Raw genomic sequence first — 57,671 nt, 5'->3', positions numbered from 1 at the left:
CAATCGGCTTAATTCTTCATATCGTTCATGTATAGACACTAATCGGTCTAGCACACTGATTCACTCCCATTTTCCCAACTTATACTACCCGTAGAATTGCTTCTTGACAGTCTTCGGTCAATTGTATCACAACTTCTTCAACTTGTGAAAGTTGCCCCATTCTGCTTACGCTAATGGTATGATGATAACATATTGTGAATTCCATACACATTAGCTGAATATCTTATACAAAACATAAACAAAGGAGCATATGTTATGACTGAAGTGCTAGGAAACATCATCATGTTTGGCATGATTGTTTTACTCTTTTATTTCATGAATCTATCCGAAAAAAACCGTCTGACAAGCACAAGTTCTAGTTCTATGGTTTGGGCGATTTTACCTTACTCAATCGTGATATTAGGCTATTTATTAATAATAATATTGGGTAATTTCTTTACTTTCATACTCCCTCAAGTTAACAATGATCATGCTTTTCCTATTAGTATCCCAGCAGAAAACTGGCCAGCTATCGGATTAAGCTTAATCATCCCCTCACTGGCTGCATTAATCTTGCTCATACCGATCGTTCGTAAGGGACTTGCAAAGCTAATTCCGATCGATGCAAACAACCGTGTGCATGCACTTGCACTTGCCATAAGCATGCTCGTGTTCATTCAATTGTTCGTTACGACAGCAATTGGATTAGATTTTATGGCTGAAACGACGGAGCAATCCTCACTCGGAACATTACTGGCTAGTCTGTGGTCACAAGACATTATGCTCGCTTTTCTCTCTTTGATCGGTGTCGGCTTTTTAACACGCCGAAATTTAAAAGAAACGTTATCCAGATTAGGATTTGTAAAACCACGGCTTTCCCAGTTATTAATCGGTATCCTAATCGGTTTCCTTTTAATCATTTTAGCCCTCACACTTGAGTCTATTTCGAGTTTATTCCAATTGGGGCAGGACCCCGCTGTAGACGAGCTTACTGAAGATATGTTAGGACCACTATTTACCAGCTTCATAGGCATCTTAACGCTCGGGCTTGCCGCTGCGCTAGGTGAAGAAACCTTGTTTCGTGGTGCACTCCAACCCCGCTTTGGTTTAATCTTCACTACAATTTTATTTACTTTTACACATGCCAATTATGGATTTAGTATTGCTACTCTTGTCGTTTTCGTTGTAGGACTCTGCTTAGGATTCGTACGTATGCGCTTAAATACCAATACAGCAATGGTTATTCATGCTACATATAATATCGGTCTCGGTTTACTCACTTATCTATCCTTTGGTTAATTCTCTACCCCAGTGACCCCCTCTGGGGGTTTTTATCATTGCATAAGCACCACTTCGTGACACTGCCGACATCTCGCTTCATATTGCTCAGCAGCACCGACTTGTATCACAGGATCCCGATCATGTGCTGGTTTTCCATTGATCAAACGCTGTGTTCGGCTTGCTTCGCCTCCGCAAACCACACATATAGCCTGTAGCTTTGTTACATACTCAGCAATAGCTAACAAAGTTGGCGTAGCGCCAAAGGCATATCCACGAAAATCCTGGTCTAATCCAGCACAAATGACACGTTTTCCTTGATCAGCTAGTTTTTGACATACTGTGACGATATCCCCTTGAAAAAACTGCACTTCATCGATCGCCACCACATCGGTATCGCAATCAACTTGGTTTAAAATATCTGCAGCATCCTTTATCGCAATCGCATCGGCAATACGACCATTGTGAGAAGCAATAGCTTGTTCATGATAGCGATCATCAATCGCCGGTTTAAAAGCTTTTACTTTCAACTTGGCAATTTCAGCTCTTCGAATTCGGCGAATTAACTCCTCACTCTTTCCAGAGAACATTCCGCCACATATGATTTCAATCCACCCCGAACCTTTCATCATATGGGGATAATCCACAGTTTTTTTCATACTTAACCCCTCCGTTACAAACGAAAAGACAAGCGTCTCCGCTTGCCTTCTGTATCTCTATAGTAGATACCATTTTTAACCCATATTGTATTTCTTTTTGAAACGATCAACACGCCCACCAGCATTAACCATTTTTTGTTTTCCTGTATAGAAAGGATGGCATTCAGAGCAAACATCGACCTTCAGGTTCTCTTTTGTTGAACCTGTTTCAAATGTATTGCCGCACACACAGGTGACCTTAGTTAATTTATACTCAGGATGAATTGTTGCTTTCATGTTTACACCTCTTTTCCTTGCCCTTCCGCTATTCGTTCATAGTCATTCCTGAGGTATTATACCATGAACATGATGGACCTGCAAGAAAAGGAGTAGACTCTATTTAATGGTTTCATGGCTGTAAATCCCCATCGATCTAAGAATAGTACTTCCTTATTTTGGATTATCCACGCACTTCAATCATTTCAGTACAGATAATGGGTTTATGGCATTCCCATTTTTACGAACTTCAAAGTGGAGATGATAACCTGTAGCATTTCCAGTTTGACCCATATTGCCCAGTGACTGTCCAACGGAAACAGATTGACCTTTACTTACATTTAATCGACTTAAATGCGCGTAGTATGTTTGCCAACCGTTTCCATGATCAATGACAACTAAGTTTCCGTATGCACCTGAGTAACCAGCCTTCGTCACAACACCGCCATCAGCAGCATAAATGACCGCCTTTGCCTTAGCAGAACTCCACACATCAATTCCTTTATGTTGCCTTCCGTTTCGCCAGCCAAAGTTACTTGTAATTTGCCCGCTTACTGGCCATTTAAAGGTTCCAGTACTCGAAACCTTCTTGGGGGACTCCGCCTTTTTCGTTCCTGTTTCTTTTGGAGCATCTTTGCTTGCATTCGTAGAGGTGACCAGCTGAACTGGCGGCTTTACCACCTTAGGCTCAGATACAGGTAATTTTTGCGGAACAGCGATCATCTGTCCCGAATAGGTAATATCCGTTTTTTCCAAAATCGGATTTAGATGGAGCAATAGCTCCTTTGTCGTATGATATTCTTTGGTCAAGCTCTCCAATGTATCGGTAACTTTTAGTCGCACCCATTTTTTAGTAATCGGAATATTTAACTTATCGCCGATAATAAGCATTTCCGGTGAAGAAATCTGATTGTATATTGCAAGTGTAGTATGCGGAACCCCATAGAAAAGACCAATTTTGTATAAGGTATCTCCCTTCTCAATTTGATAGCTGAGTGGCTTTGTCTCAACTTTGGCGGCTAAGTTTCCTTCGGCAACTTGCTTGATCGGATTTAAATAATGGTAGAGTACCTCTTGGGCAATCACATCCTGCTTCGGGGGGATAGTTTGATCCAACCCATTCACACCTTCAGCATAAACAGGATGTTGATCTGTACCTACCACCATAGATGCAGATGCTGAACAAATGCTGAGGGAAGAAGCTAACAACGTTTTCTTGCGAGACATGATAGCACCTCACTATATAAAGGATAGGGTGACACATACTTTCACTTTATGTGAGGGCATATCGGATTATGTCATTTTTCTATCAGCGGGTAGATTTGGAGGCTTCAAGAGTTGCTAAAAAGTCTTCATTTGTTTGGGTCTTCTTTAGCTTGCGGAGGAATGCCTCTGTATAATCTGGGGTTTCAGTCATCGTCTTACGAAGTAACCAAAGCTTCTCAAGCTCTTCTTTACTTAAGAGTAATTCTTCTTTCCGGGTTCCAGAACGTCTAATATCGATCGCCGGATAGATGCGTCTTTCTGCTAACTTCCGGTCTAGATGTAATTCCAAATTTCCTGTACCTTTAAATTCTTCGTAAATCACATCATCCATGCGAGAACCTGTATCTACGAGGGCCGTCGCTAAAATGGTCAAGCTCCCTCCCTCTTCAATATTGCGTGCTGCTCCAAAAAATCGCTTAGGGCGATGTAAGGCAGCAGGGTCGATTCCACCTGATAAGGTACGTCCACTTGGAGGAATGACCAAATTATAAGCTCGTGCAAGTCGTGTGACACTATCTAATAAAATCACGACATCCTTTTTATGCTCAACAAGGCGTTGCGCCCGTTCTAATACTAATTCAGCTACTTTTATATGGTTTTCTGGCAATTCATCAAATGTAGAGCTAACAACTTCACCTTTAACTGAGCGTTGCATATCCGTCACTTCTTCAGGACGTTCATCAATCAAAAGGACAAACAATTCAATTTCAGGATGATTGGAGGTTATACTATTTGCAATTTCTTTCAATAGCATGGTTTTTCCCGCTTTAGGCTGAGCCACGATAAGCCCTCTTTGCCCTAACCCTACTGGTGCAATTAAATCCATGACACGTGTTGACAATTTATCATGTCTATTTTCTAAGATTAAGCGTTTTTCCGGATATAACGGTGTTAATGCCGCAAAATGTAGACGTTCAGCTGCTTCATTTGGATCTGCTCCATTAACGGCTTCCACATGCAAAAGACCAAAATAACGCTCATTTTCCTTAGGTGGACGCGCTTTCCCAGAAACAAGATCACCTGATCTCAGGTCAAATCGCCTAATTTGTGAAGCTGAAATATAGATATCTTCGGAGGAAGGGAGAAAGTTGATTGGCCGTAAAAATCCATATCCCTCTGGCAAAATATCTAGCACACCTTCCATAAACATCAAACCGTCTTTTTCAGCCTTCGCTTTTAAAATCGCAAACACAAGCTCTTTTTTCTTCATTTGGCTATAATAAGAGATTTGATATTCTTTTGCCAGGCGATATAAATCGGTTAATTTACGATTTTCTAGTTCACTTAAAGTTAATTCTTCCATTTCTTTTCACCCACTCTATTCTTTCCCTCTCCCATTCCGAAGAATCAAAGAGGGCTTATAATACCAAATTTGGTTTTTTTTCTAGGCGATGCGTTCCATCAATGAAACGAATCGTGCCTGTTTTCGCACGCATCACCACGGATTGTGTTTTTGCCGTTAGTCCTTGGTAGCGTACACCCTTTAATAGTTCACCATCTGTTACACCAGTAGCCGCAAAGATCGCGTCGTCCCCTTTTACGAGATCCTCCATGCGTAATACTTGCTTTGGATCTTTTAAACCCATTCGGATACAGCGCTGGAATTGTTCTTCATTTTCAGGTAATAAACGACCCTGGATCTCTCCACCTAAGCATTTTAATGCCACTGCTGCTAAAACACCTTCTGGCGCTCCACCTGAACCTAGTAAGATATCGACATCTGTATCTGAAAACCCAGTATGCACAGCAGCTGCCACATCTCCATCGGGAATCAATTTAATTCTAGCGCCCGCTTTTCGAACGGCCTCGATCATTTGATTATGTCGCGGACGATCTAACGTAGCGATCACTAAATCCGCAATATCTTTACCTGAGGCAGATGCCACTGCTTTTAAGTTGTCTTCAATCGGTGCATCAATATCCACCTTGCCAACAGCACGAGGCCCAACCGCAATTTTATCCATATACATATCTGGTGCATGTAATAAGCCACCACGCTCAGAAATCGCGACTACAGATAGTGCGTTCCAAAGCCCCTTTGCAACAATGTTCGTCCCTTCTAATGGATCGACGGCAACATCTACTTCAGGTAAGTAGCCTAACCCTAGACGTTCACCAATATAAAGCATAGGTGCTTCATCCATCTCACCTTCACCAATCACTACTGTACCACGCATGGGTATCGTATCAAATACTTTCCGCATAGCTGATGTAGCTGCTTCATCAGCCTCATCTTTTTTACCAAAACCCATCCAACGTGCTGAAGCAACTGCTGCAGCTTCAGTTACACGGACTAACTCCATCGTTAAGCTTCTTTCCATTTTCCTTCATCTCCCTTATTTCTCACAATTACATCGTGCTTACATCTTTAAGTATGACACATATAGAAATAGAGTAACATATTTGACGAAGGAGTACCAAACAGAAGCAAATCGCCAGTAATATAACTAAGGAGAGCTTACATACTTCATTCTAGCACCTAAACCCACTAATTTTTCTAGCCAATTTTCATAACCACTATTAAAAATATCAATACGGTTCATATACATCGGATCACGAGAAACAAGGGCAGCAATTAAGAGTGCCTTACAAGTAGATAAATGGTCTACTGTGATCCTCTCCCCCTGAAGTAATGTGGGGCCATCAACAACAATTGTTCTTGCTTCTAATTTTATATCTGCTCCTAGATGTCTCAGTTCTTTTACATGCTGAAAGCTTCCATTTTGATGGTGTTCAGTGATGAGGCTCGTTCCATTCGTTTGTGTAAATAGTGAGGTAATCGGGTGTTGAAGATCTGTAGGGAAACCAGGATAAGGATGTGTACGTACATGAATAGGGGAATATTGTTTTATACCTTGTAATCGAATCCATTCATCACCCACTTCGATGATGACACCCATTTCAATTAACTTGGCGGTCACAGCTTCTAGATGCTCTGGAATTATCTGTTCAATCACAACTTCACCTTTCGTTGCCGCCACTGCAATCATATAAAATCCAGCTTCAATCCGATCCGGGATCAAGGTATGGTGACTACCTTTCAGTTTTTCTTTACCCCAAACTCGAATCACGTCAGTACCTGCACCTTTTATATTAGCCCCCATATTTGTAAGTAGGGTAACAACATCTACAACTTCCGGATCTTTGGCTGCGTTTTCAATGATCGTTTGTCCGCTAGCCATTACCGCAGTGTAAAGCAGACTAATCGTAGCACTCCGATCAGCATCATCCAAGTAGATTCGAGCACCAGTTAATTGATCAGCTGTCAGCCGCAAGTACGCATCCTGCTCTATCACGCTTGCGCCTAATGCTTTAAAGCCTTTTAAATGATGGTCAAGAGCAGATCTTATCCGCGTAGATGTCGGGTATTCAATCGCTACTTCGCCAAATTTAGCGAGTAGCGCTGCCAGCAAATACAGCCATGAACTTAAATGACTTACTTCCTGCATGGAAAGCATTCGATTCTTAAATTCGTTTGAATAAATCGTTAAGGAGTTATCTTGATGGATGCAGGATGCACCTAGATATTGAAGAATTTTTTGGTATTGCGCTACTTCTTCAATACGAGGAATGTTTTTGAGAACGGTTGGAGAATTAGTCAAAATTGAAGCTGGTATTGCGGCAAGTGCACTGTCTTTTGAACCACTAATTTTTACATGCCCACGTAAGGGTACGCCACCTTCTATTAAAATTTTCTCCATATTTCCCCTCACTCGTCCCATCGATTTTGTTGAAATAAACTGATGAAAAGTTTATTTCAGCTTTTCATCAGTTTATTCGAAATTGCGCTTAGTTAATAGGAAAGGGTATCTCAATTTATACTTGCTTTATTTTTTTCCAATCCGCTTCAAACTTTTCTATTCCTTGGTCTGTCAGTGGATGTTTGACCATTTGCTCCATCACTTTATAAGGAAGCGTAGCAATATGAGCGCCGCTTAAAGCAGCCTGAGTGATATGCATTGGATGACGGATACTCGCTGCAATAATTTCGGTAGGAATTTGATGCATACGGAAGAGATCAGCAATTTCTTTAATTAATTGTGTCCCATCGAAGCTAATATCATCAAGACGCCCTATGAAAGGACTCACATAAGTAGCCCCAGCACGTGCTGCCATTAAAGCTTGATTGGTGGAAAAAACGAGTGTCACATTCGTGGAAATGCCTTTTTGGGAGAAATGGTGAACCGCTTTTAATCCTTCCAATGTCATCGGAACTTTAATGGTAACATTTTTACCAAAAGCAGCGTATCGTTCCCCTTCCTTGATCATCCCTTCGGCATCGCGACTGATTACTTCTGCACTAACCGATCCATCTACAAAAGTTAAAATTTCCTGTAATACTTCATCAAACACTTCACCAGATTTAGCTACTAAACTTGGGTTTGTTGTCACACCAGATAGTAAACCTAACTGATGAACCTGTCTAATTTCATCTACTATTGCCGTATCTAAAAAGAATTTCATTTCTATTTCCTCCAGCTTTTACGTGTTACGCTTTACCTGAACTTCCAAATAATCGCATCTTCATTTTCACAACTTCTTTTATCGCTTCACGAGCAGGGCCCAAGTATTTACGAGGGTCAATCATTTCTGAATTTTGCTCAAGTAGTTGGCGGACAACTTTCGTGCTCTCTACTTGATTTTCTGTATTTACATTAATCTTTCCCACACCGAGTGAGATCGATTTTTGGATCGCTTCGTCCGGAACACCAGATCCCCCGTGTAATACAATCGGTACTTCAACCTGCTTGCTTACTTCATCAATAATGTCATAACGAATTTTGGGTTCACCTTTGTACATCCCATGTGCAGTTCCAACGGCAATTGCTAACGCATCTACTCGTGTTTCTTTCCAGAAGTGAATCGCTTCTTGGGCATTTGCCATTTGAGCGTCTTCGTCAGCTACTACCAAATCATCCTCGACTCCACCAATCGTTCCCAGCTCACCCTCTACTGAAATTCCTACAGCATGAGCCGCTTCTACGACTTTTTTTGTTAGACGAATATTTTCTTCTAGTGGGTAATGTGAGCCATCAAACATCACTGAAGAGAAACCAGCGTGAATACATTTCATTACTACATCAAAACTACTACCATGATCTAAATGAAGGGCCACTGGTAACCCTGACTCATCAGCAGCAATTCGTGCTAACGCAACAACATTGTTTAAACCTATGTAACGAATGGCACCTTCACTGGCACCAAAGATAAGGGGAGATTTCTCTTCCTTACCGGCTTCAATAATTCCTTGTACATACTCCAAATTGTTCATATTGAACTGCCCAACTGCAAATTTTTCTTGTTTTGCTTGAGGCAAGAAATGATTCATCGAAACAAGTGGCATAAGTGGAAGCCTCCTTTATATATGATACAGTATCATTTTGTCATTATAACACTCCCATTTTAGATTGGGTAGTTTGTTCACTAGGATGCACGATATCTAGTAGTACTTAGAACGCGTTAATGACAACATAATTCGCGCCTCATCTGGCTCTGCTAGCAATCGATCCATTTCCCTTGCAATTCTGGCCACACGTTCGATTAGTTGTGTGTTAGAAGCAAGCTCACCTTTGCGGTAGTACAGATTATCTTCTAATCCTACCCTTACATGTCCTCCTAAGGCGATGCCGAGTACAGACATGGTCAGCTGTGCTTTTCCTATTCCTGCTACACTCCACGTAGCGCCAGCAGGTAGCTGGTTAATCAAAAATAGCAAATGATCTGCAGTAGCTGGAATCGCACCAGGTACGCCCATTACAAAATCAAAGTGCAAATGACCTGGAAACAAACCTTTTTTCACGAGTGCTAGTGCGTTAGCTATCATACCCACATCAAAGATTTCAAATTCAGGGTTAACCCCATATTTTTCAAACTGCTCAGCAAATGTTTCCAGTTGTGGAAGACTATTGAGAAAAACATCGTTACCAAAGTTCACTGTACCCGTTGTAAAAGAAGCCATCTCCGGCCTTAGACTAAGCGGCTGAATACGCTCTGCGCCAGACATCCCTACTGCCCCACCTGTAGAAACTTGAATAATGATATCTGTTCTTTTTTGAATTTCTTCAATCGCTTGCCGATATAATTCTTTATCTTGCGAAGGTTTACCCTCTCGATCTCTTACATGAATATGCGCAATGGATGCCCCTGCCTCCCGAGCTTCTTGGGCGGCAATCCCAATCTCTTCTGGGGAAATCGGCAAGTACGGATTGTCTGCCTTACTTACTTCTGCCCCTACCAAGGCTGCTGTAATGATTAACTTTTGCATTATTTTCTCCTACCTGTTCTTTGGAACAACACAAGTTCCAATCGCTTTAGCCACCAAAATAGGCTCAGGGATCATACGCGCCTTATATGGCTTATCCGGATCAATATTTGCTTCAATGATTTTATGCGCTTCAAACGCCATTTTGCGCGAGGTATTTCCAATGTGAACCAATTCACCTTTTACTTCTACATAATCTCCGGCATACACCGGGGCTGTAAATTCTACCTGCTCGTAGCTTACAAATAAACCCTCATCTTCATCATGTTTAATTAAAAGCTCAGTAGCTGCATCACCAAACAAACCTAATATTCTCGCTCCATCTACTAAGTTACCCCCATAATGTGCATCATGTAAACTGAGGCGTAATCGAATGATAGACGCAATCACTAAATTCACCACCCATGGTCGTCATATTTGCAAAATCCCATTCACTTTTTCATGATATCCTTATTAAGAAACGAGTTGTTTCATGACTTCAAGTCTTAATTCCTCAATATCAAATGGTTTTGTAAAATGCATGAGTGCCCCTAATCGAATCGCTTCAGAAACCATATCCAGCTCTCCATAAGCTGTCATCATAATCACTTTCCCATCAAACGCAGTGTGACGTAATCGTCTTAATAACTCTAATCCATCCATACCGGGCATTTTCATATCTAATAACATCAGATCAGGTTTGCTTACATCAATAATGTCGAGGGCTTGTCTTCCATCCGCAGCTTGAAAAATGTCAACATCTTCCTTCGAAAACACTTCTTTTAGTAATAATCTAATCCCATATTGATCATCAACAACTAATACTTTTTTAGATGACACGATGTCGCCTCCTATCTAGTCAGCTTATATAGAAGTTTCCGTATTTACCCTAGCTCTGTTGTTTATTTGCTATAATTCTAGTCTCATAAGTGTTTTCCTGCTTGACAAGGAAGTAAAAAGCATGATCATCTAAATTCAGATTACCCAGTTATTTAAAATAATATTTAAATTTTTCTGTTTTTTATCCCAATTAAGCCCCCTTCGATTCTACCGAGAAAGAGCTTAATTGAAATTATAGGTGTTTTTCAAATGCCATAAATGGATTTTCTAAACCCGGAAAGAAGAATTGCCCTCTTGCTTCATACCCGTCTTTTTGGTATAAATTCATCGCAATCTCATTCGCCATCATCGTATCTAGACGAATAGAAGCGTAACCCGTTTGCTTCGCATAACGATCAATATGCTTAAGTAATGTCTTAGAAATACCTTGCCCTTGGAATTTGGTATTTACACAAAAGCGATGCACCACTAAAAATTTACCACTTTCATCTTTCCACTCAATCTCATTATACTCCAAGTCGTATAATTCATTTAATGCTACTGCTCCAGCGATATCCCCATCTATTGTAAGCAAAAACATTTCACCACATTTAATATCCTGCATTAATTCTTCTCGATCTGGATAATCTTCATTCCATTGGTAAATGCCCCGCTCATTCATTAAGCGTACATTTTGTTTGTATATTTGAATGAGCTCATCTATTTGTGTTTCCTTAGCTTGCACAAACTCCATTCTATTTGTTGTAGCTTGCATCAAATTCTCCTTCCACATGTTTAATCAAACGCCGCATCTTCATATCCTGATCTATTTTTACGATTCCCATATCTGCTTCAGAAGAAACAAATAATTTATGGTAACTTGACAGATGCCTTGTTGATTATACACAAATTATGCTGCAATAAAAGATTTTCAAGTCTAAAGTTAACAAGATTGACAGTTTTCCTGATGCTATTTGTTAAATTTAGCTATGAAATCGCGTATTGGTTTACCTGATTTTTTATAAAAATTAACTCCTTTTATTAAACATTATGTATCCCTTAAGCTATAACTAACAAAACAAAATAACACCATACAACATAAAAGGGGTTTTACAAATGAAAAAAATCTTACTCGCAGCTATCTTACTAACCAGTTTACTTCAATTAGACGTATCAACTGTACATGCCCATGATTCTCTACCACCGCTTGGAGAAAAACCTACTGCAAAATGATTCAAAAATGAATCAATCCAAATGAGAAAGTGATTTTTCGGGTATCATGCTTTGAACCGTCACTTAGCACAAACAAAACCTACTGTATAAAATGTATGAAAGATTGGTCCGTTAGATCATTTCAGGCAAATTGTAAATTTTATTTGGATTGCTTTCATTTCAAGAATTAATCAAAATACGATTTTAAATGATAAAAATGATGCAAACCAACACGCCTAATTATATTTATTGGATGTGAACACTTTGGATGATTTAAAAAGACTAAAAGAACTAGCTCATCTAAATAAACAAGTCATATTTGATGCATCAGAGCTAAGTTATCATGATAAGAAAAGTGTTTCTATAAACATTCGCAAACGAACACCGATTAGAAACACGTTTTCCAACAAGTACATTCTGGATAAAAATACGCTAGCACAAATTATTTACGAAATCTTTTATAATGAAAAGAAAATCCCTCATCACGTAAAACCAATTATTATTGTAATTGATCCTTCAGAAATCAATGGATTTCATATCTCTGGTTTCTATTCCTTTGTTATACAGGAAGACAAATTCCAACATATACTTGATATTGATAAATTAACACGTAATAAAATAAACATACATCAAGAAAATCTTCATATTAACGCTAAAGTAGGGATTGGGTACGCGATTCAAAAACCCTCATCTGCAAAAGGCACGCTATTACTGGAACAGATAGCATCTTTTGAAAAGGAATTGCAACACCTAATTAAGTTGCATGGCAATTTAAACAACAGTATAAGTATTCCTATTACCGATCAAGATAACAGTAGGTCTGCTCATTTATTTCTCTATCCAATAATTGCAATAAGTTGGATCTATCATCAGATATCACTAAATAACGATTAATGAAAGGTGCCCATACCCCTTGTTAAACAAATTTCATTCTCAATTACATAATCATATGCGTTTTTTTTCAGCTTTTCTAAAATATCCACGAATTATTGGAAGTGTTGCACCAAGTTCATCATTTCTTACTAATGAGATGTTTAAATTCGTTAACTGGCATAAAACGAATACAATCGTAGAGCTTGGTGCAGGAACGGGCGTTTTTACTGAAAGAATAAATACTTGTAAGTCATCTCAATGTACTGCCATGATATTTGAGTTTGACAACCATTTAAGGGGAAATTTACAAGATAGATTTAAAGAGCTATTTTTTTATTCTAATGCCAAATTACTAATGACTACACTTAAACAAAATAATATTTCAAGTGTTGACGTTATCATATCGGGATTGCCTTTTACTAACTTCTCAAACCAAGAAACGTCAGAAATCTTATATAATGTTCATCAAACCTTACGCTCTGGCGGATTGTTTGTCGCTTTTCAATATTATCCGACAATCTATACGCAGTTAAACCAGGTTTTTAATCAAGTTACAATGTCCCATATCAAATTAAATTTTCCACCTGCATTTGTGTATACATGCTACAAATAACCCATTACACAAATGCTTTTCTCATTCCTAATCCGCGTTGATACAGCCTCCCTTACTCACTATCATTCTGAAATTACTTTTCAAGATGTCCCCTACCAACTTCACGCGATATCTCTCAGCCCTTAATGACAAACATTATTTTTTCACAATGGTGTTTATTTACCAAAAAAAGTAAGTCTTTTTAACAAAACAGCTTTCTCACCTTCACTAAGCGTAACAAAAACCTAGAAGAAAAAGCGAACAATCCGTTTGACCGATAGCAAGTATTGAAAGCTCCGGGAGATTTTGTTCAAGCAGTTTGGTGAAAATCCACGGAACACAAAACATGCGCCTCAACAATAGAAGAATCCTATAATTTGACATACCTAAAGCGATTACCTTGTAGTTACGCTATTTAAATTTTAAATCACTAGATTTTATAACATAAATAAATTATACTAATAAAGAATTTTGTTTATTATCGAGGTGAAAATGTCAAACATGAATATTGGTGAGAAGATACGACAATTACGACTTCACAAGCGACTTACACAAGCTGAACTAGTAAAGGAGATATCCTCTCTTACCTATTTAAGTCGGATCGAAAATGGAAACATTAATCCTTCCAAGGCTTTTGTAGACGCAATCGCTCCTCGTTTAGATGTTACTCCAAATGATTTATGGGGAGAAGATCCAGATATATACGAAAGAATAAATACGATTACATCAGACTACAAAGAGCATCGTGTATTAACAGATGAAGATGCCTCGTTATTGCATTTAAATGCAACAGTTACCCATCCACCTGAATATTACTTAAAAATATATAGTACATTAATTCGCTTTTATTGTGAAAATAGTGAACAAAACTATAATAAAGCTTATGATATTTATTTATTATCTAAAAATTTCGTCTCAGATACTACGACAGCTTCACCTTCCTATCTAATGGATTATTATATCGCTTGTGGCAACCTATTCTACTATAAACAAGACTATGTAAAAACAAATGCCTACTACGAATTAGCAGAGCAATTTATCGATATACGTGATGAAAGTTTAGCCCTAGCATCTTTGTATTATAATATTGGGATTGTAAAGCGTCGAATTTCAAAAGATAATGCAACATGTCTATTTTATTTAAAAACAGCATATAATATTTTTAAAAAATATGGTGATTCGACAAAAATAATTGGTGTTTTGATAGGTATGGGCAATAATTTAATAGAAACGAATAAACTTGATCAAGCTTTTAATTATTATAAAGAAGCTGAATGTATTCTTAAAACACCGGTATCTTTTGCACAATCCGTAATTGAATATAATTTTGGTGAAATTAGTAGGTTAAAGGAAGAGTACGATAAATCCATTTCTCATTTTCAAAGAAGTATTGATATCTGTAATCACATTCAAAATGTAGGAACAAAGTTAGGGTGCTATCACCGATTAATCGAGATTTATAGTAAACTTAAGGATTGGACTCAATCCGACTACTACTTGCAAAAATCTTTTGATGAAGTAGATCCAGAAAATCACAAATTTTTATATCTTGAACTTGTTACCATTCAAGCTCAAATCTATCTTTTACGGGGAGATGAGCAAAAATATGAGAAAGAGATGAAAAAAGTAATCGAATTGGCAAAACGGATGGATCAATATATGTTCATTCATAAGCTAGCAAATGAATTAGCCAATTATTATTACAAACAACGTGCCTATAAAAAGTCAGCTGACTCTTTTATGCTCGCATCTCAATATGAAGGTAAAAACCCATTGAAAAGCTTAGATATTAACTAATAGCTTGTTCAATCATACATACTAACAATTCCAATCCACAAAGAATGCCTAAGAGATAGATCATTTTTAATCTCTTAGGCATTCTCTAATCCTATCCTATCTTTTTCTGATTTGTAACTTCTAAAAAGTGCTGCTCTAGTGATAGCTCCTGTTTTCGAATTCCATAAAGTTGAATCTCTTCTTGAATAAACACTTTACTAATTTCTGCTATTTGCTCTTTTGAAGCTGATACAATAAGTTCATGTTTCTCAATCACACAATCCAAGTCAGCAAATTGATTCTCTAATACTTTTTGCGCTTTTTCCAAAGGACTCACTTCAAAGTGAACCTTATCCGCCACTAGTTCAGTTATTAACTCTATTTTTATGAGCTCTCCTTTTTGAATAATAGCGATTCGATCACACATCATTTCCATCTCACTTAGGAGATGACTCGAAACCAGTACAGCTACATTTTCTTCATGCGCTAGTTTTCGTAAATAATCACGTAACTCTTGAATTCCTGCTGGATCAAGTCCATTTGTAGGTTCATCCAAAATTAAGACTGAAGGGTTATGCAATAGCGCTTGGGCAAGTCCCAGTCGCTGTTTCATACCGAGTGAATATGTTTTCACCTTTTTGTGAATCGCATTTTCCAAGCCAATCAGCTTTACGATATGGTGTAATCGTTCCTGATCAACCCCCGTAACCATACGAGCATATTGCATCAAGTTTTGCCATCCAGTCAGATATTTATATAAATCAGGATTTTCAACGATTCCTCCAATATTTGCAATGGCTTTTTGGAAGTTCTTTTTAATGCTATGTCCGCCAATAAGAATATCGCCCTCTGTAATCGAGATTAGACCTACCATCATTCGAATCGTTGTTGTTTTACCTGCACCATTAGGTCCCAAAAAGCCTAACACTTCACCTGGATAAACATCAAAATTGAGTCCTTTAATAACCTCATGTCCGCCAATGCTCTTTTTCAAATTTTTAATTTGCACGATGGGCTCAACCATAATTTTTCCTCCTAAGATGCAATATCGCGTTTGCTAAAAGTGATAAAAGCCGAAAGTAAAAAAGTAGTCAAGTATATACTTACAACTACAAGCGAGAAGGAGAATGTCATCCCTTCAACTAATGGTTTCATATTTGAAAAGTATATTGTTAAATCTGTATTGGCAAATAACAGATATTTCGTCCAATCATGACCTCTACTAGCTAATTGTGAAACTAGGATCCCTCCAACAAAATAACTAAATATCCCAAGTCCAATCGCTAGTGAACTACTACGAAAGATTGTGGAAATCATAAAGGCAAGTGTCATCATCGCCAACGGACTGACCAAAACAAGTACAATTTGTTGTATCCACTGCAATAAAAAAGTTTGTGTTACCATTTGATTTTGTTCCCAATAAATCGACGGTTCCACCAATCCTTCAAAGCCATATTTAAAACCACCCAAGATAAGTAAAGTAAAAGCGACGATCATAACCATAATACCTACAAACATAAGTAGAGACATATACTTAGCTAAAAGAATTTTAATTCTACTATGCGGCCTAATAAGCAAAAATTTGATGGTTCCATCGTTAAATTCACCAGCAACAGATGTCCCCGCATGAATGATAGCAAATAGCGTAATTAGATATACTAACATCACAAGCGCACTTAACAAGTACTCGTGCATGAGGAGAGGTTGAATATCATTGGATAGCCGATATTGATTCATTTGCACCGTTTCTTCGATTTGACTTTTTTCTTGTGGAGACAACTTGTTACCTGCTAATGCTTTTTGCGCAGATAAATTTTCCTGCTGCAATGCCTTTTGCCAATTAGGATCATCATTAGATTCCGACGCAAAAGTATGTATCCCCACAAATAAGATCAACACCCCTATCATCACAAGTGTTCCCAAGCGTTTAAAAATTTTTATGTTTTCGTTATGGATCAATTTAATAAATGAGACCATTTTCCTCGACCCTTTCATTATTCAATTTGTATTCGCCTACTAAGTCCCTTTTCGAATAAAGAATTTGGCTCCCCCATAACCAAATAACACGGTATATACGATTGCTATTAAGATAAAGTAGGGCACATTTGCGTTCCCATTCATCGCTAGAACAGGCATTGCCCAAGGGTATACAAAGCCATACGAAGACTCAGCCAAAATAAATACCGGGATAGAAAGAATGACACCAATCACGATAGGCGTGATAGCATTTTTAAAATAGTAAGAGATCCAAAATTGAATAATATTTAATACACTTAGACCGATCCATCCTAAGAAGACTTGAAAAAGTATATCTTGCCACAAAATAGGATCATCAAGTCCCATAAATTTGCCAATCGTGATTAACCCGATTAAAAAAATCACTTGCGTCATTAATGCCAGTAGTACTAACCAGATGATCTTAGCAGAATACACCTGACTCCAAGTGTAAGGAAGGGTTAGCATGATTTTCCATGAATTTTGTTGGTCTTCTATTCGATTGATATGACTTGTAAGCATAGCTGAAATAAAAGGATAGAATAGTGATCCTCCTAAGACTACAAACATCATCATGGCCACTAGCCACTGATTTTCGTCTGTAAATTGATATTGATCGACCATAACTTTTTTCAACATAAAAATATTATAAGCAAGCGGCAAAAGGATTAATAATGGAACCATCCAAATTTTTGTTGCTCTCAATTTTAACCATTCTGCTACGAACAAGTTATTGAGTCCCCTCTGCATCATACAACCCTCCCTAGTTAAAATCTTTACGGTTTAGCGCAACGATTCCCAAAACGATTACCAGCATTAACGAAAGTATCCCCCAGCCAGTTGGAGCAAAATAGGAAAGCTTACTGTTGTGTAACATTTCAATTGTAGGTTGTGGAGGTAAGTAGCCCTGCCAATATCCCCATGGAATCACTTTTCCCCACTCTACAAAGATGGCACTCAAATAAATACCCGATATCCCAATTAACAACGCTATGGATTGGTTTGAGAAGAGCATGGATAAAATAACTTGTAGGGCAATCACGGGTATCGCCAACAAGAAAGGATACCAAATGTAGTGAAAGATGAATGTTGCAGATATATCAGCATGTACATCATAATAAGTGCCAATTAAATAAATTGTAGTGAAACTAAGTAACCCCAGAACTTGCGCCAGTATGACAACCCAGATTATTCGAGTCACATAATATTTCCATCTATTAATTGGCGTTGTAAAAATTAATTTCCACATATTTGAATGATGATCCATATTAATAAACATAGAAGCAATAAATGTAATGGAAAATAATACAAATAATTTTAATAGATAGCTATAATAAGAATCAAAAGCAATTCCCCAAGACTGGGTTAAATCATAGCCATTATTAAGTGAATAATCGATATGCAGATAAAAAAATAGCCCCAAACCCACTACCAATGAAAAGAGAAAATAGTATATGCCATAACTACGTCTTAACTTCATAAAATCTGACCACATTAAGTTGGCTATCATGATGCATCACTTCCTACCATATCTAAGAATATTTGCTCTAATGATCCGCCTCTTTCCTCAATTCGGTGAATGGTAATCTCTTTTTCTACCAATGCTTTCGTAATAAGACCAACTGCATGGCTTTCTGGATTCAGAATAAATATTTCGTTTTCGTCTGCAAAATATTCAAACGGTGTATCCGCTAAAACATTTTTCGCTCGTTCAGTTTGGTCCACACTTAATACAATTTGCGGTTTCGCTTGCTTTTGTAATTCTTTTAGAGAATCTTGATAGATTAGGTTTCCTTCCCGAATAATACCAACATCTGTCGCCACCTGCTCAATCTCACTTAATAGATGGCTCGATAACATAACTGTAATCCCGAATTGCTTGGGCATCTCTTTCACCAATTCACGAATTTCATGTATGCCGGACGGATCTAACCCGTTAGTAGGTTCATCTAAAATGAGAAACTGGGGTTGATGTAAAAGCGCAAGTGCAATTCCTAGCCGTTGTTTCATTCCTAATGAATAGTTCTTTGCTTTTTTATTTTTTGCTTGTGTAAGCTTTACAATCTCTAATACTTCATCCACACGCTTTTTGTCTGCTATACCCCAAATTCGACGAAAAACCTCTAAATTCTCACCACCTGTTAAGTGAGGATAATAGCTAGGCGACTCAATTAAGGAGCCGATTTTACTCAGTATTTCACTTCGATGTTTATGAAAATCTTTTTCAAAAATATATACTTCACCTTGATCAGAACGTGTCAAACCGAGAATGAGCCGAATGGCAGTTGTCTTGCCCGCACCATTTGGTCCAAGAAAGCCATAAATACTGCCTTCCTTTACTTTTAAGTTCACTGCATTTACGACAGCTTCTTCTTTATATTTCTTGGTCAGATTTTTGGTTTCCAGTATCAATTTTTCCAAAATTACCATCTCTCTTTCTATTAATTTTAGCAATTACAGCATAATATTAATATTGTACTGTAATTGCTATTTGTTATGAAGCTTTTTGATATCTATTTTTTTTATATTCGTTTTTATTTTGATGCTTCTTCAACACCTGAGTCAGGTTAATAAGCCCATATCCAAAATAGTTATCTTTACCTTCAATTCCTATATCTGTAGTTGACTGTATTAATTGGTTTGTAACTTTATTAGGATTCATTTTTTTATGTTTCTTTTGCTGCGCGAGATATACACCGATTGATCCCGTTACATTAGGTGCAGCTAAGCTAGTCCCCGCTGTAAACATGTATCCTTCTGGAATACCCATTTGTTTGAATATTTGGGGTTGTGGAAAGTGAGTTGGATATGTGACCAAACACCATGCATTAAAAGTTTCCATATCCATTTCCCCACCCGGAGCAGCAAACGTAATGACACGTCCATAATTAGAAATGCTAGAAATTTGATCTTGATTGTTTGTAGCCGATACTGCAATTACATGATCTATACCTCCACCAGGCAAGTGAACCATTCGCTCTCCTTCACGCTCTTTACTGATCCCCACTTGTATGGGATCAGTCAAGTCAAGCGCTTCATTTCCAGCACTTGCTACTACAATCACGCCTTTTTTCTTGGCAAATTTTGCAGCACGTCGATATGCTTCGATTATCGCAACATCTTCTTCTTGATCCAGTGACTTATAACTTCCTAAACTGAGGTTTATGACATCCACGTTATCTTTCGCTGCAGCAATAATTGCTTGTATGACCCATGAAGATTCTCCATCACGTGCACCCATAACTTTATAAGGAATAATACCTAGATCAGGACCGATTCCTTTTAACTTTCCATTCGCAGCAATGACACCAGCTACCATTGTGCCATGCCCCATATCATCTTGTGCTGTTTCCGAACCTGGTACAAATGATTTACCCATGTCAATAATATTATTTTTTAAATCCGGATGTTGATAATCAATACCGCTATCAATTACCGCAATTTTCGTCTGATGATTTCCAGTTTCAATCTTATAACTTTCTCCAAAATTGGTTGTTTTCTCGATGTGCCATGCCCACTGCTCATGTAGGGACTCCTCCATATTTTCAGAAACAATACTTTGAAGCTGTTTTTTGGATTGGGACGCACGATCCACTTGTTCTATTGTATTGATATCCGGTAAAGGAAACGAGATTGGCACCTCTAAGTCTGGATCTAATCCACTTACTTCTATCTGCTCACCAAATCTCGCTTTAATTTGTGCGACAATCTCATGCAGATCATCTGCGTTTTTAGCTTCAATACGTGTTAAACCAATTTCAGGTGTGTGTGTAACGACTACATCCGCAACTTGCTTTATCCATATATCAAATTCATCGGGTATTTCTTCATTTTCCCATATAAAAACATGGTCATTTACATCCTTCTTACTCGTCTCCGCATGAACTTGAAAGGGGAGAATAAGAACAGTCATCATCATTATTAATAACATACTCGTCCATTTCTGAATTGCATTATTCATTTCTTCACCTCATTCACTTTGCTTAAATAACATGTTGAATTTTTTGTTTTTCAAGCATTTGTTTTGAAAAAAACTTTTCATAAAAGCCTTCTTTTTGAAGGAGTGATTCATGTGTCCCTTTCTCCACAATACGACCTTCATCCATTACAATAATTAAGTCCGCATTCATTACTGTAGACAAACGGTGTGCAATCACCACTCTAGTACAATTCATATTAGTTAAATACCGATCCATTTTCTCTTCATTCTGATAGTCTAATGAACTAGTCGCTTCATCTAAAACAAGAATAGATGGCTTATGCACAAGTGCTCTTGCTACAGCAATTCTTTGTCGCTGTCCGCCTGAAATATTCATGCCCATTTCTGAGATAATCGTGTTATATTTCATTGGCATTTTCATGATTTCATCATGTATTTGCGCAATTTGGGCCGCTTCAATCACCTGTTCTAGGGAAGCCTCAGGGTTATGAATTTTGATGTTTTCTAAAATACTACGATTAAATAAGGTAACATCTTGTGGAACAACACCAATTTGTCGTCTTAACGATGATTTTTCAAGTTGATTCAAGTCAAACCCATCATATAGAATCCTTCCTTGTGTGGGTTGATATAGCCCTAATATTAAGCGCGCTAAGGTGCTTTTACCCGAACCCGATTTCCCAATAATAGCCACTTTCTTACCAGGCTTAACCCGCATTGATATATTTCTGACTGAAGGGGTAGTATACTTTGTATACGAAAAATCGACACGCTGAAGCTCGATCTCTCCTTTTAACTTCTCTAATTTCACTGGATTTTCAGGTTGGTATTCGATCGGGGCATCCAAAACATCCTGAACTCTCCGCAAATAAGACGACGCTAAAAAAAATGAATTTCCAGTATGCACGATTGAACTACTTAACGAAAATAATTGATTGGCTAATGTATGTAGTGCGATTAAGGCCCCAAGTGAGATAGCCCCTTCAAACACAAGCTGTGCTCCCACCCATAGAACAAGCATGGGTGACATCAACCCAAGTGCACTTGTGACTGTATTTAATCGATTCATAACAGTTTCTTTACGGCGGTACGCTTTTAGAAGATCATTAAATTTGTCATCCCATCGTCCGTACAGGTTTTTTTCTACGCCTGCTGACTTTACACCGAAAATTCCATACAAAACTTCCACTTGTAAGCCCTGAACAGCTGTACTTTTCACAATTTCCTCTTGATTTGCTTCCGTAATTCTCGGTCTACTCCATATCATTAAAATAATATTTAGACTAGCCAGACACACAACGAACCCGGTAAGGATCATGGATTGACTAAACATGTAAGCAAGCACCACAAAAAGAAGACTAAAATCAAGTACACCTTTTATCAACTGATTAGACAAAATATCTCGAATCACGCGTAAACTATTTGCGCGAAAAATTAAGTCCCCAAATGAACGAAGCTGAAAAAATTGGTAAGGTAATTGCAATAAATGTCTAAAGAACCGTTTCATCATTTGCTCATCTAAACGATTATTTAATGTGATTAAACTTTTCCCTCTGAGATAAGTGAATGCGGTGTGAAACATGAGCGATAAAGCTAACCCCAGTAAAAAAGTATTAAGTAGTTCCATGCGTTGTGCTTGGATTACTTTATCAATCACAAATTGAATTAATGTAGGTATGCCAAGTGTAATTAACTGTAGAAAAAGCGTAATAAATAGGATACTCAGAAATAGACTAGGCTTCTCCCATAAGATCTTAAAAAAGGGAATCCAAATATTTGTTTCTTTTTGTTGTGTAAATTTTTCTGTGGGAACACACGTGAGAACATAACTGGAGAAAGCAACTTCAAATTGTTGCGGAGTAATCTTTCTCCTACCGAAAGCCGGATCAATAATTACAAAAGCATTCTTAGTGATCTTCTCTAAGACAACGTAATGTTTGTTTTCCCAATATAACACCGCAGGTAATCGAATCTGACCCAAATCACCTATATTTACTTTGTACACTTTAGCTGTAAAATCCAAATGTTCAGCTAACATGCGTAAATTAAGAAGAGATACGCCATCCCGACCCGCACTGACGAACTCGTGCATATCATTAAATGATACAGATTTCTTATAATATCCTGCAATCATTGCTAAGCAACATATGCCACACTCTGTTTGTTGCAATTGTTCAATTACGGGTACACGGCGACGGTGTCTTAATTTCTTCTCTTTCATTTACTCCCTCCTATTCTTTTGGTATTTGTAATGAAATAACAGAAGGAATACTTGAATCCCATAGACGTAATAAACCATAGCCAATTCCGGATAAACCTAGCATAAACCCATAAAGTTCACTATTTACATTTAACCCGAATGTCCAACCCTCTTTTCTTCTCTCTTCTATAATTTGCATGCCACACTGATCAACAAGATCTTTTAAATTAAAATGATCAGCGACTTGAGATGCTGAAATCAGAAAATCAATATTTCCTAAATCACCATGACACATGCTATGTCCTTGTCCAAAACCACTTCGTAGCGTTTGTCGAATGGCAACTTCTAAATCTTTCTGTACTTGTTGATCTTTTGTTGGTAGTAACAATGTTCGAGCCAAACCGATCCCAGATGCACCATGACACCAGAAGTTTGCATGCGTATGTTTAACATCTTGTCTTAAATCAATCCAGTTCTGTGAATTAGCATGAAACAAACTGTGTTCATATGCCAACATTTTTTTCCCAACTTCATCGTAACGTTTATTATCCATTACATGAGCCAGCTTTATGAGTGCTGTGCTAAACCCAGCCGCTCCATGTGAAAACCCACTTAGCAATGGCTGCTGATCTAAATCTAGCTGCGCAAGATAATCACATAAGTGTTCACCTAACGAATTTGCGACTTGCAAAACACGCTCATTCTGCTCCAACTGATAGATCTCTAAGCAAACAAGCAAGGCTCCCGCGCTTCCACCTACAATATCGTATACCTGATCTTGTCTAATATCAGACTCCATACGATCAATAAATTCATATGCTTTTTGAAGTAAGCTGTGATCATTCCAAAGCTGGCTTAAAGTAGCCATACCAAATGCAAACGATGCATTTCCATTAAAAGCGGATATGCCAGAAGAAGTTTTTTCTGTTTTGATCGTGCTATTAAAGAACTTTAGTGCAGCCTGTGCTAAATTCTTGTACAATTTTTTTTCGGTGACTTTTGCTAGCTGAGCTAAGAATACGACCAACCCCATGATTCCATCATATAATCCAGGGCCAAGTGGTGACATTCTTAACATGCCATCTGAGTCTAAATTGGGTGCAATCCACAATGCATAGTTTTCTTCTCTATTCCAAATCGCATTTTTCACTAGATTGTCTCCAATTTCGATCGCTTCTGTTAAGAAAATTTTTCGATCCACCTTTTTACCACTGCGTGTCGTATCAAACTTACGTTTTTCGCTATGATCCCAGATATCTTTACTAAGACTATCTAAAGACATATGCATATATTTCAATTGTTTTTCCATATCTTCATCGGACAAACGCTTAATATTATTAAATACAACATCCATTGCTGTCTGAGCATAGAAAGAAGGGATTTCTTCTCCATTACTAGTAAAAATACTTCTACTATTTACTCTGAATGTGAAATAAGGAATATCATGTTTTAACAAATCTGTACATTCATAAGGAATAATGGATTCAAGTATTTCACCATGTTTTGCCATTCCCCATAGATGATCAAATAACTTCACACGATCTAAGCCATTTTGTAAGTAATCTGGATGCGTACTGGAAAGTAAAAATCGACTATACACTTCAGTTGCTCGTATGACATGACGAGCTTTATCATTTGCAAAGGCATAGATGGGTCCATCATGATCAAATAACGCATTGCGAGACTGAAGCAAGATCTGATACATTGCCTGAAATCCAGCTTGAATCTCTTCTGCATGATCAGCTGCATTAGCAAAATCTCCATTCATGCGTGGCACATTAAGACTGCCTTGTGACACTACAGGTTTTTTCGCCAGATGCATTTCATCTGTACCGATATCTTCAATCACTGGCATAAGTATTTTTTTCGATTCTTGACCTTTCTCCCCACCCAGTCCGCTTAAATCAAAGTCAATCAATTCACTAGTTGAAAATTTGAATGGCAACATTGCTGAAGAAAGTACAGACTCTCTAATTTCTTGAGTTAGAAGTTTTAAAAAGGGTTTATCAATGCTCTTCAACTCAATATTTTGATGAAATAGAGTTTCCAAATCTATTAATACAGGGTGCTCACCACTGGCAATAACATTTTCATAATGAAAATCAACAGAACCAAGCATATAAAAAAGCGCAATATATCCTCCCTGACGATAGTAAAAACGGTTTAATCCATCTTGATCTACACATGAAGTTGCTTCAATGAACTCCTGCCAACCATATGTGCCACAGTTTATGCTTTTGGCTGATATTAAAGCGTGCTGAAATCCCTTTCGATTCACCCATTCTACGAGCTGTTTGAAGTGTATATCAATTGCCAAGGAACGCGGCTTATATACCAGACTACTACCAGATGCAAATCGAAACATCATGACCGTACGTCCATCCTGATGAGAGTCTCCCGCATCAGCTTGAATTCGAACTAGCTCACCATAATCCTTTGGGATTTCTTGCATGATTTTTTTGTAATCATCGACAAAGTGTGTCATCGCTTCAATGTGATTTTGAATTTGCCTCGTTGTTACTTCTACCATTAATCGAGCTAAAACTGGATAGATTTCCAATAACTTAAAGGTTTGTACAGGATCGTTCAGTATATACTCTTCAAAAAATTGATATCGATCTGTAGGTGTATCTCCTTCTAATTGATCAGTCAACTTTGCAATATGTAGCTCTGATATCAGCGTTTTAAAACTGAGAAAAACTAATTTACTATGGATTGTATTTAGTATCGATGATACTAAGCGATCTAGTAAAAACGTTTCATCATGCCTTTTGACTAATTTGTTTATGCCTACCGTTAAAGATTGCTTTGCATAACGTAGAAATGGTTTGTAAAATGAAGGAAATACACGTAAATAGTCAGCAGAAAAGTCCTGCTCGTCTAGTATAATAGAAGAATCAATTTCATAAATTTCCTGCAACACACTTTCAAACTTCAGATCACTTTTTAATAATGGATCATGCTTCTGCTGAAGTATTCTTTTAAATTGATTTTCGTTTAGTTGCTCTATCTGGATTCGTTTCGTTATATCAATCTCTTTAAATGCACCTACCTCTTTCCATTCTTCAAATCCTTCTTCTTTCTCTACTAATAAATCATCATTACACGCTCTCTCATTTAAATAGGCTGCTTTATTCCATCGACTACTTTTTAATTTTAAATCTATCATGCTTTCCGCCCCTCATTTCATATAGCATGTTAGGATCTCTGTTTATTACTTTTTATGATTTAAATAGGTAAAGCCTTGATTACCTACATATTTACTTGCAGCGTGGCACAAATTACCGAATGTGTGCGGGACATCACTTGCCCCCACTACTGCCGCTAGTTCTAAATCACTCAATTCTTGCAAAGTATCCCCAGATGGGTGATGTGTAGTTTGTACTTGTTTAGAACGAAATACAGGATCTTTCCAACTTTTGATTACCTCACGTATTTTCAATATCATTTACCTCCTACTTACTAAATTTATCGGCGAATAAATGCTATATATTCATGTACCTTTAAGATAATACAGACACGAAGTTTAAAAACAGAAGTAAAATCTTGTCTTTTTTCTTCAATAAAATATACCTTTCAAGCAGCTCAATTTAACAAGAAGCAATCTCGTCGATCAACACAATCTTGCACTTAACCTTCACACCTAAACAAGCAACTACAATTGCTCACAAATAAAAAAGGACAGAACTAGGTAATAGTCTGTCCGTCCTCATTTATTTTTTTATTGTAGCCTTAGAATCGATGGAACTAAGCTAGGTTCATAATATTTGAGTAAACTCATTCCAAACCCTGACAAACCTGTCATTAGACCGACTGACTCTACTCCTCTGGATATTCCTCTATCCCAACCTGTTTCTCTCATGTTAATAAAAATTTGTTGTTTTACTGATTCCGCTATCTCTTTTAAGTCTTGCTTTTCTAACACTTCTGCCGCATATTGAATAATATCTAATTGACCGAAATCACCATGACATAATGAATAATTATTTCCAAATCCCTTTCTTAGGGTTGTATCTAATGCAATCTCGATTTCCTGCTCAAGCAAATCATCTTGATAGCCTGCTTCTTTTAACATTACCCTACTTAATAAAACTCCTGGTGCACCATGACACCAAGCGACTGGCGCATGATCTTTTGTCGGTGTTAACCAATTTCTCTGTTTCTCATCAAAATAACTGCGCTCAAATTGTAGTGCTTTTTTTATCGTCTCTAAGAAGCGGTGATCGGGACGAATTTTGTGAAGTTGCGCAAGCGCAACAATGACACCTGCTGTACCGTGTGAAAATCCTGTATATGGACTCTGATCAAACGCCGTCTTCCAAGCAACACCTTGCTGAAAGGATTGAACATTTTTTAATAAATGTTCTGCACACTGCGTAGCCCCTTCTAAAGCTAACGGGTTATTTGTCTGTTTATATATTCTTAGTAAAACAATGAGCGTACCCGCAACCCCACCAATTACATCATAAACTTGATCCATATCTATGTGTTCGATTAAAATCGGTAGTGTTTTAGCGATTTCTTGTAGAATCTCATCAGAATTCCAAATATCAGCTAAATGACTTAATGTATATAACGATCCACTTAAACCAGTAAAAGTGCCAAGACTAACCGTTCTATCTTGTAGAAACTGTGTTAATGTTTCTGGCTTCGATAAGGTATGACGAATAGCTACAAGAGATTTAATTGCGGTATCTTTAAAATCTTGTCGACCTGTTAGTTTTGCCAGATAACCATAAAACAAAGCTATACCCGCCATACCATTATACAAATCACCACTTACCGGTGAAATATCCCATTGGTATTCATCTCCATTATAAAGAACGGTGCTGATCCAACAGAGATCTTCCTTATCCCCTGTTTTCCCCTTAATAGCTCGGTGCAATAAGTAGTCCCCAATTTTTTCAGCTTCTGTTAAATATTCTTCTGCTTGGATAGCCTGCTCTTTTTGTAAGGTAGAGGTGCAAATATCAGACATTTCCGCATCATGTTGGGCTTGACTTGCTAGCATCGACATATGAATAATATGAACCTGAGCTTGACAATCCTCCTCGTTCAAACTGTCAATTTTTTCCACAACTCGACTCATTGCACTTGAACCAAAGAAATTTTCTAAACGATTTCCTTCACTATCCCAAAGATGCCGCTCACCAGGCTTGGACATAAAGTAAGGAACATCACCAATTAGCATATCTTTTTTTTCTGCAACAACAATACGTTTTAATTCTGGGCGTTGTTTTGTTGCCATCCATAATCGATGAAAAAGTAAATCCCGGTCCAATCCATCTCGCAAGAAATCTGGATGATAACTATGCGTAAGTAAATTGCCGTAATCCATCGTATCACGCATAATGGTACGCACCTGAACATGGTTAAATTCCGTTAAACGTTGCTTAAGTTTGATTCGTTTTTGCATAAGCCAAATGTACATCTTCGTAAATCCATTTTCGATCTGTTTAAGGTAATCTTTAGCATGCAAAGCTTGTCCATTTATCATGGGACGATTTTTTTCTGCCTTCACCCGGGCAAATTCTTTAACCACTTTCATATTGTCAGACTGCCGATTCTCTATTTGGGAAACTTTAAAGGGGGCGATTTGTTCTTCATCACTGTTAAGCCCGCTTAAGTCAATTCCTTTAGCTTGGGGATTTCCTCTATGATATATTAGAAAAGGAAGGATACCTGTTGATTTAACTGACCTGGATAAAGCAGCTGACGCACGTTCGTATGCCGTAGACAAGTTTGTTTTTTTACGTTCTTGTTGATGGAACAACGACTCTAAATCAATTAATACAGGGAATGCTCCATGTGCAATCATATTTTCATGATGAAAGTCTACCGCATCCAAAACATACAGCAATGCCAGCGTATAACCCATCCGAGTATAATATTGTCTTACTTCTTCATGACTTTTACATTCGATTGGATCAATAAATTGTGCCCATCCATGCGTATCGCGATCAATGGCTTTCATCACGAAAAAAGGATTTTCGTCTTCCATGTGTTGATTTATCCAGTGCATGAATTTTTGAAATTGGATATCTACTTGAAAAGATCTAGGTTTATAAACAATCTGTTGTCCAGTATTTAATAAAATGATCGCAACGCCACGACCTTGACGATGGGCATCGCCTACATTTAAAGTAATTTTTTTGATTTCACCCAGCTCTTCTCCTGCAAACAAATCGCTTGCAATTCGTTCCTTATCCTGATTATATCGCTGTAAAATCTCACCAATATGTGCAACCCAATTCTTTACTTTTTTCAAGATCAGTCGCACAAGGACACTATATTCCTGGTATAAAGCGTATAGTACTTTCTCATCTTTTAAGTATGTTTGACAAAAATATGTATATCTTTGTTCTGATGTTTTGCCTTCCAATTGATCGGAAACCCGTGCTACATTAAGCTCTAGTATGAGTGTACGATAACTGATTTGACCCAACTGTGATGTCAAATTTAATAATAACGATTGAAGTAATGTACGAGGTATTTTCGTGCTTTTTTGTAACTGATAAGTAGCAAATTGCAAAAAAGGACGATAAAATTCAAAAAAAGCAATTTCATCTTCATTTTCAATGACAGGTAAGTCTACATCTTCATATTTCTTAGATAGTAGTTCATTCATATCTTTCTCAACTTCTGTAATGTCCGTTGAGACCAATTTAAAATCACTATCATAGGCAGCTAATTGTAGCAGCTCATCTCGGCGAACATGAGATACATCTTGTACACAATTAGTCAAATATTCTTCTGATTGATAAAAAATATCCTTCCAGTAAGAAAGCCGATCTTGGACTTGATTCAAGTTGCCTGCACGAATCAGTTTTCTTTCCTTTATATAGGAAGCACGTTGTAGTGTGAAATTCATATCAAACACCTCTCAATCTAATGATCCCCCCTTTTGATAAAGAAATGATAAAAGGGGGGATTTTAAAACACTTTGGATGAGCAGTCTCATTACATATACGACTTACATTGATTGGATTAGCATCCGTAAACGTACATACATAACCTTTGTTATCCAACATGATCCTTCACCAGCAATATCTTTCAAGCCTTCACCTGCTGGATGATTTGGAGCTTGTCTTTGGGTTTTTGCACGATATACTGGATCTTTCTCTAATTGGATAATTTTACTTTACGCATATACAGTACATCTATCTCACTTAGTTACAGCTTGGCATACACTCTTTTGTTAAAGTACACACCTTGCCATCATTACCTAACCATCCACTTAAGGTATTTGGATCAACATCGCCTGCTCCACTGGTATTGGCTAATTTTTCATCGCTAAGTTCTTTTAAACCTTCGCCTGCTGGATGATTCGGCGCTAGCTCTTCAGACTTCGCACGATATACTGGATCTTTCCATGATTGAACAACTTTTTCTTTACTCATTATGATCACCTTTTTATTTAATATTTTTAATTCATAATTATTTTTACTATCTATATACTCTTTTAATAATGCGTGATATATTATTGTTAATACTATAGATTCATTCACAACTGCTTCTTAGCTAATGATCGGGATTCATACAGCTAAAGCAGTTTTTTTTAACACTTAGATGTACATTTTGTTGTTGGACATAATGCTGCTGATACTGTGATTGTCGCGGTTACACACGCGGGAGTCGTTTCTGGATTGGTGTCTCCGGCACCCGCAATGTCTTTCAACTCTTGCTCATCAACTTGACCTGCCGGATGGTCGATTCCTTCTACTTTTGCGCGATATGCTGGATTACGCAATGCCTCTGCTTTTTCTCTGTTTGACATGATTTTTCCCCTCTCTGATTTAACACTTCGATGTACATTTTGTTGTTGGACATAGTGCTGCTGATACTGTGATTGTCGCAGTTACACACGCTGGAGTTGTTTCTGGATTTGTGTCTCCAGCACCTGCTATGTCTTTCAACTCTTGCTCATCGACTTGACCTGCTGGATGGTCAATTCCTTCCACTTTTGCGCGGTATGCTGGATGACGTAGTGCCTCTGCTTTCTCTTTGTTCGACATGTGATCACTCCTCTCTTCTGTTTTCTATACATAATATAATATTAATCTTCTGTTTATAAATAGTAGTAAAATATATTATTTTATATAGTTACATTTATATCTTTTTTACATATTATTTTTACTTCCAACTTATTCTCAACCCAAATAACAAAAAAACCGACACCAGTTCCACTGATGTCAGCTCTTTTACCCTTTTACACGTTTACAAATTCTTTTTTTTTCAACTCTACCGCTGCCCCTACAAAATCTCTGAACAAGGGTTGTGGTCTGGTGGGTCTAGAGATAAATTCAGGATGAAATTGCGCTGCTACGAACCAAGGGTGATCGATATACTCCACGATTTCAACTAAGCGTCCATCGGGTGATGTACCAGAGAAACGGTATCCGACCTGCTCTAAGTCCTCACGATATTCGTTGTTAAATTCATACCGATGGCGATGACGTTCATATACGAGGTCTTTGTCATAAGCCAGCTGGGCTTTACTACCATTATCTAATTTACAAGGGTATAGCCCTAATCGCATGGTACCACCCAAATCTTCAATATCTTTCTGTTCAGGTAATAAATCAATGATGGGATAAGGCGTTGCCGGATCAATTTCAGAGCTGTGTGCTCCCTCCAGATTTAAGAGATGACGTGCACCTTCCACACAAGCCATTTGCATCCCGAGACATATCCCTAAGAATGGAATCCGCTTTTCACGTGCAAAACGAGTGGCGATAATTTTCCCTTCAATTCCTCTATCGCCAAAGCCACCAGGAATTAAGATACCATCCACATGAGAAAACAACGCTTCTACGTTTTCAGCTGTCACTTCTTCGGAGTTGATCCACTCCACATCGATATCTGTATCTTTTTCAAAGCCAGCATGGCGTAGTGCTTCTACCACACTCATATAGGCATCATGTAAGGCGACGTATTTCCCTACAATTGCAATACGTGTAGTCTGGCTCAAGTTTTTCACTTTAGCTACTAATGCTTTCCAAGCTTCCATATTGGCTGGTTTTGCTTCTAACCCTAAATATTTCACCACAATCTCATCGAGACCTTCACTTTGTAACATGAGTGGAACTTCATATAACGTTTCAGCATCACGTGCCTCAATAACAGCTTCCCGATCAATATCACAAAAAAGCGCTAGTTTTTGCTTCAAGTCTTCCGCTAACGGGTGTTCAGTACGACATATAATAATATTGGGCTGAATGCCAATGCTACGCAACTCTTTTACGCTATGCTGAGAAGGTTTGGTTTTTAATTCTCCACTCGCTCGTAGCATTGGGATAAGTGTACAGTGTATATACATCACATTTTCACGGCCCACATCATTTTTGATCTGGCGTATCGCTTCTAGGAATGGCAGACTTTCTATATCCCCTACTGTACCACCAATTTCCGTAATCACCACATCAGGATGCGTCTCGCGCGCAGCACGGAAAACACGGTCTTTAATTTCATTTGTAATATGAGGAATCACTTGGACCGTACCACCTAAATAATCGCCACGACGTTCTTTATTTATAACAGAAGAATAGATTTTTCCTGTCGTTACATTACTATTTTTGCTCAAGTTAATATCAATAAATCGTTCATAATGCCCTAAATCGAGATCTGTTTCTGCACCATCATCGGTTACAAAAACCTCTCCGTGTTGGTAAGGACTCATCGTTCCAGGATCCACATTAATATAAGGATCAAATTTTTGAATGGTAACTTTTAACCCTCTATTTTTTAGAAGACGTCCTAGTGATGATGCTGCAATTCCTTTACCTAAGGAGGAAACAACGCCTCCAGTTACAAATATAAATTTGGTCATCTTGCTTTTCCCCCTCTTTTTTAGGATGCCCCATTTTTATATATAAAAATCGAAAAGAGCACCCCTATAACTAGGGGTGCTCTTTGATATCCGAACATAATGAGCCCAACAAATACTTTATCGAAGTAGCTGTTTATTGTCAAGCCTTTTAGTCTTATCGGTACAAAACATTTGTGCGGCTTGATAAGGGTCTTGATCCTTCGTAATTGCCGATATGACCGCTATTCCATCAGCTCCTGCTCGTAATACTGCTTCAGCATTCGCATGTGTAATCCCACCGATTCCCACTATTGGGATTTGTATACCGCTTTTCCGCATCGCTTGTATCACAGCAGGTCCTTTTACCAACTCAATATCTGGTTTGGTATCTGTATGATACATCGGCCCAACGCCTAAATAATCAGCCCCCTCTCTCATTGCCTTACTCGCCTCTCCTACATCATGAGCAGACACCCCTACGATTTTATCTGGGAACCATGCACGTACATCTTTTAGTGGACGATCATCTTGCCCAATATGAATACCATCCGCATTAAGCTCTCGCGTCAACTCAATATCATCATTTACAATAAAGGGAATGTCGTTATTTTGACAGATCTGCTGCAATCGCTTTGCTAGATCTCGTTTTTCTCGATAGGGGAGAGCAGATTCACCTTTCTCCCGAAACTGAAACATCGTGACGCCTCCACGAATGGCTTCTTGCAATACAAACTCGGGTGCATACTTACAATTTTGGCTGCCTAGAATCAAGTATAAAGATAATGGAATCACCTTATCGCCTCTTTCTGACGAAAAGCCCAATGATTCGTCGGTCCATGACCACTTCCTAGTTGCAAAGAATCCGCAATCGCAGCATATACAAATCGTGTCGCTGTTTCTACAGATTCTAGAACCGATCGTCCCTTTGCTCGTTCTGCTGTGAGACATGCCGCAAACGTACAGCCAGTACCATGTGTATGCAGGGTATCTACCCGTTCGTTCTCAAATGTGAAAAAAGAGTGTCCATCATAAAGTAAATTTACGACATGATCAGTTGATTCATCATGACCACCTTTAATCACCACATATTTTGCACCTAAATCATGAATCCGTTTCGCTGCATCTTCACGTTCTGCAATCGTCTCAATCTTTTGATCTGTTAATGCTTCAGCTTCTGGGATGTTTGGTGTAACTACTTCACACACCGGGAGCAGGTGTTTTTTGAGATAGGCGATTGCGTCTGCTTTCAGTAAGGAAGCCCCACCTTTAGCAATCATGACAGGGTCCACGATGAGCGGTGTAAGCTGATGTTCTTTTATTTTTCGTACCACAACTTCAATCATTTCAGTCTGAAATAACATTCCTGTTTTAATCGCTTGTGGTGATAAATCGGTTACCACAGCATCAATCTGTTCCGTAAGTGCTTCGATCGACACAGGATAAACTCCCTTTACACCTAACGTGTTTTGCGCGGTTACAGCCGTTATGGCCGACATCCCAAAGACATCCCGTTCTTGAAACGTCTTCAAATCAGCTTGTATCCCTGCTCCACCACCACTATCAGATCCGGCAATCGTAAGCGCTTTGACATATGGCTTCATTCAGGATTCACTTCCTATCCGATATAGTGATGATATAACTTCTTCGCCAGTCCAATATCTTGTGTACCATGTACGAGAGCACGTCCATCTCTAAAAATGACCATGCGATGGTCGTCTACCCATACCATCAGTAAATAGGGATTTTCTTCAAATGGAATATGCTGTGCTGTGAAATAAGTCTTTAGTTGATCGATATCAAAAGTAGAACGTCCACCCGGTCGAATTTGAACGGTATCCCGACCACATAAAATGGCTGTTTTCAACTGATTTTCATAGGACAGATGCGGATAAGTCGCATTTGTCCCACATGAAGGACAATCTAGTTTTTTAAGTTTACTTACATCTAACTGGGCATGTTGGTTCTCCCATAAATCAAAAGAAACTAGCTTACGTCGCAGGGATTTCGTATCCCCTACTAGCAACTTCAATACTTCCGTTACTTGATGAGCTGTCACCATTTGTACAGCAGGACTAATAATCCCTGCGGTATCACAAGTAGCCCCCCCGATTGGCACGGTCTCTAAGATGCAGTTTAAACAGGGAGATAGGCCCGGAAGTATGGTATAACTAATCCCATAACTGCCTACACACGCACCATATATCCACGGGATTTGATATTTTTGGGCAAAGTCGTTGATCTTCAATCGTGTATCAAAGTTATCGGTTGCATCTACAATCACATCAACCTCTTTACCTATATCTTCTAGTAAGGAAACATCTAAATCGACCACATGGGCCTCTACTATAACTTCTGAATTAATGGATTGAAGTCTGGTCTGTGCTGCAATCGCTTTGGGAATTCGCGCTTGAGCATCTGTTTCTGTATATAGTTGCTGGCGTTGTAGATTACTCCACTCCACGTAGTCTCGATCCACTAAAATAATATGCCCAATCCCAGCCCGTACCATCGCTTCAGCGCTACTGGCACCCAGTGCGCCCGCACCAATGATCAGTACACGCTTCGCGGCTAATTGGGCCTGTCCCTTTTTCCCAATAGGTATAAAGCGCTCTTGCCTTGAATATCGGTCACTCACACAGTACTCATCCCTTCGATGGGACTACTTGCAGAAGCATATCTTTTCTTAGCGATCCGACCCGCTTCATAAGAGTATCGACCACTTTCTATCGCTAAGCGCATCGCTTTGGCCATTTTGATGGGATCATTTGCTCCTGAGACCGCTGAATTTAGCAACACACCGTCAGCCCCTAGCTCCATTGCGCGTGTAGCATCAGATGCCGTACCGATCCCAGCATCTACAATAACGGGAATACTAGCTTGTTCAATAATTAAACTTAAATTTAAGGGGTTAATAATACCTTGACCGGAGCCGATTGGAGAAGCAGCTGGCATAATAGCGTGCACACCTAGTTCTTCTAGCCGGCGTGCCAGCACAACATCATCTGAGGTATAAGGTAAAACAATAAACCCTTCGGCCAATAATGCTTCACTCGCTTTAAGTGTTTCAACCGGATCAGGAAGTAAGGTCTTCGGACAGCCGATCACCTCGACTTTTACCATGTCACACAAGCCAGATGCTTTCGCTAATTTTGCAATTCGTACTGCTTCCTCAGCTGTTGATGCCCCCGCTGTATTCGGTAGTAATTTGTATTGATGTACATCTAATTCTGCGAGTAAATCGGGTTGGTTTTGTTCAAAGATATTCATCCTTCTCACAGCAAAAGTAAGAATTTCAGTCCCCGAGGCTTCCACTGCTTTTTTTTGTGTCGTGAAATCTTGAAATTTACCTGTGCCTAGTAACAAACGTGATTCAAGCTGATATTTCCCTATCTTTAACATATTTATCCTCCTCCAACAAATGAAACGATTTCAACTTGATCACCATTTCGAAGCGTTGTACTTCCATGCTGATCTTTGGTCAAAATCGTTTGATTCACTTCTACGATAACCACGCGATGTCCCCAATCAAAAAAATGAATTAAATCCTCGACCGTAAGAATGGTATCCGCTATTTCCTTTTCAACGCCATTAATGGTTAAGGTCATTTGATCCCCTCCATGTCTACCGATTTGCGATCTAGTCGAAAAGAATCGTGTATATAAGCAGGGACTTTCTTTCCCAAAACTAGATCTGCCATATATTTCCCGGTGGCCGGACTAAGTAGAATTCCATTTCGGTAATGTCCCGAGGCAACGTATATTCCTCGATAATCAGGGTGCTCCCCCATATAAGGTAGGCCATCACCAGACTGTGGTCGCAATCCGGACCAACTATCCTCAAATGTAGTTTGCTCGATAGTAGGGAGTAGCGATTTGGCTTTTTCAAGCAAAAATAGAATCCCACCGGCTGTCACCTGCTTAGAGAAATCATGTGCTACTTTGGTTGCACCAATCACAATTCGATTTCCCGCTTTAGGAACCAAATAACAACCCTCATCTACAAAAAGCGTATGTGTAAGAAGTGGACGATCTGCACATACAGAAATACATTCTCCTTTTACCGGGTATACCTGCACATCAGGAAGCAAATGTTTGGTGAAGGCGCCACTCGTAACAATCACTTGCTCTGCTAAAATCGTCCCTGCTGAAGTGATAACCCCTTTAACGGCATTTCGATCCAGCAAAAAGCGGTACACCTGGCAGTAAGATTTCATATGAACACCTACATTACGACATGCCACTGCGAGCGCTTCTGCAAAATAAGCAGCATGAAGCTGACCATCATTTGGAAGATACATCCCACCGACTAAGTTTTCCGAAGCTAGTGGTTCCAAATCATGCAACTGATCGCGATCTAGCCACCTCACTTCCGCATCCCAATCCCGATATTCCATAACTTTATGTTTTAGCTTTACTGCCTCTTCCTGTGAGCGCGCTGGTTTAATGACTCCCTTTTGATTCAGTTGCACATCAATACCGGTATATGTTTTTAACTCCTCTACAAACGCTGGGAATAAGGCCCTACTCTCTAGTGCAAAAGCTCGTAGCGGCCCTTCTTCATCAATCTCGGCTTGCGCACCTAAAATACCCGCTGCTGCACGCGATGCCTCTGATCCCATCGTATTTCGTTCCACTACGACCACTTTTTTTCCTGCTTTGGTAAGCTGATAAGCAATTGCACATCCCATGACGCCACCACCAACGATTGCTACGTCATAACTTTCTTGCACCATTCTCATCCCCATTAACTAAAATTTTTTTATACATTTGTGCAGCCTGCTGTGGATATGGATGTTTAAAAATACCAGACATTACGGCGATACCAGCACTTCCAATTCGCATCACTTCACATGCACGTTTCGGTGATATCCCTCCGATAGCAATGACTGGCACACGAACTTCTGCAACCAATCGTTCTAATTGGCAAAGACCCTGTGCTTTTTTTCCCGGCTTTGATGAAGAGGAAAAGATATGTCCAAATAACACATAATCAGCTCCATCTCCTTCGGCCTGCTTCCCTTCTGCTACAGAGTGAACAGACTTTCCGATCAGTAAGTTTGGAAAGCATGGTTTTACATAACATACATCTAAACTATGGTAAGCCATTTGCACACCTCTCACCTGAAAAGCTGATGCCACATCTGCCCGATCGTTTACGATCATCTTTTGAAGTGGTACACCCTTTTGACGAAGTGTAAGCAGTATCTCTTGAAGATCTGATGCATTTCTCTCTTTTTCTCTTAAATGAATGGCATCCACATATGGATGAATCACCTCGATAATCGCTATTAAATCGATTATGTCTTGTTCACCAGTAGTTATGGCATGTAATTGTGGAATCTTCTTCATCAAAGTTCCCCTTTCTGAATGAGAACCAGCTATAGAAGAGAAAACATAAAAAGCCACCCCAGTCTGGAGTGGCTTTTATCCGCTACGTATCATGAACAGAAACCACTTCCCTACGCTGGCATCAACCAGATCAGGTTCAAAGGGTTGGAAAATCGTCCTCTCAGCTTTTATCAAAAGCACCCCTAGTGTTTGTTTAGCAACTATGATATTTATTTTCTGGTTCAGTGTATCAAATGAAAGATAGGTAGTCAATTAATGTTTGGTACAATGAACGACACACCACGTACACTTAAACAAAACAGTGAGTAGGTATTTCACTCAATCCAATCATTACATATCTTCATCATGAGTCCGATGTAAATGCTTTTTAAACGAAAAAGACATTGCACTTGACTTAAAAAGTAAATTTTTATACAATTTGACCAATTGAATAATATCGGTCAAATTGTTATAATATAAGGAGGATAAAATGACAAAAGCCATCAATCCAGAACGTGAAGCGCGCATTTTGGAAGCTGCTACTCAATTATTTGTACACTATGGATACGACAAGACAACAGTGAATGAGATTGCACATGCGGCTGGAGTTAGTAAGGGTGTCATTTATTTGCACTTTGATAGTAAAGACGATTTATTTGAAGCCTTGATACGTCATGAAACGAATGCCTATGTAGAAGCTTGGATGAAACGAATTGAATCAGATGCTAATGGTGGCACGATCTCAAGTATGTATAGAAATAGTTTATATGCGTTGAATGAAAATCCATTTATGGCTGCGATGTTCCGTAAGGATAGCAAAGTATTGGGAAGCTATTTGCATAGAATGGGAGGGCTTTTTAAAAGCGAACAGGTTCAAGGTACACGCATGGAGTTCGTACAGATGATGCAATCAGCTGGTGCCATAAGATCCGATCTAGATGCAAAAGTGATCGCACATATTATGAATATACTAGCTTATGGATTAGTGAGTATGCAGGGCGTTGTAGATCCTGACTGCATACCCGAGACAGCAGATCTGATTGAGGGAATTGCCGATTTCATGGATAGAGCCATTACCCCAGCAGATGGAGGGAATAGGCTTGCGGGTAAAGAGATTTTACGTCAACTGATCGATCAATCCAAAAAAGATATAGAGAGGTGAGCGATGATGATTCAGGTTAGTAATTTATCATATTGCTATCCAAGTGAAACTGAGCCTACTTTACAAGGATTAAACTTCACTATTGAACCTGGAGAGATTTTTGGGCTTTTAGGGCCTTCCGGCGCTGGAAAATCTACGACGCAAAACATCCTAATCGGTTTACTCAAATCTTATGATGGTCATGTAAAGGTAAAACAATGCGAGGTAAAGGAGTGGGGACAAGATTACTATGAACACATTGGCGTATCGTTTGAACTACCTAATCATTATTTAAAACTAACAGCAGTTGAAAATTTAAAACATTTCGGAAGTTTATACCACGATCACATACTTGATCCAATGATGGTATTAGATTGGGTAGGCTTAGCTGATGACGCACATAAAAAAGTTTCAGATTTTAGTAAAGGAATGAAGATTCGTCTGAATGTAGCACGGAGTCTTCTTCACCAACCACAAGTGTTATTTTTAGACGAACCGACGAGTGGGCTTGATCCTGTTAATGCACGCCGAATGAAAGATTTGATATTAAAGTTAAGAAAACAGGGAACAACCATATTGATTTCCACACACAATATGAGCGTTGCAGATGAGCTATGCGACCGTGTTGCTTTTATCACAGCAGGAAAGATTCGGATGATCGATTCGCCGGCTGCACTAAAAAGAAAATTTGGTAAACGATCTGTTCGCATCGGATATACCAATGAACAAGGAAAACACATTGAACGAGAATTTCCACTCGCTCATTTAGGACAGAACAGAGATTTTTTAAACATACTCCAAGCCGATTCTATGATTGACACCATCCATACGCAGGAAACTACGCTTGAACACATTTTTATTCAAGTAACGGGTCAGGAGCTGGTTGTATGAGTCGCTTAATTTCTGCTATGAAGCTCGATATCAAGGTTCAAATACGAAATCACTTATATGTGATTGGAATCGGATTTGCTGTTTTTTTGGCTATTCTACTTTCACAGTTAACCTCCCCTTCACAACTCTATACCGTCATTCCAGTCATGACCTTACTGGTCATCGGTGGTTCTACACTACTTTATGTAGCAGCTATGATCCTGTTAGAAAAAGGGGAGCGTACACTCCACGCAGTAGTTGTAACACCGCTTCAAACTTCACAGTATTTAGGCGCAAAGATTGGAAGCTTAACATTACTTGCTACCTTAGAATCCCTCTTTATGATAGTAGGATTGATGGCTATCATGAGACTATCGGGTCCCATTCTCTGGCCTAATGGCTTCATTTTAGTGGGTGGAATACTTGCCATCGCGATCATATACATCTTGATCGGTATTATATTAGTGGTCCGATTTAACAAAATCACCGATTTTCTTGTACCCATGTCCGGAGTGGCCATTCTATTACAGCTTCCCTTTCTACATTTCCTTAATATTGTCCAACACCCTCTCTTTCTCTTCATCCCAACCAGTGCTCAAACCTTATGGATGCAAGGTGCTTTTGTTCCATTAAGCGTAGGCGAATGGTGCTATGCATTGGGATACACCGTTCTCTGCTTCGTTGGTTTATTTATTTGGGCAAAGTCTGCTTTTCATAAGCATGTTATCCAAAAAGTGAGGTGATCATATGAAATCAATGCAACGGATCCCTAAGTTTGTTCATAATGATATCCGCTTGATTGGACGCGATCATTTTTTGCTCATGATGCTCAGCTTTGCTTTACTCATTGGTATCGTGCTACGCTTTGCTCTCCCATCGTTGAACACCTATTTAGATACAAATGGGATTTTATCTGGTTTTAATATCTACTATCCCTTAATCGTGGCTTTCATTGGATTTTATCAAGGACCGCTCATTGTAGGAGCTATATTTGGTTTTGTACTCTTAGAGGAAAAAGAAGACTATACCCTACGCGCCATGCTGGTCACCCCTGTACCCCTTCAGCACTATATTGGATATCGCGTCGGAATGCCCGTGCTGTTTGCCTTTATCATTAGCATATCATTGCTTCTGCTCATCGACCAAGCACTAGGATCTTTTGGACAGATGGTACTTCTGGCACTAGGTGCCGCATTCACCGCACCACTAATCTCCATGTTTTTTGCTACATTTGCTGAAAATAAAGTACAAGGTTTTGCATTATCTAAGTTTATTGGAATAGCGGGTTGGATTATTGTTGGAGCATGGTTTATTTCAGAACCTTGGCAGTGGATTGTAGGAGCTTTTCCGCCTTTTTGGATAAGCAAAGCTTATTGGATGCTATTAGCTGGTGAATCACAATGGTGGACGCTCATCATCATCGGAATCGGCTTACAATGGATATCAATATGGATCTTGATTCGTTATTTTAATCATCACATATATCGTTGATTCTTTTCACCAATTCATTTTTAAGCTGTGGCTTATATTAAGTTATGTTAAAACGTTTGACGAATTTGTCAGCCCTCTCAATTTACACGCACTCTTCATAAGTGGATTTGCTTTTCGAAAGACAACAACGACTGTACTCCCTCTCTTGACATGATTCATTGTTCCTTTAGAATGAATATGAGCGCATCTTACATTTAGCAGAGAGGATCATTTATGCATACTTCCAACAGAATCATTCAATTGTTTAAAGAAAATCAAGCCTCCGTTCCCTTTTCCGGTTCTGCTTATGTAAAGGGGAAAGAAACACTTGTAGCAACATGTTTTGGGTATGCAAATCGAAGTGAAAAAATTTGCAATCAAACAGATACACGCTTTGGGATGGCTTCAGGATGTAAGTTATTTACCGCTGTGGCCATTTGCCAACTCATTGAACAAGGGTTATTTAAGTATGATACACCGGTTCAAGATATCATTCATCTCTCTTTGCCATTCTTATCACCACAGGTTACCGTCCACCATTTGTTAACGCATTCTTCTGGAATTCCCGATTATTTCGACGAAGACGAGATGGACGATTTTGAAGAACTGTGGAAAAAGAGACCCATGTATAGGATGAACAGACCACTCGATTTCTTATCCTTATTCCAAGAGAAGCCGATGATGTTTGATGCCGGGAAGCAGTTTCACTATAATAACGCGGGCTATATTTTGTTAGGTATGATCATTGAAGCGACTTCAGGACTAGATTTTAGACAGTATATTAAAAAGCATATTTTTAATCCAAGTGGTATGACCCAAACGGGTTATGATCGGATGGATCATTTACTTCCCAAAACCGCATTGGGTTATATAGAGGATCCCAAAACTGCAAGTTGGCGTACCAATGCTTATTCCCTCCCCATTCAAGGAGGTTCAGATGGAGGTGCTTATACGACTGTATATGACTTAGAAAAATTTTGGAACCACTTATTTTCATATCAGTTATTAGGTAAGCAGTTCACCGAGAAGCTATTAACGCCACACATCCAGGTAGATACACACTTATACTACGGATATGGTTTATGGATCGCTTTCCATAATGATCAGGTTTTTAAGTACTTTATTTTTGGTTATGATCCCGGTGTACGCCTCAGTTCATCCGTTTATGCAACATCACGTATACAAAGTCATCTCTTAGCTAATTCAGAAGTAAACATTAACCAATACGCACGACAGATTGACGATATCGTAAAAAGCGAACCCGCCTTGATATGACAAAAAGCTGCCCTGAATGAGGCAGCTTTTTGTCATATATGATGATATCAATCATTTGCAAGGAATAAATAAGGACGGACATAGTCAATCATTTAGAAGAGAAAGCTTCTCTTGCCAATACCAATCCTGTTGTTTGACTGTTTTAATAAGCCATAGAATAAAAGACTAACCGCCTCCATCATCGCTACTTTTGTCATGATCACCATCACTAAGATTTGTACTATATTGGTCTACACCATGAATCAAATAGAGCAATTCCTCTCCTTTGTGGTATAAAACAGCCCCGGAAATACACCCCGTTAACATACTCACAAGCATGAGAAAAGTAACCGTTAACTTTCTTAGCTTCCTCATATCCCTCACCTCAATCTACCTATTTATCCAACCTATATCCATCATAATACGCATAAAACCGGTCTAGACATCATTCATCTCGTGAATCTGCTAAGCGTAGCTCGGTGTCTCTGTTTAAGTTATGGCTTTCAAGTAAAGGTCAATCATTGTATCGATTATGGTTGGTGCTGGTATGGCTATTTTTCCTTCCGAAGCGAGTAGACCTCCATGAATCGCATGCATAAGCAAAAATCCCACAAACATATGCGAAGCAGCCTCTACATCTAGATCGTAACTTACAACCTCTCCACGAGCTCGCTCTAGTATCAACCGATTGTGATCAAGTGCGCGTTCACATATCGTTTCGCGAAATAGATCTCCGAGCTGGGGCAGTCTAGGCGACTCTGCCACAATCACTCTCACCAATGACAAATATTCTGGTTGCATAATATCAGTAATCATGCTCTGCGCTTGTTCAGTTAGCTCTTTTCGTAACTGATCTTTGCTTATGATCGCTTGTTCTTTTTCGTCAAGTGGCCACTGATGAAGAATGTCAGACATCAGATGTCGCAATAGATCAACCATTAAATCTTCTTTCGTTGGGTAGTAGGCATATAGCGTTTGCTTTGAAACACCAGCTTTTGCTGCAATCGCATCGGTTGTTGCCCTAGAAAAACCTTTTTCAAAAAACATTTGCTTAGCACCTTCACGAATCTGCTGTCGTTTCGCTTGTTCACGTCTACTATAATCTATCGCCATCCCCTTTTCCTCCTATAAAACAGTACCGTACAGTCTAATTATAAAAAATTCAAATGATTAAGTCAATAACTGATGTTTGAATTTTGTAAAAAACATACAAATGAATCATTCATATATCTCAATTCTCCTGTAAACAGCGTGCATCCTATTACAGAATAGAAGCTTGATTTCAGAATAACATGATTCGTCCGGAAGCATAAAAGCAGGCTTTCACTGATCTGAAAGCCTGCTTTTTAAGTCATATTTACAATTGATCTTCGTCCTCATCTTCTTCTTCAAGTTCACTGTCAAAATCGTCTTCGAGGTCATCACTATCGTCTTCAAAATCAGCATCATCATCTAGATCATCTGATTTTTGATCGAGATCCTCTTCGAACTCTTCTTCTTCGAACTCTTCTTCTTCGTAATCATCTTTTACATTGGCAGCCACAGCAGAGTCTGTGGTTTGATCGAGTGCATACCACTCTTTTAGCCCCCATAAAGTACGACTAACAGCTACGAAGCGTCCATCAATGTTCATTTCTGTATACAGTTGTGAGATATAATTTTCCACATCCTGCTTAGTAAATTGTTTCATTTTGGATACTTGCGTCATAATATCATGGAAATCTAATGGTTCTTTTTTATTCTTTAGTAAATCATAAGTTAAGTCCACCATAGCTGTTTCTACCGTTCTTTCGGTCGCTAACTTATCGCTCAAATCAGACACACCTTTCCGCATTCAATTCCTTGGTTTCTCGCATCATCTTCACCTATTTTATCCCAAAAATAAGGTGAATCAACCGATAAACAGGAAAACTTACATATTTTTTAGCTTCATTCACTATAACTGAATCATATGCCTAGAAGCAACTATATTTCTGTGATCTACATATTTCTGCGATATTGTCCACCAACTTCGTACAAGGCATGTGTAATTTGACCCAGGCTTGCATAACGTACTGTTTCCATTAAAGCTGCAAAAATATTTCCGTTCGCTTGGGCTACTTCCTGTAATTGATGCAGTGATTTTATGGCTTGTTGTCGGTTTTCGGTTTGAGATTGACGCAAAGCTGCGATTTGACCCTCTTTTTCTGCTGAGGTTGCCCGTGTAATCATGATTTCTGTCTCTGCTGGTGGATTCGGATTTTCAAAGGTGTTCACCCCGATAATCGGTAGTTCACCTGAATGCTTTTTCATCTCGTAGAGCAAGGATTCCTCTTGGATTTTACCACGTTGATACTGCGTCTCCATCGCACCCAGTACACCGCCGCGATCACTGATTCGCTCAAATTCACGTAATACCGCTTCCTCTACCAAATCGGTTAATTCTTCAATTATAAAAGCACCTTGAAGCGGATTCTCATTTTTTGCTAATCCTAGCTCTTTTGTAATGATCAATTGAATCGCCATGGCTCGCCTGACCGATTCCTCAGTCGGCGTCGTAATCGCCTCGTCATATGCATTGGTATGCAAGGAATTACATTGGTCATAAATCGCCATTAAGGCCTGTAATGTCGTTCGGATATCGTTAAAATCAATCTCCTGTGCATGAAGCGAGCGTCCCGATGTTTGAATATGATACTTTAATTTTTGACTCCGTTCATTGGCATGATATAGGTGGCGCATCACAATCGCCCAGATACGGCGAGCTACTCTTCCGATGACGGTATATTCACTATCCAAACCATTGCTAAAAAAGAATGAAAGGTTAGGAGCAAATTTGTCAATGTCCATCCCACGACTCATATAATACTCCACGTAAGTAAACGCATTAGCCATGGTAAACGCTAATTGTGATATGGGATTCGCACCCGCTTCTGCGATATGGTAACCACTAATACTAACAGAGTAATAATTGCGAATACGATGGTCAATAAAATATTGTTGCATATCTCCCATCATTTTTAGCGCAAACTCAGTTGAAAAGATACATGTGTTTTGTCCTTGATCTTCCTTTAAAATATCTGCTTGTACGGTACCACGCACAGTTTGTAAGGTCCGCTCACGGATAGATAGCGCTTCCTCCTCACTCGGTTTCCGCTTTTGTTCTTCAATAAAATGATCCATTTGCTGATCGATCGCAGCATTAAAATACATGGCCAATATTATAGGCGCTGGTCCATTAATCGTCATCGACACACTTGTATTCGGCGCACACAAGTCAAATCCTGCAAATAATTTCTTCATATCTTCAATCGTACAAATGTTAACACCTGATTCCCCAACTTTACCATATATATCAGGTCGTTCATGCGGATCTTCGCCATATAATGTCACACTATCAAATGCCGTCGATAACCGCTTAGCGGTATCGTTTTTGGACAGATAATGGAAGCGTTTATTGGTTCGATCCGGGGTACCCTCACCAGCAAATTGCCGTTTAGGATCTTCATCGGCTCGCTTGAACGGAAATACACCTGCAGTATAGGGAAAATGCCCCGGTAAATTTTCTTTACACATCCAGACGAGTAGCTCTCCCCAATCTTGCACCTTAGGCAATGCTACTTTGGGAATACGCGTTCCGGATAAGGTTTCGGTGAAAAGCGGTGTCTTTATTTCTCGATCTCGGATGCGTACGACATATGTCTCTTTTTGATACAACTCTTTTGTCTTTTTCCAATTATCAATCATTTGTTTGTATGTCGGTAATAATTTTGTTTCTAGTTTTTCTTGGAGTTGAGCAAGCTCCTTTTTCGCGCTACCTCCGTCTTTATTTTGATCAAGTAAAGCAATCGTACCTTTTACTTGATAGAGGTTGGTAGCAACTTGCGCTTGTTGCTCTACTTCGTGGTGATAACGTCGCACAACACCGGAAATATCCCTGAGGTAATGGGTCCGATCCGGTGGAATAATCGGCTCAGAATGCGCATTACTATCTATTATGCTTTGTTCTGTACGCCATCCCTCTCCACCACTTCTGCTGATTCTATCCAGCAATGCATGAAAAAATTGGTTCATCCCACTATCGTTAAAACGACTAGCCATCGTACCATAAACAGGTATCTGATCATCTGGATCTTCAAACCGATTATGATTGCGACGATATTGCTTTTTTACATCACGTAGCGCATCTTCAGAACCTCTGCGATCAAATTTATTAATCGCAATTAAGTCTGCATAATCAAGCATTTCGATTTTCTCCAATTGTGACGGAGCACCAAATTCAGCGGTCATGACATAGATGGATAAATCGCTTATTTCTACCACATCTGCATTACCTTGTCCAATCCCACTTGTTTCCACGAATATGACATCAAAATTTGCTTTTTTCATAATTGCAATCGATTCACGAATGGCAGCACTTAACTCTGTGCGTGTACGACGCGTAGCTAAACTTCTAAGAAAAACATGGGGATGATGTACAGCATTCATCCGAATGCGATCACCGAGTAAGGCGCCTCCTGTTTTTTGCTTAGAAGGATCAATGGATAAGATCGCTAACTTCTTATCTGGAAATTGATACAAAAAACGTCGAATCAGTTCATCTGTAAGGGAGCTTTTTCCCGATCCTCCTGTACCCGTTATCCCAATCACAGGAATTTTTTTATCTGTAGTCGTTTCAATTAAGGAAAGCATATCCTCCTCATAATGCTCTTCGACATAAGTAAGCATTTGACCAATCGCTTGTATATCTCCTGCTTCAACACGGGTTATCAATGACGTGGGATCAAGTTCAAGTTTAAAATCGGTCTGCTCAACCATGTAAGCAATAATGCCCTCTAACCCGAAGTTGCGACCATCTTGCGGAGAAAAGACCTTATTTACACCATAATCTTCTAGTTCTTTTATTTCACGCGGAATAATAACGCCTCCACCCCCACCAAATACCTGAATATGGGAAGCGTCTTTTTCTCGCAGTAAATCGATCATATATTTGAAATATTCTACATGTCCACCTTGATAGGAAGAAATTGCAATTCCTTGTACATCTTCTTGAATTGCGGCTTCCACAATTTCGTCGACAGAGCGATTATGGCCCAAATGAATCACTTCAACACCACTGGCTTGCAATAATCTTCTAAATAAGTTAATGGATGCATCATGTCCATCAAAAAGACTTGCTGCTGTCACAAAGCGAATAGCATGTTTCGGCATATTAGTCTCTCCTTTTACGTAGTTGATGAATGATCTGATCGCTTTGCCATCGGGCAAACTCTTGAATGGTGTAATCCCCACCTATCGCCCATGAACGAAATGTCCACATCTGACCTACCACCATGATCTGATGCGCCATCAGTTTGATATATTGGGGATCCATCTCAATTGTCCCATCTTTCACACCACTCTGTAAAATCTGGGCAAAAATCTCTGTTATCTCTGCCTCTTTTTGTAACACCAGTTTCTTATAAGCAGGGGGTAAAGATTTTGTCTCTTGATAAATGAATAGAATGGGAGCACGCATTTCATCGACAAGTAAAAAAAGTTGCATGATACTTTTACGCAATGCTTCAATCCCATTTTTTTCATTCGACCATGATTGACGAATTTTTTTTTCTAAAACGTGATGAATATCCTTACATACAAGGTAAAGCACATCTTCCTTACTTTGAATATACTCATACATGGTACCGATCGACAAACCACTTTCACTCGCGATTTCACGTGTGGTTGTCTTATGAAAGCCCTTTTTTACAAATAACCGCACCGCTCCATCAATAATTTGTTTTCTACGTTGTTGAACCAGTTTTTGATCTTTTATCATAGAAGGTACCATTTCCGGATCTTGTATCAATCTCCATCACCTCCCACTCTCATAAGCCTTTTTCAGCAATGTTTTAAACCATTTTTGGGCAAATTGATGTGGATCTTGTTGATTGGAGAGCATATGTTGTAATTCTGCCTGATACGCTGGTGTTTCACAAATCTCTTGTAATAAGGTTTGAATGTGTTCTTCCATGATTTCTTTCACTTCAAGCCCTCTACGTGCTGATCGTTTTTTTTCCCAACTGCCTCTCTGCCTTAGAAAACGTTTATGTGCTTGCACTTTGTCCCATAATACTGGAATGCCGTTTTCACGATTTCCGACAGTCTCTACAATAGGTGGCAGCCATTCTCCCGCTTTTTCAATTAAGTGGAGTAGTTCCTCTATATCTGAAACGAGCCGTTTCGTTCCAGGGAGATCTGCTTTATTTACAATGAATAAATCAGCAATTTCCATAATTCCAGCTTTAAATACTTGTACAGCATCACCATCACCAGGATTTAGTACGAGAGCGACGGTATCGGCGATATGCATAATATCAAGTTCAGCCTGACCTACCCCCACTGTTTCAATAAGTACGACATCAAAACCGGCTGCATCGAGTATGTGTACCGCTTCTTTTGTAGCACGCGATAAGCCACCTAGACTGCCACGGCTTCCCATGCTTCTGATAAACACACCTTCGTCTAAAGCATGCCTTGTCATCCGCACACGGTCACCTAGTATCGCTCCCCCTGTAAAGGGACTCGTTGGATCAACTGCAATCACAGCTACTGTGTAGTTTTGTTGCCGCAGGTGTTGAATGAAGCTATCAACCAGTGTGCTTTTTCCTGAACCCGGTGGACCTGTAAAGCCGATCAAATGCGCATGACCCAAGTACGGGTATAATTGCTTAAGACGCTCCATTCGTTCCGTTTCTCCATTTTCAACTTGGGTAATAAAGCGTGCAATCGTACGCTTGTGTTTATGCCGGACCGATTGAAGCCATTCATCCATAACGTAAATTCCTCCAATTCATTCCTTCATTGAAGTAACATGCTGGGTCATTGACCCAGCACAACCCCATCTATTCTTTTACCAAGTAATTGGCAATGACTACACGTTGAATTTCATTAGTTCCTTCATAAATTTGTGTAATTTTTGCGTCTCGCATCATGCGTTCAACTGGATATTCACGCGTATATCCATAACCACCAAAGATCTGTACGGCTTCAGTCGTCACTTGCATGGCAATATCACCGGCATATAGTTTTGCCATAGCAGATGCTTTGGCATAGGGAAGCTGTTCACTTTCTAGCCAAGCTGCTTGGTAAGTGAGCAGGCGAGCTGCTTCAATTTGTGTTGCCATATCTGCCAGTTTAAATTGAATGGCTTGTTGTTTAGCAATTGACTTACCAAATTGATTCCGTTCTTTTGCATACGCAAGCGCAGCATCTAGAGCACCTTGTGCAATTCCTACTGCTTGTGCAGCGATTCCATTGCGCCCGCCATCTAATGTCATCATCGCGATTTTAAATCCTTGTCCCTCTTCCCCTAAACGCTGACTAGCAGGAATTCGGCATTGATCGAATAAGATTTCTAAAGTTGGAGAAGAACGGATTCCTAATTTCTTTTCTTTCTTACCGAACGAAAAACCAGGTGTTCCTTTTTCCACGATAAACGCAGTAACACCTTTATGTTTTAAGGCTGGATCAGTTACCGCAAATACGACATAAATTTCAGCATCACCCGCATTGGTAATGAAGATCTTGCTTCCATTTAAGATGTAATCATCTCCATCACGGACAGCCGTCGTCTTCATTCCGGCCGCATCAGAACCAGAGCCAGATTCGGTTAGTCCATAAGCCCCTAGTTTTTTTCCCTCGGCCAGTGGACGTAAAAACTTTTCTTTCTGCTCTTTGTTACCAAATTTCCAAATGGGCCAACTGGCGAGTGATAGATGTGCAGATAAAGTAACACCAGTAGACCCACATACACGTGATAGCTCCTCGACTGCGATGACATAACTGAGAAAGTCAGAGCCTACCCCGCCAACTTCTTCTTCCCATGGAATACCTGCTATACCCAGCTCACCTAGCTTATCAAAGATAGAACGATCAAATCTTTCTTCCTCATCACGTTCGGCAGCGGTAGGTTCTACCTCTTTAAGTGCAAATTCACGTACCATTTTACGCATCATTTCATGTTCTTCGCTCAGTTTAAATTGCATTGTTTGCCTCTCCTTATCCCATTTTCAATAGTGCATTCCCTATGACAATACGCTGAATTTCATTTGTACCTTCGTAGATTTGCGTCACTTTAGCATCGCGGAACAAGCGCTCAACCGGATATTCTTTGGTATAGCCATAGCCACCAAATACTTGAATCGCTTCAGTAGTCGCTTTCATAGCCAAATCTGTGGCAAACATTTTAGCCATAGAAGATTCCATCTTACAATCTGAGCCCTGATCTCGCAGCGTGGTAGCGCGATATATAAGAAGCTTAGCAGCCTCTATCTCGGTCGCCATATCAGCCAATTTAAAGGCAATCCCTTGTTGCTTGCTAATGGGCTTCCCAAATTGGATCCGCTCTTTTGCATATTGAACGGAATGTGCTAAGGCGGCTTCCGCAATGCCTAACCCTTGGGCAGCAATGCCAATACGTCCACCAGCCAGATTAGATAGCGCAATCTCATAGCCTTGTCCTTCTTCGCCTAGACGATTCGCAGTCGGAACTTCCGCCGCTTCAAAGATTAATTCACAAGTGTTGGAGCCATGTAATCCCATCTTCTGCTCTTTTTTACCCACATGAAAGCCAGGCGTATCTTTATCGACGATGAATGCGGTCATCCCTTTGGGACCTTTATCTGGATCAGTCACAGTAAAGACGATATACGTATCTGCCACACCCGCATTGGTAATAAAGATTTTACTACCGTTTAAGATATACTTATCCCCTACACGCTTTGCACGTGTGCGTATGGTAGAAGCATCTGACCCTGCACGTGGCTCTGTTAAGGCAAATGCACCGAGATATTCCCCTTGTGCAAGCTTCGGAATGTATTTTTTCTTTTGCTCTTCTGTGCCATATTTTAAAATAGGCATGGTTCCGACTGAGGTATGTACAGACAGAATCACACATACCGTCGCGCTTACTTTAGCAATCTCCTCCAACGCGATAATATAGGATGTAAAGTCTGCACCTGATCCACCCCATTGTTCAGGAATGGGAATCCCCATAAGACCTAATTTTCCCATTTTGCTTATTATTTCTAGCGGAAAGCGATCTTCTTCTTCCATGCTTTTAATAAGTGGTGTAATTTCCGCTTGTGCAAACTCGCGAACCATCCGCCGCATCATTTCTTGTTCTTCAGTAAATATAAACTTCATGCCTTCTCCACACCTTTACGTATACTGATAAAAGCCACGTCCGCTTTTTTTGCCAAGCCATCCAGCCTTCACATATTTGCGTAGTAGTGGGCATGGACGATATTTGGAATCACCAAATCCTTCATATAAAGTTTCCATAATGGAGAGACAGGTATCTAATCCAATGAAGTCAGCAAGGGTTAGCGGGCCCATTGGGTGATTCATGCCTAACTTCATCACATCATCAATCGCTGCAGGAGTTGCTACTCCTTCATATACCGTATAAATCGCTTCATTAATCATTGGCATTAATATTCGGTTGGAAACAAATCCTGGGAAATCGTTTACTTCTACTGCTGTTTTTTGTAGTTGCTCAGCCATATCTTTCACTTGGGCAAACACTTCATCCGAGGTAGCTAAACCACGAATGATTTCTACCAACTTCATGACAGGCACCGGATTCATAAAATGCATGCCAATTACTTGTTCCGCTCGATTGGTCACGGCAGCAATCTCTGTAATCGGAAGCGATGAAGTGTTACTAGCTAAAATCGTATGCGCTGGGCAGATCTGATCCAATTGGCTAAATACGGATTCTTTCGCTTCCATCTTTTCGAGGATCGCTTCAATTACAATATCTGCTTGTTGACCTGCTGTTTCCAGTTGGGTGGTAGTCGTGATTCGTGACAGGATATCGGTTTTATCTTCTTCTGTCAGTCTTCCCTTTTCTACATTTCGGGCTAGGTTACGTGTAATCGCTTGTAATCCTTTTTGTACATAGGGCTCTTCTATATCATGTAGCACAACCTGAAAGCCCGCCTGCGCACAAACTTGTGCGATGCCACTCCCCATTTGACCTGCACCAATTACACTCACATTTTGTATACTCATTTTCTTTCCTCCGATCATGAATCAACGCGAACGAGAATCGCATCGCCTTGACCTGCTCCACTACAAATTGCTGCGATACCTAATCCACCGCCACGACGTTTTAGTTCTTGTACCAGTGTAAGTACAATCCGTGTGCCACTTGCACCAATCGGATGTCCAAAGGCTACGGCACCACCATTTACATTTACTTTATCTAGGTCAATGCCCACAATCTTAGCACTGGCAAGTGATACAGCTGCAAATGCTTCATTAATTTCAAACAAATCAATATCATCAACGGTTAAGTTTTGCTTTTTTAGTAGCTTCTGAATGGCATATGCTGGTGTAATCGGAAAATCTTTCGCTTCCATTCCGACAGCCGCATGCCCTAGTATATGAGCGAGTGGTTGTATCCCTAGTTCCTCTGCTTTAGTGGCTGAAGCAATCACCATCGCTGCTGCACCATCATTTACACCTGGTGCATTTCCGGCTGTGATCGAACCCTCTTTAACAAAAGCAGGCTTTAAGGTAGATAATTTTTCAACCGTTGTTTCGGGTCTTACCGATTCATCTTTACTTACAACCACTTCACCTTTACGTGTCTGAATGGTTACAGGTGTAATTTCATCATCAAACTTTCCTGCTTCACTTGCTTCCACACCACGCTGGTGACTACGATATGCCCACTCGTCTTGTTGCTCGCGTGTGATCTCTTGTTGTGCGGCACTGTTACTGCCATGTACGATCATGTGTACATCTTGAAAAGCACACCACAAACCATCATGAATCATTAAGTCAACCATTTTACCATCACCCATCCGTTGACCAAAACGAGCGGACGGCAACACATAGGGTGCTTGACTCATACTTTCCATCCCACCTGCTACAATTACATCAGAATCGCCAGCACGGATGATTTGATCTCCCAAGGTAATACTACGCATTCCAGAAGCACATACTTTGTTGATCGTTTCAGTCTGTACTTCCCAAGGCAGACCAGCATGACGTGCAGCTTGACGCGATGGAATTTGACCTGCCCCACCACTCAGTACCATGCCCATAATCACTTCGTCTACTTGATCATCTTCAATACCCACACGATTGAGTGCTGCTCGAATCGCAGTCCCTCCTAATTTCACTGCCGATACATCTTTTAGCGCACCCCCCAGTTTCCCCACTGGTGTACGTGCTCCACCTAATATCACCGTTTTAGTCATCTGTAGCACCTCCGCCTATTCTCGCTCTATCGAGCGTTCGTTCGAGATTCTCCAACATGTAAACGCCTTCATATTTAAGAGTAACTGAATGCAACAATTTAGACAATAGTGAAAGGAATGATTCCACATGGAAAGCCTCTACGGCATCGTAGAGGCTTTCCATGTGACCTTCTATTGTTGACGTACAAATGCACGTGCATTTGTATTTCCCTCTGGAGACTCAATTTTAAAAATATACTTTCCAGATAAGACCTGAAACGAGTCTAACTTCTTTTCTCCTTGCTCCACATCGCCCCATGTAACCACTGGACACTCCAAGTAGTCACAGTACTCAAACACATAGTAATAAGCCACATCTGGCCCTTCATTCTCAATCGTAATTTCTAATGTTCCTTTATCGGCTTGAAATGGCTTACTTTGATCGTAGTATTGACCTACTTCGAGCTTCAAAACATTTGCATTATCAGCATGTGCCATCGCGCTATAAGAAAGGACCATTACTGAGACCATACACCCCAATAAAGATTTTTTGGTCATACAGGTTCCCCCCGAACCATACTTTATTTATCATTTTAATCAAACCATCATACCTATACATAGACTAACCCAAAACAACATCCGCAATCATTAAAAAGGGATCAAGCGCGCGAGAAATGGAAAAGCAAGTCAATCAGAAGAGAAATCTGGAATTGATAAAGGGGGTTCACCAAGCTAAGGGGAACTGCCTCTTTCACTATACATCCTATCTATATGTCGAAATCATGGTTTTATGCCCGCTTTTTTGTTTATAAAAAAACCTGCTATTATTTAAACAATAGCAGGTTTTTCATTACCGATTAATGTACACCGTCAGCCACTTCAATTTTTTCTTCCAAATCAATTGAAAGTGCGAGAATCTCAACAACATCAAGTGTTTGCACACGATCTTCTACTTCTTTCGCTTTCGTACCATCTGATAACATCGTTAAGCAGTATGGACAACCGCTACCAATCATCGTTGGGTTTACTTCAAGCGCTTGCTCTGTACGCGTTACGTTTACACGTACACCTTCTGTTTCTTCCATCCACATCATACCGCCACCGGCACCACAACACATGCCATTTTCACGATTTCGTTCCATCTCGACTACTTCCACACCAGGAATTTGTTGCAAGATATAACGAGGTGAATCATACTCACCATTATATCGACCTAGGTAGCACGAATCATGGTACGTAATTCGCTCTTTTACCTCTTTTGTTGGTTTCAAGCGGCCTTCACGGACAAGCTCAGCCAACACTTGTGTATGATGATATACTTCCACATCTTTATCTAAACCAAGTTCAGGATACTCATTTTTCAAGACATTATAAGCATGTGGATCGATGGTAATAATTTTCTTCACATCATGCTTTTCAAATAGCGAAATATTATCCATCGCCAATTGTTGGAATAAGAATTCATTCCCCATCCGACGCGGTGTATCGCCAGAGTTTTTCTCTTTATTTCCTAGGATCGCAAATTTCACACCTGCATGGTTCAACAAGTTTACAAGTGTACGAGTAATCTTTTGACTTCGATTATCATAAGAACCCATCGATCCCACGAAGAATAAGTACTCAAACTCTTTCTCTTCTTTTACAGTCGGAGCATGACCATCGAAACCATCTTTCCATTTGTCACGATCTTTTCGACTAATTCCCCAAGGATTCCCTTGGCGTTCGATGTTGGAGAAGGTACGAGAAGCCTCACCATTCATTTTACCTTCTGTCATCACCAAATAACGACGCATATCAATAATTTTGTCTACGTGTTCGTTCATTACTGGACACTGATCTTCACAGTTACGACAAGTCGTACAAGCCCATAATTCTTGTTCTGTAATGACTTCACCAATCAATTGAATCGGATAGTTTACAGTACCATCCTCTTCCTTGGTAATCTGTGCACTCACAGATGCTTCATTGGCACCAGCAAATGCAAAGTTAGGCACCCAAGGTGATTTAGATGTGATGGCTGCACCCTTTGCCGTTAAGTGATCTCGCATTTTTACAATTAAGTCCATCGGTGATAACAGCTTACCTGTACCAGCCGCTGGACACACATTCGTACAACGACCACATTCCACACAAGCGTAAAGGTCGATCAACTGCTTTTGGTTAAAATCTTCAATCTTACCCACACCGTACTCTTCAAGGGATTCATCCTCAAAGTCAATCGCTGACAATTTAGCTGGTGGTTGTTGACGCTTCACAAAAACGTTAAGCGGAGCCACCAATAAATGGAAGTGTTTTGATTGTGGTACATATACCATAAACGTAAACAAGTCGATAGCATGGATCCACCAAAAAATATAAAAGAGGACTGTCGCTGCTCCAACACTCATCCATCCCATAAATGGCATCGCCAGTAAAGAGGACACAGGGGTGTACCAAGTAAGTGGCTCATCATACATAATCTTCTCAAACACCGCAGAAAATAGAATAGAAGTCATTAGCACAGATAGGAAAATAATGACAAGTCCGGATTTAAACCCTCTTTTTAATCGTGCTAACTTCTCCACATAACGACGGTAAAACGCATACAAAGTAGCAAGTAATACAAGTGTCGTCACAATCTCTTGCATAAATAAGAAAAATGGATAAGCAGGGACAGGCAAGTGATTGCCAGGCGATAGCCCTTTAATAAATAGATCAATCGCACCAAATTGAATGATGATAAAACCGTAGAACATGATAAAATGCATGATCCCGCTTTTTTTATCTTTTAAGAGTTTCTTCTGCCCAAATACGTTAACGAGTACTTCTGATATCGCTTTCTTTAAGTCCATATTAAAGTCATATGGCTTCCCTAGTCTTACATACATATAACGCTTATAAATGACATTACCAAAGAGATATAACGCATATGCAGCAATTCCTAGAAATAATAGTAGGTTAATGATTTCTAAAACTGACATTTTTCTCTCCCCTTTCCTATATTTCAAAATGACCCAAGTGGTGTTCGATATTCATTGCAATTTATTGTAACATAAACTGAGTGGCCATTCATTCATTTTTTGCATGTTTGTGACAGGCTGTTTTTACCACTTTTCGCCTCTTCCCCACATACTCCATCATAATGTTATTATATATAGATTACAATTAGAGATATGTGAGCTATCGATCCTTACCAAAGGCCCCTGCTCTTTTAAAAATGGATTAACCAAGGATTGCCTGAATAAAAAGATGGTTTTCTACATCCATATCATTGATAATAGAAATAGTCGATTAACTAGATGTGAGGGAGGTGAATGAACGACATGCAACGTCCGCACAATATACAAGTTCCCTATTCAGTAGTAGAGAATTTACCACCAGCAGAACGTTTTCTCTACTATGAGTTATGTCGATTGGCAACTGATCATGCGACAGTTGACGATCAGTTTGATATTCACTTAACAAAAGGCGTCCTCATTACTTCTAATTATCGTTTATCTAAGATTCTGGATTATGCCTACTCTCTC

The 57,671-nt window shown here is 39.4% G+C and carries 56 protein-coding genes and 1 riboswitch (2 of these 57 running past the window's edge); of the genes, 10 read left to right on the top strand and 46 right to left on the bottom strand.

The window, feature by feature from the left end; genetic code table 11:
• Positions 1 to 54, bottom strand: partial view of a peptide chain release factor 1 gene (gene prfA / locus IC619_RS08965; RefSeq protein WP_191139538.1) — the 5' end (the start) only. It extends 1,014 nt beyond the left edge of the window; the window shows 54 of its 1,068 coding nt (coding positions 1-54); it begins with the start codon at positions 52 to 54; its stop codon lies off the left edge, out of view.
• A 201-nt stretch (positions 55 to 255) separates the two neighbouring features.
• Between prfA and IC619_RS08960 the strand changes: the two genes are divergently transcribed.
• Complete coding sequence (locus IC619_RS08960) at positions 256 to 1,278, top strand: CPBP family intramembrane glutamic endopeptidase (protein WP_191139537.1); 1,023 nt, start codon at positions 256 to 258, stop codon at positions 1,276 to 1,278.
• A 35-nt stretch (positions 1,279 to 1,313) separates the two neighbouring features.
• Here IC619_RS08960 and IC619_RS08955 read toward each other — a convergent pair whose 3' ends face one another.
• From IC619_RS08955 to IC619_RS08900, 12 genes are all read right to left on the bottom strand, one after another.
• The gene (locus IC619_RS08955) at positions 1,314 to 1,916 is read right to left on the bottom strand and encodes a thymidine kinase (RefSeq protein WP_224749612.1); all 603 of its coding nucleotides are present in this window, start codon (positions 1,914 to 1,916) and stop codon (positions 1,314 to 1,316) included.
• A gap of 75 nt (positions 1,917 to 1,991) precedes the next feature.
• Entirely contained in the window at positions 1,992 to 2,192 is a 201-nt protein-coding gene (gene rpmE, locus IC619_RS08950) for a 50S ribosomal protein L31 (protein WP_191139536.1), read from the bottom strand.
• A 180-nt stretch (positions 2,193 to 2,372) separates the two neighbouring features.
• Positions 2,373 to 3,398 (bottom strand): M23 family metallopeptidase, encoded by a 1,026-nt coding sequence (locus IC619_RS08945; RefSeq protein ID WP_191139535.1) that lies wholly within the window; start codon positions 3,396 to 3,398, stop codon positions 2,373 to 2,375.
• A gap of 82 nt (positions 3,399 to 3,480) precedes the next feature.
• Positions 3,481 to 4,740: a transcription termination factor Rho gene (rho, locus tag IC619_RS08940; protein ID WP_191139534.1), complete on the bottom strand. Its 1,260-nt coding sequence runs from the start codon at positions 4,738 to 4,740 to the stop codon at positions 3,481 to 3,483.
• Positions 4,741 to 4,795: 55 nt separating this feature from the next.
• The gene (glpX, locus tag IC619_RS08935) at positions 4,796 to 5,758 is read right to left on the bottom strand and encodes a class II fructose-bisphosphatase (protein WP_191139533.1); all 963 of its coding nucleotides are present in this window, start codon (positions 5,756 to 5,758) and stop codon (positions 4,796 to 4,798) included.
• A 126-nt stretch (positions 5,759 to 5,884) separates the two neighbouring features.
• Positions 5,885 to 7,138 carry a UDP-N-acetylglucosamine 1-carboxyvinyltransferase gene (locus IC619_RS08930; RefSeq protein WP_191139532.1) on the bottom strand — a complete coding sequence of 418 codons (1,254 nt, stop codon included), beginning with the start codon at positions 7,136 to 7,138 and terminating at the stop codon, positions 5,885 to 5,887.
• Positions 7,139 to 7,253: 115 nt separating this feature from the next.
• Positions 7,254 to 7,901 carry a fructose-6-phosphate aldolase gene (gene fsa / locus IC619_RS08925; protein WP_191139531.1) on the bottom strand — a complete coding sequence of 216 codons (648 nt, stop codon included), beginning with the start codon at positions 7,899 to 7,901 and terminating at the stop codon, positions 7,254 to 7,256.
• A gap of 25 nt (positions 7,902 to 7,926) precedes the next feature.
• The gene (gene fba, locus IC619_RS08920; RefSeq protein WP_191139530.1) at positions 7,927 to 8,781 is read right to left on the bottom strand and encodes a class II fructose-1,6-bisphosphate aldolase; all 855 of its coding nucleotides are present in this window, start codon (positions 8,779 to 8,781) and stop codon (positions 7,927 to 7,929) included.
• Positions 8,782 to 8,877: 96 nt separating this feature from the next.
• Positions 8,878 to 9,702, bottom strand: a complete 825-nt coding sequence (gene kce / locus IC619_RS08915; protein ID WP_191139529.1) for a 3-keto-5-aminohexanoate cleavage enzyme — start codon at positions 9,700 to 9,702, stop codon at positions 8,878 to 8,880.
• Between the two features lie 9 nt (positions 9,703 to 9,711).
• The gene (kal, locus tag IC619_RS08910; RefSeq protein WP_347239775.1) at positions 9,712 to 10,089 is read right to left on the bottom strand and encodes a 3-aminobutyryl-CoA ammonia lyase; all 378 of its coding nucleotides are present in this window, start codon (positions 10,087 to 10,089) and stop codon (positions 9,712 to 9,714) included.
• A 63-nt stretch (positions 10,090 to 10,152) separates the two neighbouring features.
• Positions 10,153 to 10,518 (bottom strand): response regulator, encoded by a 366-nt coding sequence (locus IC619_RS08905; RefSeq protein ID WP_191139528.1) that lies wholly within the window; start codon positions 10,516 to 10,518, stop codon positions 10,153 to 10,155.
• 232 nt (positions 10,519 to 10,750) lie between these two features.
• On the bottom strand, positions 10,751 to 11,272 hold the full coding sequence (locus IC619_RS08900) for a GNAT family N-acetyltransferase (RefSeq protein ID WP_191139527.1): 522 nt from the start codon (positions 11,270 to 11,272) through the stop codon (positions 10,751 to 10,753).
• A 701-nt stretch (positions 11,273 to 11,973) separates the two neighbouring features.
• On the opposite strand from IC619_RS08900, the gene IC619_RS08895 reads away from it, so the two are divergent.
• The 3 genes from IC619_RS08895 to IC619_RS08885 all read left to right on the top strand — a co-directional run bounded on the left by IC619_RS08895 (position 11,974) and on the right by IC619_RS08885 (position 14,971).
• Complete coding sequence (locus IC619_RS08895; protein ID WP_191139526.1) at positions 11,974 to 12,603, top strand: hypothetical protein; 630 nt, start codon at positions 11,974 to 11,976, stop codon at positions 12,601 to 12,603.
• A gap of 19 nt (positions 12,604 to 12,622) precedes the next feature.
• Positions 12,623 to 13,195 carry a class I SAM-dependent methyltransferase gene (locus tag IC619_RS08890; protein ID WP_191139525.1) on the top strand — a complete coding sequence of 191 codons (573 nt, stop codon included), beginning with the start codon at positions 12,623 to 12,625 and terminating at the stop codon, positions 13,193 to 13,195.
• Positions 13,196 to 13,666: 471 nt separating this feature from the next.
• Positions 13,667 to 14,971, top strand: coding sequence for a helix-turn-helix domain-containing protein (locus IC619_RS08885; RefSeq protein WP_191139524.1), 1,305 nt, complete (start codon positions 13,667 to 13,669; stop codon positions 14,969 to 14,971).
• A 91-nt stretch (positions 14,972 to 15,062) separates the two neighbouring features.
• Here the strand turns inward: IC619_RS08885 and IC619_RS08880 are convergent, their stop codons facing one another.
• From IC619_RS08880 to IC619_RS08780, 21 genes are all read right to left on the bottom strand, one after another.
• Entirely contained in the window at positions 15,063 to 15,974 is a 912-nt protein-coding gene (locus IC619_RS08880) for an ABC transporter ATP-binding protein (RefSeq protein ID WP_191139523.1), read from the bottom strand.
• An 11-nt stretch (positions 15,975 to 15,985) separates the two neighbouring features.
• Positions 15,986 to 16,927 (bottom strand): ABC transporter permease, encoded by a 942-nt coding sequence (locus IC619_RS08875; RefSeq protein WP_191139522.1) that lies wholly within the window; start codon positions 16,925 to 16,927, stop codon positions 15,986 to 15,988.
• A gap of 39 nt (positions 16,928 to 16,966) precedes the next feature.
• Positions 16,967 to 17,695 carry an ABC transporter permease gene (locus IC619_RS08870; protein WP_191139521.1) on the bottom strand — a complete coding sequence of 243 codons (729 nt, stop codon included), beginning with the start codon at positions 17,693 to 17,695 and terminating at the stop codon, positions 16,967 to 16,969.
• A 13-nt stretch (positions 17,696 to 17,708) separates the two neighbouring features.
• Positions 17,709 to 18,455 carry an ABC transporter permease gene (locus tag IC619_RS08865; protein WP_191139520.1) on the bottom strand — a complete coding sequence of 249 codons (747 nt, stop codon included), beginning with the start codon at positions 18,453 to 18,455 and terminating at the stop codon, positions 17,709 to 17,711.
• The gene (locus IC619_RS08860; protein ID WP_191139519.1) at positions 18,452 to 19,375 is read right to left on the bottom strand and encodes an ABC transporter ATP-binding protein; all 924 of its coding nucleotides are present in this window, start codon (positions 19,373 to 19,375) and stop codon (positions 18,452 to 18,454) included. Before IC619_RS08860 ends, IC619_RS08865 begins: the two co-directional genes overlap by 4 nt.
• Positions 19,376 to 19,439: 64 nt before the next feature.
• The gene (locus tag IC619_RS08855) at positions 19,440 to 20,906 is read right to left on the bottom strand and encodes a S8 family serine peptidase (protein ID WP_191139518.1); all 1,467 of its coding nucleotides are present in this window, start codon (positions 20,904 to 20,906) and stop codon (positions 19,440 to 19,442) included.
• A 22-nt stretch (positions 20,907 to 20,928) separates the two neighbouring features.
• Positions 20,929 to 23,106 (bottom strand): peptidase domain-containing ABC transporter, encoded by a 2,178-nt coding sequence (locus tag IC619_RS08850; protein WP_191139517.1) that lies wholly within the window; start codon positions 23,104 to 23,106, stop codon positions 20,929 to 20,931.
• Positions 23,107 to 23,116: 10 nt separating this feature from the next.
• Positions 23,117 to 26,254, bottom strand: coding sequence for a type 2 lanthipeptide synthetase LanM family protein (locus tag IC619_RS08845; protein WP_191139516.1), 3,138 nt, complete (start codon positions 26,252 to 26,254; stop codon positions 23,117 to 23,119).
• Positions 26,255 to 26,299: 45 nt separating this feature from the next.
• Positions 26,300 to 26,527: a plantaricin C family lantibiotic gene (locus IC619_RS08840; protein ID WP_191139515.1), complete on the bottom strand. Its 228-nt coding sequence runs from the start codon at positions 26,525 to 26,527 to the stop codon at positions 26,300 to 26,302.
• A 279-nt stretch (positions 26,528 to 26,806) separates the two neighbouring features.
• The gene (locus tag IC619_RS08835) at positions 26,807 to 29,956 is read right to left on the bottom strand and encodes a type 2 lanthipeptide synthetase LanM family protein (protein WP_191139514.1); all 3,150 of its coding nucleotides are present in this window, start codon (positions 29,954 to 29,956) and stop codon (positions 26,807 to 26,809) included.
• A 298-nt stretch (positions 29,957 to 30,254) separates the two neighbouring features.
• A complete protein-coding gene (locus IC619_RS08830) occupies positions 30,255 to 30,485 on the bottom strand; it encodes a plantaricin C family lantibiotic (RefSeq protein WP_191139513.1) in 231 nt (76 codons plus the stop codon).
• A 158-nt stretch (positions 30,486 to 30,643) separates the two neighbouring features.
• Positions 30,644 to 30,862, bottom strand: a complete 219-nt coding sequence (locus IC619_RS08825; RefSeq protein WP_191139512.1) for a class II lanthipeptide, LchA2/BrtA2 family — start codon at positions 30,860 to 30,862, stop codon at positions 30,644 to 30,646.
• Between the two features lie 19 nt (positions 30,863 to 30,881).
• The gene (locus tag IC619_RS08820) at positions 30,882 to 31,100 is read right to left on the bottom strand and encodes a class II lanthipeptide, LchA2/BrtA2 family (RefSeq protein ID WP_191139511.1); all 219 of its coding nucleotides are present in this window, start codon (positions 31,098 to 31,100) and stop codon (positions 30,882 to 30,884) included.
• A gap of 194 nt (positions 31,101 to 31,294) precedes the next feature.
• A complete protein-coding gene (gene pyrG, locus IC619_RS08815) occupies positions 31,295 to 32,914 on the bottom strand; it encodes a CTP synthase (RefSeq protein ID WP_191139510.1) in 1,620 nt (539 codons plus the stop codon).
• Positions 32,915 to 33,031: 117 nt separating this feature from the next.
• A complete protein-coding gene (gene thiE / locus IC619_RS08810) occupies positions 33,032 to 33,685 on the bottom strand; it encodes a thiamine phosphate synthase (RefSeq protein WP_347239774.1) in 654 nt (217 codons plus the stop codon).
• On the bottom strand, positions 33,682 to 34,494 hold the full coding sequence (gene thiD, locus IC619_RS08805) for a bifunctional hydroxymethylpyrimidine kinase/phosphomethylpyrimidine kinase (protein ID WP_213260858.1): 813 nt from the start codon (positions 34,492 to 34,494) through the stop codon (positions 33,682 to 33,684). The genes thiE and thiD overlap by 4 nt, the downstream gene beginning before the upstream one ends.
• A gap of 14 nt (positions 34,495 to 34,508) precedes the next feature.
• On the bottom strand, positions 34,509 to 35,528 hold the full coding sequence (locus IC619_RS08800) for a MoeB/ThiF family adenylyltransferase (RefSeq protein WP_191139508.1): 1,020 nt from the start codon (positions 35,526 to 35,528) through the stop codon (positions 34,509 to 34,511).
• A complete protein-coding gene (locus tag IC619_RS08795; RefSeq protein WP_191139507.1) occupies positions 35,525 to 36,292 on the bottom strand; it encodes a thiazole synthase in 768 nt (255 codons plus the stop codon). The genes IC619_RS08800 and IC619_RS08795 overlap by 4 nt, the downstream gene beginning before the upstream one ends.
• A 2-nt stretch (positions 36,293 to 36,294) precedes the next feature.
• Positions 36,295 to 36,498 carry a sulfur carrier protein ThiS gene (thiS, locus tag IC619_RS08790; protein WP_191139506.1) on the bottom strand — a complete coding sequence of 68 codons (204 nt, stop codon included), beginning with the start codon at positions 36,496 to 36,498 and terminating at the stop codon, positions 36,295 to 36,297.
• Entirely contained in the window at positions 36,495 to 37,625 is a 1,131-nt protein-coding gene (gene thiO, locus IC619_RS08785; protein WP_249669794.1) for a glycine oxidase ThiO, read from the bottom strand. The genes thiS and thiO overlap by 4 nt, the downstream gene beginning before the upstream one ends.
• The gene (locus tag IC619_RS08780; RefSeq protein WP_191139505.1) at positions 37,606 to 38,241 is read right to left on the bottom strand and encodes a thiamine phosphate synthase; all 636 of its coding nucleotides are present in this window, start codon (positions 38,239 to 38,241) and stop codon (positions 37,606 to 37,608) included. The genes thiO and IC619_RS08780 overlap by 20 nt, the downstream gene beginning before the upstream one ends.
• Positions 38,242 to 38,331: 90 nt before the next feature.
• Positions 38,332 to 38,435: riboswitch (TPP riboswitch) on the bottom strand.
• A 275-nt stretch (positions 38,436 to 38,710) separates the two neighbouring features.
• Here IC619_RS08780 and IC619_RS08775 point away from each other — a divergent pair.
• From IC619_RS08775 to IC619_RS08755, 5 genes are all read left to right on the top strand, one after another.
• On the top strand, positions 38,711 to 39,382 hold the full coding sequence (locus tag IC619_RS08775; protein ID WP_191139504.1) for a TetR/AcrR family transcriptional regulator: 672 nt from the start codon (positions 38,711 to 38,713) through the stop codon (positions 39,380 to 39,382).
• A 6-nt stretch (positions 39,383 to 39,388) separates the two neighbouring features.
• Positions 39,389 to 40,252: an ABC transporter ATP-binding protein gene (locus IC619_RS08770; RefSeq protein WP_191139503.1), complete on the top strand. Its 864-nt coding sequence runs from the start codon at positions 39,389 to 39,391 to the stop codon at positions 40,250 to 40,252.
• Positions 40,249 to 40,974, top strand: a complete 726-nt coding sequence (locus IC619_RS08765; RefSeq protein WP_191139502.1) for a fluoroquinolone export ABC transporter permease subunit — start codon at positions 40,249 to 40,251, stop codon at positions 40,972 to 40,974. The genes IC619_RS08770 and IC619_RS08765 overlap by 4 nt, the downstream gene beginning before the upstream one ends.
• A gap of 4 nt (positions 40,975 to 40,978) precedes the next feature.
• Positions 40,979 to 41,722, top strand: coding sequence for a hypothetical protein (locus tag IC619_RS08760; protein ID WP_191139501.1), 744 nt, complete (start codon positions 40,979 to 40,981; stop codon positions 41,720 to 41,722).
• Between the two features lie 213 nt (positions 41,723 to 41,935).
• Positions 41,936 to 42,976 (top strand): serine hydrolase domain-containing protein, encoded by a 1,041-nt coding sequence (locus IC619_RS08755; RefSeq protein WP_191139500.1) that lies wholly within the window; start codon positions 41,936 to 41,938, stop codon positions 42,974 to 42,976.
• A 165-nt stretch (positions 42,977 to 43,141) separates the two neighbouring features.
• On the opposite strand, the gene IC619_RS08750 is transcribed toward IC619_RS08755, so the two are convergent.
• The 12 genes from IC619_RS08750 to IC619_RS08695 form a co-directional block, all read right to left on the bottom strand.
• Positions 43,142 to 43,330 carry a hypothetical protein gene (locus IC619_RS08750; RefSeq protein ID WP_191139499.1) on the bottom strand — a complete coding sequence of 63 codons (189 nt, stop codon included), beginning with the start codon at positions 43,328 to 43,330 and terminating at the stop codon, positions 43,142 to 43,144.
• Between the two features lie 114 nt (positions 43,331 to 43,444).
• The gene (locus IC619_RS08745) at positions 43,445 to 44,068 is read right to left on the bottom strand and encodes a TetR/AcrR family transcriptional regulator (protein WP_191139498.1); all 624 of its coding nucleotides are present in this window, start codon (positions 44,066 to 44,068) and stop codon (positions 43,445 to 43,447) included.
• A 244-nt stretch (positions 44,069 to 44,312) separates the two neighbouring features.
• Entirely contained in the window at positions 44,313 to 44,768 is a 456-nt protein-coding gene (gene rpoE / locus IC619_RS08740; protein WP_191139497.1) for a DNA-directed RNA polymerase subunit delta, read from the bottom strand.
• A gap of 167 nt (positions 44,769 to 44,935) precedes the next feature.
• Positions 44,936 to 48,145, bottom strand: coding sequence for a fused isobutyryl-CoA mutase/GTPase IcmF (icmF, locus tag IC619_RS08735; RefSeq protein WP_191139496.1), 3,210 nt, complete (start codon positions 48,143 to 48,145; stop codon positions 44,936 to 44,938).
• 1 nt (position 48,146) lies between these two features.
• Positions 48,147 to 48,782, bottom strand: a complete 636-nt coding sequence (locus IC619_RS08730) for a TetR/AcrR family transcriptional regulator (protein ID WP_224749609.1) — start codon at positions 48,780 to 48,782, stop codon at positions 48,147 to 48,149.
• A gap of 6 nt (positions 48,783 to 48,788) precedes the next feature.
• Entirely contained in the window at positions 48,789 to 49,748 is a 960-nt protein-coding gene (meaB, locus tag IC619_RS08725) for a methylmalonyl Co-A mutase-associated GTPase MeaB (protein ID WP_191139495.1), read from the bottom strand.
• Between the two features lie 70 nt (positions 49,749 to 49,818).
• The gene (locus IC619_RS08720) at positions 49,819 to 50,961 is read right to left on the bottom strand and encodes an acyl-CoA dehydrogenase (RefSeq protein WP_191139494.1); all 1,143 of its coding nucleotides are present in this window, start codon (positions 50,959 to 50,961) and stop codon (positions 49,819 to 49,821) included.
• A 13-nt stretch (positions 50,962 to 50,974) separates the two neighbouring features.
• A complete protein-coding gene (locus IC619_RS08715; protein WP_191139493.1) occupies positions 50,975 to 52,120 on the bottom strand; it encodes an acyl-CoA dehydrogenase in 1,146 nt (381 codons plus the stop codon).
• Positions 52,121 to 52,135: 15 nt separating this feature from the next.
• A complete protein-coding gene (locus IC619_RS08710) occupies positions 52,136 to 52,990 on the bottom strand; it encodes a 3-hydroxybutyryl-CoA dehydrogenase (RefSeq protein WP_191139492.1) in 855 nt (284 codons plus the stop codon).
• A gap of 14 nt (positions 52,991 to 53,004) precedes the next feature.
• On the bottom strand, positions 53,005 to 54,186 hold the full coding sequence (locus IC619_RS08705) for an acetyl-CoA C-acetyltransferase (protein WP_191139491.1): 1,182 nt from the start codon (positions 54,184 to 54,186) through the stop codon (positions 53,005 to 53,007).
• A 171-nt stretch (positions 54,187 to 54,357) separates the two neighbouring features.
• Entirely contained in the window at positions 54,358 to 54,723 is a 366-nt protein-coding gene (locus IC619_RS08700) for a hypothetical protein (protein ID WP_191139490.1), read from the bottom strand.
• Between the two features lie 299 nt (positions 54,724 to 55,022).
• A complete protein-coding gene (locus IC619_RS08695; RefSeq protein WP_191139489.1) occupies positions 55,023 to 57,125 on the bottom strand; it encodes a (Fe-S)-binding protein in 2,103 nt (700 codons plus the stop codon).
• A gap of 333 nt (positions 57,126 to 57,458) precedes the next feature.
• Here IC619_RS08695 and IC619_RS08690 point away from each other — a divergent pair, with 333 nt between their 5' ends.
• A protein-coding gene (locus IC619_RS08690) for a hypothetical protein (RefSeq protein WP_191139488.1) crosses the window boundary here: on the top strand, positions 57,459 to 57,671 show its 5' portion. Its footprint extends 159 nt past the window's final position; 213 of the gene's 372 nt are visible here — the first part of the coding sequence; the start codon lies at positions 57,459 to 57,461; the stop codon falls past the right edge of the window.

Source organism: Polycladospora coralii, assembly GCF_014773435.2.
In the GTDB taxonomy this organism is placed as follows: domain Bacteria; phylum Bacillota; class Bacilli; order Thermoactinomycetales; family Thermoactinomycetaceae; genus Polycladospora; species Polycladospora coralii.
Note: the sequence above shows the minus strand (reverse complement) of the source record. Positions and strands in the feature narration are given on the sequence as shown.

Excerpts from the sequence above, each read along its gene's own strand:
- IC619_RS08960 (WP_191139537.1), top strand. The coding sequence starts at position 256 with ATGACTGAAGTGCTAGGAAACATCATCATGTTTGGCATGATTGTTTTA.
- IC619_RS08955 (WP_224749612.1), bottom strand. The coding sequence starts at position 1,916 with ATGAAAAAAACTGTGGATTATCCCCATATGATGAAAGGTTCGGGGTGG.
- rpmE (WP_191139536.1), bottom strand. The coding sequence starts at position 2,192 with ATGAAAGCAACAATTCATCCTGAGTATAAATTAACTAAGGTCACCTGT.
- IC619_RS08945 (WP_191139535.1), bottom strand. The coding sequence starts at position 3,398 with ATGTCTCGCAAGAAAACGTTGTTAGCTTCTTCCCTCAGCATTTGTTCA.
- rho (WP_191139534.1), bottom strand. The coding sequence starts at position 4,740 with ATGGAAGAATTAACTTTAAGTGAACTAGAAAATCGTAAATTAACCGAT.
- glpX (WP_191139533.1), bottom strand. The coding sequence starts at position 5,758 with ATGGAAAGAAGCTTAACGATGGAGTTAGTCCGTGTAACTGAAGCTGCA.
- IC619_RS08930 (WP_191139532.1), bottom strand. The coding sequence starts at position 7,138 with ATGGAGAAAATTTTAATAGAAGGTGGCGTACCCTTACGTGGGCATGTA.
- fsa (WP_191139531.1), bottom strand. The coding sequence starts at position 7,901 with ATGAAATTCTTTTTAGATACGGCAATAGTAGATGAAATTAGACAGGTT.
- fba (WP_191139530.1), bottom strand. The coding sequence starts at position 8,781 with ATGCCACTTGTTTCGATGAATCATTTCTTGCCTCAAGCAAAACAAGAA.
- kce (WP_191139529.1), bottom strand. The coding sequence starts at position 9,702 with ATGCAAAAGTTAATCATTACAGCAGCCTTGGTAGGGGCAGAAGTAAGT.
- IC619_RS08900 (WP_191139527.1), bottom strand. The coding sequence starts at position 11,272 with ATGCAAGCTACAACAAATAGAATGGAGTTTGTGCAAGCTAAGGAAACA.
- IC619_RS08885 (WP_191139524.1), top strand. The coding sequence starts at position 13,667 with ATGTCAAACATGAATATTGGTGAGAAGATACGACAATTACGACTTCAC.
- IC619_RS08880 (WP_191139523.1), bottom strand. The coding sequence starts at position 15,974 with ATGGTTGAGCCCATCGTGCAAATTAAAAATTTGAAAAAGAGCATTGGC.
- IC619_RS08875 (WP_191139522.1), bottom strand. The coding sequence starts at position 16,927 with ATGGTCTCATTTATTAAATTGATCCATAACGAAAACATAAAAATTTTT.
- IC619_RS08870 (WP_191139521.1), bottom strand. The coding sequence starts at position 17,695 with ATGCAGAGGGGACTCAATAACTTGTTCGTAGCAGAATGGTTAAAATTG.
- IC619_RS08865 (WP_191139520.1), bottom strand. The coding sequence starts at position 18,455 with ATGATAGCCAACTTAATGTGGTCAGATTTTATGAAGTTAAGACGTAGT.
- IC619_RS08860 (WP_191139519.1), bottom strand. The coding sequence starts at position 19,375 with ATGGTAATTTTGGAAAAATTGATACTGGAAACCAAAAATCTGACCAAG.
- IC619_RS08855 (WP_191139518.1), bottom strand. The coding sequence starts at position 20,906 with ATGAATAATGCAATTCAGAAATGGACGAGTATGTTATTAATAATGATG.
- IC619_RS08850 (WP_191139517.1), bottom strand. The coding sequence starts at position 23,106 with ATGAAAGAGAAGAAATTAAGACACCGTCGCCGTGTACCCGTAATTGAA.
- IC619_RS08845 (WP_191139516.1), bottom strand. The coding sequence starts at position 26,254 with ATGATAGATTTAAAATTAAAAAGTAGTCGATGGAATAAAGCAGCCTAT.
- IC619_RS08835 (WP_191139514.1), bottom strand. The coding sequence starts at position 29,956 with ATGAATTTCACACTACAACGTGCTTCCTATATAAAGGAAAGAAAACTG.
- IC619_RS08830 (WP_191139513.1), bottom strand. The coding sequence starts at position 30,485 with ATGAGTAAAGAAAAAGTTGTTCAATCATGGAAAGATCCAGTATATCGT.
- IC619_RS08825 (WP_191139512.1), bottom strand. The coding sequence starts at position 30,862 with ATGTCAAACAGAGAAAAAGCAGAGGCATTGCGTAATCCAGCATATCGC.
- IC619_RS08820 (WP_191139511.1), bottom strand. The coding sequence starts at position 31,100 with ATGTCGAACAAAGAGAAAGCAGAGGCACTACGTCATCCAGCATACCGC.
- pyrG (WP_191139510.1), bottom strand. The coding sequence starts at position 32,914 with ATGACCAAATTTATATTTGTAACTGGAGGCGTTGTTTCCTCCTTAGGT.
- thiD (WP_213260858.1), bottom strand. The coding sequence starts at position 34,494 with ATGAAGCCATATGTCAAAGCGCTTACGATTGCCGGATCTGATAGTGGT.
- IC619_RS08795 (WP_191139507.1), bottom strand. The coding sequence starts at position 36,292 with ATGTTAAAGATAGGGAAATATCAGCTTGAATCACGTTTGTTACTAGGC.
- thiS (WP_191139506.1), bottom strand. The coding sequence starts at position 36,498 with ATGACCTTAACCATTAATGGCGTTGAAAAGGAAATAGCGGATACCATT.
- thiO (WP_249669794.1), bottom strand. The coding sequence starts at position 37,625 with ATGGTGCAAGAAAGTTATGACGTAGCAATCGTTGGTGGTGGCGTCATG.
- IC619_RS08780 (WP_191139505.1), bottom strand. The coding sequence starts at position 38,241 with ATGAAGAAGATTCCACAATTACATGCCATAACTACTGGTGAACAAGAC.
- IC619_RS08775 (WP_191139504.1), top strand. The coding sequence starts at position 38,711 with ATGACAAAAGCCATCAATCCAGAACGTGAAGCGCGCATTTTGGAAGCT.
- IC619_RS08770 (WP_191139503.1), top strand. The coding sequence starts at position 39,389 with ATGATTCAGGTTAGTAATTTATCATATTGCTATCCAAGTGAAACTGAG.
- IC619_RS08765 (WP_191139502.1), top strand. The coding sequence starts at position 40,249 with ATGAGTCGCTTAATTTCTGCTATGAAGCTCGATATCAAGGTTCAAATA.
- IC619_RS08760 (WP_191139501.1), top strand. The coding sequence starts at position 40,979 with ATGAAATCAATGCAACGGATCCCTAAGTTTGTTCATAATGATATCCGC.
- IC619_RS08755 (WP_191139500.1), top strand. The coding sequence starts at position 41,936 with ATGCATACTTCCAACAGAATCATTCAATTGTTTAAAGAAAATCAAGCC.
- IC619_RS08750 (WP_191139499.1), bottom strand. The coding sequence starts at position 43,330 with ATGAGGAAGCTAAGAAAGTTAACGGTTACTTTTCTCATGCTTGTGAGT.
- IC619_RS08745 (WP_191139498.1), bottom strand. The coding sequence starts at position 44,068 with ATGGCGATAGATTATAGTAGACGTGAACAAGCGAAACGACAGCAGATT.
- icmF (WP_191139496.1), bottom strand. The coding sequence starts at position 48,145 with ATGCCGAAACATGCTATTCGCTTTGTGACAGCAGCAAGTCTTTTTGAT.
- meaB (WP_191139495.1), bottom strand. The coding sequence starts at position 49,748 with ATGGATGAATGGCTTCAATCGGTCCGGCATAAACACAAGCGTACGATT.
- IC619_RS08720 (WP_191139494.1), bottom strand. The coding sequence starts at position 50,961 with ATGCAATTTAAACTGAGCGAAGAACATGAAATGATGCGTAAAATGGTA.
- IC619_RS08715 (WP_191139493.1), bottom strand. The coding sequence starts at position 52,120 with ATGAAGTTTATATTTACTGAAGAACAAGAAATGATGCGGCGGATGGTT.
- IC619_RS08710 (WP_191139492.1), bottom strand. The coding sequence starts at position 52,990 with ATGAGTATACAAAATGTGAGTGTAATTGGTGCAGGTCAAATGGGGAGT.
- IC619_RS08705 (WP_191139491.1), bottom strand. The coding sequence starts at position 54,186 with ATGACTAAAACGGTGATATTAGGTGGAGCACGTACACCAGTGGGGAAA.
- IC619_RS08700 (WP_191139490.1), bottom strand. The coding sequence starts at position 54,723 with ATGACCAAAAAATCTTTATTGGGGTGTATGGTCTCAGTAATGGTCCTT.
- IC619_RS08695 (WP_191139489.1), bottom strand. The coding sequence starts at position 57,125 with ATGTCAGTTTTAGAAATCATTAACCTACTATTATTTCTAGGAATTGCT.